General features: G+C 60.1%; 49 protein-coding genes (2 of these 49 running past the window's edge). 14 read left to right on the top strand and 35 right to left on the bottom strand.

The genetic code is table 11. The features are described from left to right. From ureC to F568_RS0104455, 13 genes are all read right to left on the bottom strand, one after another. A protein-coding gene (ureC, locus tag F568_RS0104515; RefSeq protein ID WP_019017518.1) for an urease subunit alpha crosses the window boundary here: on the bottom strand, positions 1-766 show its 5' end (the start). It extends 950 nt beyond the left edge of the window; the window shows 766 of its 1716 coding nt (coding positions 1-766); the start codon lies at positions 764-766; its stop codon lies beyond the left edge, outside the window. Beyond that, positions 763-1089, bottom strand: coding sequence for an urease subunit beta (locus F568_RS0104510; RefSeq protein WP_019017517.1), 327 nt, complete (start codon positions 1087-1089; stop codon positions 763-765). Before F568_RS0104510 ends, ureC begins: the two co-directional genes overlap by 4 nt. Before the next feature lie 146 nt (positions 1090-1235). Further along, a complete protein-coding gene (gene ureA / locus F568_RS0104505) occupies positions 1236-1538 on the bottom strand; it encodes an urease subunit gamma (RefSeq protein WP_019017516.1) in 303 nt (100 codons plus the stop codon). 64 nt (positions 1539-1602) lie between these two features. After that, on the bottom strand, positions 1603-2529 hold the full coding sequence (locus F568_RS0104500) for an urease accessory protein UreD (protein ID WP_019017515.1): 927 nt from the start codon (positions 2527-2529) through the stop codon (positions 1603-1605). Next, complete coding sequence (gene urtE / locus F568_RS0104495; RefSeq protein WP_019017514.1) at positions 2526-3224, bottom strand: urea ABC transporter ATP-binding subunit UrtE; 699 nt, start codon at positions 3222-3224, stop codon at positions 2526-2528. The genes F568_RS0104500 and urtE overlap by 4 nt, the downstream gene beginning before the upstream one ends. Further along, positions 3224-4048, bottom strand: coding sequence for an urea ABC transporter ATP-binding protein UrtD (gene urtD / locus F568_RS0104490; RefSeq protein WP_019017513.1), 825 nt, complete (start codon positions 4046-4048; stop codon positions 3224-3226). The genes urtE and urtD overlap by 1 nt, the downstream gene beginning before the upstream one ends. Beyond that, complete coding sequence (gene urtC / locus F568_RS0104485) at positions 4045-5172, bottom strand: urea ABC transporter permease subunit UrtC (RefSeq protein WP_019017512.1); 1128 nt, start codon at positions 5170-5172, stop codon at positions 4045-4047. Before urtC ends, urtD begins: the two co-directional genes overlap by 4 nt. Positions 5173-5175: 3 nt before the next feature. Next, a complete protein-coding gene (gene urtB, locus F568_RS0104480; RefSeq protein WP_019017511.1) occupies positions 5176-6798 on the bottom strand; it encodes an urea ABC transporter permease subunit UrtB in 1623 nt (540 codons plus the stop codon). 73 nt (positions 6799-6871) lie between these two features. Then, positions 6872-8131 carry an urea ABC transporter substrate-binding protein gene (gene urtA, locus F568_RS0104475; protein ID WP_051087922.1) on the bottom strand — a complete coding sequence of 420 codons (1260 nt, stop codon included), beginning with the start codon at positions 8129-8131 and terminating at the stop codon, positions 6872-6874. Between the two features lie 316 nt (positions 8132-8447). After that, positions 8448-9587: a GGDEF domain-containing protein gene (locus tag F568_RS23800; RefSeq protein ID WP_019017509.1), complete on the bottom strand. Its 1140-nt coding sequence runs from the start codon at positions 9585-9587 to the stop codon at positions 8448-8450. A gap of 137 nt (positions 9588-9724) precedes the next feature. Beyond that, positions 9725-11533 carry an acyl-CoA dehydrogenase C-terminal domain-containing protein gene (locus F568_RS0104465; RefSeq protein ID WP_019017508.1) on the bottom strand — a complete coding sequence of 603 codons (1809 nt, stop codon included), beginning with the start codon at positions 11531-11533 and terminating at the stop codon, positions 9725-9727. 144 nt (positions 11534-11677) lie between these two features. Then, a complete protein-coding gene (gene cobA, locus F568_RS0104460) occupies positions 11678-12499 on the bottom strand; it encodes a uroporphyrinogen-III C-methyltransferase (RefSeq protein WP_019017507.1) in 822 nt (273 codons plus the stop codon). Positions 12500-12728: 229 nt separating this feature from the next. Next, on the bottom strand, positions 12729-14189 hold the full coding sequence (locus F568_RS0104455; protein WP_026300330.1) for a sodium-dependent transporter: 1461 nt from the start codon (positions 14187-14189) through the stop codon (positions 12729-12731). Positions 14190-14612: 423 nt separating this feature from the next. Here F568_RS0104455 and F568_RS0104450 point away from each other — a divergent pair, with 423 nt between their 5' ends. The 3 genes from F568_RS0104450 to F568_RS0104440 are packed head-to-tail and all read left to right on the top strand — an operon-like array spanning position 14613 to position 17145. Beyond that, a complete protein-coding gene (locus F568_RS0104450; protein ID WP_019017505.1) occupies positions 14613-15101 on the top strand; it encodes a MarR family winged helix-turn-helix transcriptional regulator in 489 nt (162 codons plus the stop codon). A gap of 15 nt (positions 15102-15116) precedes the next feature. Then, positions 15117-15773, top strand: coding sequence for a potassium channel family protein (locus tag F568_RS0104445; RefSeq protein WP_019017504.1), 657 nt, complete (start codon positions 15117-15119; stop codon positions 15771-15773). A gap of 7 nt (positions 15774-15780) precedes the next feature. Beyond that, the gene (locus F568_RS0104440) at positions 15781-17145 is read left to right on the top strand and encodes a TrkH family potassium uptake protein (RefSeq protein WP_019017503.1); all 1365 of its coding nucleotides are present in this window, start codon (positions 15781-15783) and stop codon (positions 17143-17145) included. Between the two features lie 75 nt (positions 17146-17220). On the opposite strand, the gene hppD is transcribed toward F568_RS0104440, so the two are convergent. Both hppD and F568_RS0104430 read right to left on the bottom strand, forming a co-directional pair. Further along, complete coding sequence (gene hppD, locus F568_RS0104435; RefSeq protein ID WP_019017502.1) at positions 17221-18315, bottom strand: 4-hydroxyphenylpyruvate dioxygenase; 1095 nt, start codon at positions 18313-18315, stop codon at positions 17221-17223. Between the two features lie 223 nt (positions 18316-18538). Next, positions 18539-19147: a LysE/ArgO family amino acid transporter gene (locus tag F568_RS0104430; protein ID WP_019017501.1), complete on the bottom strand. Its 609-nt coding sequence runs from the start codon at positions 19145-19147 to the stop codon at positions 18539-18541. Positions 19148-19252: 105 nt separating this feature from the next. Between F568_RS0104430 and F568_RS0104425 the strand changes: the two genes are divergently transcribed. Together F568_RS0104425 and F568_RS0104420 are read left to right on the top strand one after the other, a co-directional pair. After that, on the top strand, positions 19253-20185 hold the full coding sequence (locus F568_RS0104425; protein ID WP_019017500.1) for a LysR family transcriptional regulator ArgP: 933 nt from the start codon (positions 19253-19255) through the stop codon (positions 20183-20185). A 108-nt stretch (positions 20186-20293) separates the two neighbouring features. Next, positions 20294-20635 carry a hypothetical protein gene (locus F568_RS0104420; RefSeq protein ID WP_156817341.1) on the top strand — a complete coding sequence of 114 codons (342 nt, stop codon included), beginning with the start codon at positions 20294-20296 and terminating at the stop codon, positions 20633-20635. A 4-nt stretch (positions 20636-20639) separates the two neighbouring features. On the opposite strand, the gene F568_RS0104415 is transcribed toward F568_RS0104420, so the two are convergent. After that, the gene (locus F568_RS0104415; protein WP_019017498.1) at positions 20640-20942 is read right to left on the bottom strand and encodes an MTH1187 family thiamine-binding protein; all 303 of its coding nucleotides are present in this window, start codon (positions 20940-20942) and stop codon (positions 20640-20642) included. Between the two features lie 199 nt (positions 20943-21141). On the opposite strand from F568_RS0104415, the gene cfa reads away from it, so the two are divergent. Further along, entirely contained in the window at positions 21142-22293 is a 1152-nt protein-coding gene (cfa, locus tag F568_RS0104410; protein WP_019017497.1) for a cyclopropane fatty acyl phospholipid synthase, read from the top strand. Between the two features lie 184 nt (positions 22294-22477). Beyond that, positions 22478-24493, top strand: coding sequence for a sensor domain-containing diguanylate cyclase (locus F568_RS23795; protein ID WP_019017496.1), 2016 nt, complete (start codon positions 22478-22480; stop codon positions 24491-24493). A gap of 28 nt (positions 24494-24521) precedes the next feature. On the opposite strand, the gene F568_RS0104400 is transcribed toward F568_RS23795, so the two are convergent. From F568_RS0104400 to F568_RS0104355, 10 genes are all read right to left on the bottom strand, one after another. After that, the gene (locus F568_RS0104400) at positions 24522-25559 is read right to left on the bottom strand and encodes a DUF2955 domain-containing protein (protein WP_019017495.1); all 1038 of its coding nucleotides are present in this window, start codon (positions 25557-25559) and stop codon (positions 24522-24524) included. Continuing rightward, entirely contained in the window at positions 25549-26610 is a 1062-nt protein-coding gene (locus tag F568_RS0104395) for an HlyD family secretion protein (RefSeq protein WP_019017494.1), read from the bottom strand. The genes F568_RS0104400 and F568_RS0104395 overlap by 11 nt, the downstream gene beginning before the upstream one ends. A gap of 16 nt (positions 26611-26626) precedes the next feature. After that, positions 26627-27082: a MarR family transcriptional regulator gene (locus tag F568_RS0104390; protein WP_019017493.1), complete on the bottom strand. Its 456-nt coding sequence runs from the start codon at positions 27080-27082 to the stop codon at positions 26627-26629. Between the two features lie 47 nt (positions 27083-27129). Further along, entirely contained in the window at positions 27130-27525 is a 396-nt protein-coding gene (locus F568_RS0104385) for a group II truncated hemoglobin (protein WP_019017492.1), read from the bottom strand. Beyond that, a complete protein-coding gene (locus F568_RS0104380) occupies positions 27525-28625 on the bottom strand; it encodes a Wadjet anti-phage system protein JetD domain-containing protein (protein WP_019017491.1) in 1101 nt (366 codons plus the stop codon). Before F568_RS0104380 ends, F568_RS0104385 begins: the two co-directional genes overlap by 1 nt. Next, positions 28622-33532, bottom strand: coding sequence for a coiled-coil domain-containing protein (locus F568_RS0104375; protein ID WP_019017490.1), 4911 nt, complete (start codon positions 33530-33532; stop codon positions 28622-28624). The genes F568_RS0104380 and F568_RS0104375 overlap by 4 nt, the downstream gene beginning before the upstream one ends. Then, a complete protein-coding gene (locus F568_RS0104370) occupies positions 33529-34494 on the bottom strand; it encodes a hypothetical protein (RefSeq protein ID WP_019017489.1) in 966 nt (321 codons plus the stop codon). Before F568_RS0104370 ends, F568_RS0104375 begins: the two co-directional genes overlap by 4 nt. After that, positions 34491-35948, bottom strand: a complete 1458-nt coding sequence (locus F568_RS0104365; RefSeq protein ID WP_019017488.1) for a hypothetical protein — start codon at positions 35946-35948, stop codon at positions 34491-34493. Before F568_RS0104365 ends, F568_RS0104370 begins: the two co-directional genes overlap by 4 nt. A 104-nt stretch (positions 35949-36052) precedes the next feature. Beyond that, positions 36053-36634, bottom strand: a complete 582-nt coding sequence (locus tag F568_RS0104360; RefSeq protein WP_019017487.1) for an endonuclease dU — start codon at positions 36632-36634, stop codon at positions 36053-36055. A 69-nt stretch (positions 36635-36703) separates the two neighbouring features. Then, positions 36704-38263 carry a sigma-54-dependent transcriptional regulator gene (locus F568_RS0104355; protein ID WP_019017486.1) on the bottom strand — a complete coding sequence of 520 codons (1560 nt, stop codon included), beginning with the start codon at positions 38261-38263 and terminating at the stop codon, positions 36704-36706. A 263-nt stretch (positions 38264-38526) separates the two neighbouring features. Between F568_RS0104355 and phhA the strand changes: the two genes are divergently transcribed. From phhA to F568_RS0104335, 4 genes are all read left to right on the top strand, one after another. After that, a complete protein-coding gene (gene phhA / locus F568_RS0104350; protein ID WP_019017485.1) occupies positions 38527-39339 on the top strand; it encodes a phenylalanine 4-monooxygenase in 813 nt (270 codons plus the stop codon). 37 nt (positions 39340-39376) lie between these two features. Next, a complete protein-coding gene (locus F568_RS0104345) occupies positions 39377-39715 on the top strand; it encodes a 4a-hydroxytetrahydrobiopterin dehydratase (RefSeq protein ID WP_019017484.1) in 339 nt (112 codons plus the stop codon). 1 nt (position 39716) lies between these two features. Beyond that, complete coding sequence (locus F568_RS0104340; protein WP_019017483.1) at positions 39717-40907, top strand: amino acid aminotransferase; 1191 nt, start codon at positions 39717-39719, stop codon at positions 40905-40907. An 86-nt stretch (positions 40908-40993) separates the two neighbouring features. Continuing rightward, positions 40994-42259 carry a D-amino acid dehydrogenase gene (locus F568_RS0104335; RefSeq protein WP_019017482.1) on the top strand — a complete coding sequence of 422 codons (1266 nt, stop codon included), beginning with the start codon at positions 40994-40996 and terminating at the stop codon, positions 42257-42259. Between the two features lie 86 nt (positions 42260-42345). Here F568_RS0104335 and F568_RS24200 read toward each other — a convergent pair whose 3' ends face one another. After that, a complete protein-coding gene (locus F568_RS24200) occupies positions 42346-42459 on the bottom strand; it encodes a 30S ribosomal protein THX (RefSeq protein ID WP_019017481.1) in 114 nt (37 codons plus the stop codon). Positions 42460-42624: 165 nt separating this feature from the next. Further along, entirely contained in the window at positions 42625-44340 is a 1716-nt protein-coding gene (locus F568_RS0104325) for a DEAD/DEAH box helicase (RefSeq protein ID WP_019017480.1), read from the bottom strand. 418 nt (positions 44341-44758) lie between these two features. On the opposite strand from F568_RS0104325, the gene F568_RS0104320 reads away from it, so the two are divergent. After that, positions 44759-45211 carry a YaiI/YqxD family protein gene (locus F568_RS0104320; RefSeq protein WP_019017479.1) on the top strand — a complete coding sequence of 151 codons (453 nt, stop codon included), beginning with the start codon at positions 44759-44761 and terminating at the stop codon, positions 45209-45211. 32 nt (positions 45212-45243) lie between these two features. Here the strand turns inward: F568_RS0104320 and F568_RS0104315 are convergent, their stop codons facing one another. Further along, positions 45244-46248 carry a glutathione S-transferase family protein gene (locus F568_RS0104315; protein WP_019017478.1) on the bottom strand — a complete coding sequence of 335 codons (1005 nt, stop codon included), beginning with the start codon at positions 46246-46248 and terminating at the stop codon, positions 45244-45246. A 96-nt stretch (positions 46249-46344) separates the two neighbouring features. Then, positions 46345-47262, bottom strand: a complete 918-nt coding sequence (locus tag F568_RS0104310) for a LysR family transcriptional regulator (RefSeq protein ID WP_019017477.1) — start codon at positions 47260-47262, stop codon at positions 46345-46347. Positions 47263-47662: 400 nt separating this feature from the next. Between F568_RS0104310 and F568_RS0104305 the strand changes: the two genes are divergently transcribed. Further along, positions 47663-49336, top strand: coding sequence for a peptidoglycan DD-metalloendopeptidase family protein (locus F568_RS0104305; RefSeq protein ID WP_019017476.1), 1674 nt, complete (start codon positions 47663-47665; stop codon positions 49334-49336). Positions 49337-49529: 193 nt separating this feature from the next. On the opposite strand, the gene F568_RS23790 is transcribed toward F568_RS0104305, so the two are convergent. From F568_RS23790 to F568_RS26020, 5 genes are all read right to left on the bottom strand, one after another. After that, a complete protein-coding gene (locus F568_RS23790) occupies positions 49530-50072 on the bottom strand; it encodes a hypothetical protein (RefSeq protein WP_156817340.1) in 543 nt (180 codons plus the stop codon). Positions 50073-50203: 131 nt separating this feature from the next. Then, positions 50204-50722: an ABC transporter substrate-binding protein gene (locus F568_RS26030; protein WP_268247021.1), complete on the bottom strand. Its 519-nt coding sequence runs from the start codon at positions 50720-50722 to the stop codon at positions 50204-50206. Beyond that, positions 50691-51425: a CmpA/NrtA family ABC transporter substrate-binding protein gene (locus tag F568_RS26025; protein WP_268247020.1), complete on the bottom strand. Its 735-nt coding sequence runs from the start codon at positions 51423-51425 to the stop codon at positions 50691-50693. The genes F568_RS26030 and F568_RS26025 overlap by 32 nt, the downstream gene beginning before the upstream one ends. Positions 51426-51434: 9 nt before the next feature. After that, a complete protein-coding gene (locus F568_RS0104290; RefSeq protein ID WP_019017474.1) occupies positions 51435-52016 on the bottom strand; it encodes an ANTAR domain-containing response regulator in 582 nt (193 codons plus the stop codon). Positions 52017-52462: 446 nt separating this feature from the next. Beyond that, complete coding sequence (locus tag F568_RS26020; protein ID WP_083932968.1) at positions 52463-55252, bottom strand: cellulose binding domain-containing protein; 2790 nt, start codon at positions 55250-55252, stop codon at positions 52463-52465. A gap of 362 nt (positions 55253-55614) precedes the next feature. On the opposite strand from F568_RS26020, the gene F568_RS24195 reads away from it, so the two are divergent. After that, positions 55615-57671, top strand: partial view of a S8 family serine peptidase gene (locus F568_RS24195; protein ID WP_169338647.1) — the 5' portion only. 277 nt of this gene lie beyond the right edge of the window; only the first 2057 of its 2334 coding nucleotides appear in the window; its start codon is at positions 55615-55617; its stop codon lies beyond the right edge, outside the window.

Raw genomic sequence — 57671 nt, 5'->3', positions numbered from 1 at the left:
ACTCGTTGAGCGTGTCGGTATGGATGGCGATCTGTACGTCGTACTTCTCGGCCACGCTCAGGCAATTGTCGATGGACGCCGGCGTGGTGCCCCAGTCCTCATGCAGCTTGAGCCCCATGGCACCCGCCTCGATCTGCGCTTCCAGCGCCTCGGGCAGGCTGGCGTTCCCCTTGCCGAGCAGGCCGATGTTCATGGGCAGCTCGTCGATTGCCTGGAGCATCTTGCCAATGTGCCACGCGCCCGGCGTGCAGGTGGTGGCGTTGGAGCCGGTAGCCGGGCCGGTGCCGCCACCGAGCATGGTGGTCACGCCACTCATCAGCGCCTCTTCCACCTGCTGCGGACAGATGAAATGGATATGCGCGTCGATGCCGCCGGCGGTAAGGATCTTGCCTTCGCCAGCGATGATTTCGGTGCCGGGGCCGATGACGATGTCGACGTCCGGCTGGGTATCGGGGTTGCCGGCCTTGCCGATGGCGGCGATACGTCCCCCTTGAAGCCCCACATCGGCCTTGACGATGCCCCACCAGTCGAGAATCAGCGCGTTGGTGATCACGGTATCCATCACGCTGTTGTCATTGCGCTGGCTCTGGCCCATGCCGTCACGGATGACCTTGCCCCCGCCGAACTTCACCTCATCACCGTAATGGGTGTGATCCTTCTCGACCTCGATCCACAGTTCGGTATCGCCCAGACGAACCTTATCGCCCACCGTCGGGCCGTACATGTCGGCATAGGCCTGTCGACTGATCCGGTTAGTCGGCTTCATGATGCGGCTCCTTTGCCGTCCAGTGCCCCCATTACTTCCTGACGAAAACCGTAGATATGCCGCTTGCCGACGAAGGGAATCAGCGTCACTTCGCGGCTCTGACCGGGCTCGAAGCGAATCGCCGTGCCCGCCGCCACGTCGAGGCGATAGCCACGCGTCTTGTCGCGATCGAAGACCAAGGCCGGGTTGGCCTCGGCGAAGTGATAGTGCGAGCCGATCTGGATCGGGCGGTCACCGGTGTTGGCGACCTCGACGGTGATCCGCTCGCGCCCTGCACAGAGATCGATCTCGCCGTCTTTCAGTTGGTATTCACCGGGAATCATTGGAACCTTCCCTCTACGTTATGGCTGTTTCAGCAGCTAAAACTGAGCGAACGAAGGCCAGGGCTAGGCCCGCTCCCTGCGGGCCTTCGCATTTCCCACGTCCATGTGGGTCACAAAGCGAAGCGCATGGCCGAGTGCAGCCTGTTTTAGACTATTGGGCTATGTACCGTGACCAGCTTGGTGCCGTCTGGGAACGTCGCTTCGACCTGAACCTCGTCAACCATCTCCGGGACACCTTCCATCACGTCGTCACGGGTCAGGATCTCGCGTCCGTAGCTCATCAGCTCGGCGACACTCCTGCCATCGCGGGCCCCTTCCATGATTTCGGCGCTGATCAGCGCCACGGCCTCGGGATAGTTGAGCTTGAGGCCACGAGCCTTGCGGCGCTCGGCAAGCAGTGCGGCGGTGAACAGCAGCAGCTTGTCCTTGTCTCTCGGGGTCAATTCCATGGCGGTTGTCCCTTCTACGTTCTGTTGGAAACTGGCGTTCTATGTTCTGTTGAAACTGGCCTGATCAGGTGAGCCAGATGCGCGGCACACACGCCTCGCGCCCGCAGAGTGAGGGACGCAGCACGTCCCAGGCGCGCTGGCAGAGATCCCAGGCTTCGTTACGCGAGTCGCCGAGATAACGCAGCAACAGCACATCGTGACGCAGCGTCACCGCCCAGCGTGGCGAAGCCGGCAGGGCGTCTCTCAGTGCTTCGATGCATGCGGAAGGCGACTCGAGACCCACGCCCCATAGCGTGGCCTGTACCGTTGCCCCACCCTGCCCCCAGCGCCCACGAAAGCGCGGATGCGTGGGGTCCAGCGGCTGGCGCTCCAGCCACAGCGGCCGGCCCTCGCGTGTCAGACAGAAGCGCTGCTCGATGCCACCGCTGACGAACGGCAAGCGGCTGGCAGGCCGGCCCAGTGCCAGGACTTCCCAACCCAGGCAGCGGGCATCGCGATCCAGCGCAATCTCGGTGGTCTGGATCCCGCGCGATCCATCGAAGCACAGCGTCTCCTGCGGCAACCATTCGAGCGTCCCGCCGTCGGCGACCGTGAGCCGCGTGTGCTGGCCCCAGGCCACGCCTTGGCTGTCGGCGCGGTAGAGCTTGGCTGCTGCCGGAGTAGTGAGTAGGGCATGCGCCCCGGCCTCTACCGCAGCGTCAATGCGCAACTCGTCGCCGCTGACCAACCCGCCAGGGGGGTGCAATAAATAGACGTGGCAGACCTCGCCCTCGGGGTAGAACGGCCGCTGCACCCGTAGCGGCCCGCGATGCCGGGCCCGTACCAGCCGGGTACGATCGCTGTCGCCACGCCTGTCTTGGCGAAAGCCCAGGTCGATCGAGGCGGCCCAGCGCCGCCCAGCGTCGAAGCGATGCCCCGAGTCGCCTGGCGTTTTATCGAGAGGCGCTTTGCCGGGTAGCACTTCGCTACGTGGAAAAGGCAGCACTGTCATACCGTCAGGTGCCGCTTGATCAAATCGTCGGAAAGCTCGTCGACACTGCCCTTGGCCACCGTGCGGCCGCGGTCGAGAATCACGAAACGATCGGCAAACTTGCGCACGAAGGGCAGCTTCTGCTCGGCGAGCAGTACCGTCATGCCATCCTCGCGGTTGAGCTTGCGGATCACCTCGCCGATTTCAGCAACGATGTTGGGCTGGATGCCTTCGCCCGGCTCGTCGAGGATCAGCAGGCGCGGTTCGAGCACCAGGGCGCGGCCGATCGCCAGCTGCTGTTGCTGGCCGCCCGAGAGATCGCCGCCACGCCGATGGCGCATTTCCTTGAGCACCGGGAACAACTCATAGATTCGCTCGGGAATCGTGCGTTTCTTGTCACGCCGCGCAGCCAGGCCGGTACATAGGTTTTCTTCCACGGTGAGCAGCGAGAAGATCTGGCGCCCCTGAGGCACGTAGCCGATGCCCAGCCGTGAGCGGTCCTCGATACGTTTCTGGGTCAGCTCGGTCTCGCCGTCATAACGCAGTGAGCCACTCTTGACCGGAACTTCACCCATCACGCATTTGAGCAATGTGGTCTTGCCCACGCCGTTGCGGCCCATCACACAGGTACATTCACCCTGCGGCACTTCAAGCGAGAGATCCCACAACGTGTGGCTCTCGCCATAGAACTGGTTGAGCTTGTCGACTTGCAGCATCAGCTTTCCTCCCCCAGATAGACTTCGACAACACGGGGATCGCTGGAGACCTGATCCATGCTGCCCTCGGCGAGTACGCTGCCCTGATGCAGCACCGTGACCTTGCGGGCGATCGAACGCACGAAGCCCATGTCGTGCTCGACCACCACCACCGACTGCTTGCCGGCCAGGCTGGTCAGCAGCTCGCCGGTGCGTTCCATTTCCTGCTCGGTCATGCCGGCCACCGGCTCATCGACCAACAACAGGCGGGGGCGCTGCATCAACAGCATGCCGATTTCCAGCCACTGTTTCTGTCCGTGGGAGAGGATGCCGGCGGCACGGTCGCGCTCGGTTTGCAGACCGATCATCTCCAGCACCTCGTCGATGCGATCACGGGCCTCGCCAGAGAGCCTGGCGACCAGGGTCGGCATGACACGTTTGTCGGCACTCATCGCCAGCTCCAGGTTTTCGAACACGCTTAGTGCTTCGAATACCGTCGGCTTCTGGAACTTTCGGCCGATGCCCAGGGTGGCGATTTCCGGCTCGTTCATGGTCAGCAGGTTGTGACGGCTGCCGAACCATACCTGGCCGTGGTCAGGCCGGGTCTTGCCGGTGATGATGTCCATCATGGTGGTCTTGCCGGCGCCGTTGGGACCGATGATGCAGCGAAGCTCACCATCATCGATGGTCAGATTGAGATCGTTGATCGCCTTGAAGCCGTCGAAACTGACGCTGACATCCTCGAGGTAGAGGATCGGTCCGTGACGCACGTCCACCGGCGAGGGATCGGGAATCAGGAAATCGAACACCCGGTCCCGGTTCGCCAGCGATTGCAGAATGGTCATGCGGTAGCCTCCTTGACACCCTTGGCCGATGCGGTGGGCTTGCCACGCTTGCGCTTGGCAAGTAGCCCCGCCAATCCTTGCGGCAACACCACGGTAGCGATCACGAACAGTCCGCCTAGCGCGAACAGCCATGCATCGGGCATCACCCCGGTAAAAACGGTCTTGGCATAGTTGACCAGGATCGCGCCGATGACGGCGCCATAGAGCGTCGCCCGGCCACCCAGGGCCACCCACACCACGATTTCGATGGAAAACAGCGGCGAGAACACGCTGGGATTGATGATGCCGACCTGAGGCACGTACAGCGCCCCCGCGACCCCGGCAAGCATGGCCGAGACCACGAACACGAACAGTTGCACGCGCTCGACCCGGTAGCCCAGAAAGCGAGTACGCGCCTCGGCGTCCCGCGAGGCCACGCAGACCCGGCCCAGCTTGCTGGACACTATTGCCCGACACAGCCAATAGCCCAGCCCTAGGGCGAGGCCAGAGGCCACGAACAGGCCCAGGCGAGTGCTGTCGGCGCTGAGGTCGAACGTCAACAGTTCCTTGAAATCAGTCAGGCCGTTGTTACCTCCGAAGCCCATCTCGTTGCGGAAGAAGGCCAGCATCAAGGCAAAGGTCAGCGCCTGGGTGATGATCGACAGATATACGCCTGTGACTCGCGAGCGGAAGGCCAGGAAGCCGAACACCAGAGCCAGCAGCCCTGGTACCAACAACACCATCAGGAAAGCGAACCACGCCATGTCGAAGCCATGCCAGTACCAGGGCAGCGACTCCCAATCGAGGAATACCATGAAGTCGGGCAGCACTGGATGACCGTAGACGCCGCGGTCGCCGATCTGGCGCATCAGGTACATGCCCATGGCGTAGCCGCCCAAGGCGAAGAAGGCGCCATGCCCCAGGCTGAGAATGCCCAGGTAACCCCATACCAGGTCTACCGCCACGGCAAGCAGCGCATAGCACAGGTACTTGCCGAGCAGGGTCACGGTGTAGGTGGAAACATGCAGCGGATGCCCGGCGGGCAACAACAGGTTGAGCAGGCAGACGGCGACCAGCGCTGCGGTCAGCACGCCGATGAAGATTTGAGTGCTACGCTCGGTAGCCGGTTTGGCGAGCCAGTGCATGGTTCAGCCCTCCGCCGCACGGCCCTTCTGCGGAAAGAGTCCGCGGGGGCGTTTCTGAATGAACAGGATGATGAAGACCAGCACAATGATCTTGGCGAGGATGGCGCCGGCCCAAGGCTCGAGGACCTGATTGATGACGCCCAGCGACATGCCGGCGACCAGCGTGCCCCAAAGGTTGCCGACCCCGCCGAACACCACGACCATGAACGAATCGATGATGTAGCTCTGACCGAGATTGGGGCCGACGTTGGTGAGTTGCGAAAGCGCCACACCGGCCAGTCCGGCAACACCGGAGCCCAGCGCGAAGGTCATGATGTCTACACGCGTGGCACGAATCCCCATGGAACGCGCCATGGCACGGTTCTGGGTCACCGCACGTACTTCCAGCCCCAGGCGAGTCTTGCGCATCACCAGCATGATTCCGGCGAAGACCACCAGCGCGAAGCCCAGCACGTAGAGACGATTGAGAGTCAGCGATAGCGCTTCGTTGATAACCAGCGAGCCACTCATCCACTCCGGCGTCACCACGGTACGGTTGAGCGGCGAGACCAGCGTGCGTACCAATTGCTGCAATATCAGGCTGACGCCGAAGGTGGCCAGCAGGGTCTCCAGCGGGCGCCCCTTGAGAAAACGGATCACGCTACGCTCGATGATGATGCCGGCGACCGCTGCGACCAGAAAGCCGGCGGGAATCGACAGGATGAGCGCCAGGCCGGGCTGCCCCGGCAGCAGTTGCTGCATCATCCAGGTGGTGTAGGCACCGAGCATGATCAGCTCGCCATGCGCCATGTTGATAACGCCCATGACGCCAAAGGTGATAGCCAGGCCGATGGCCGCCAGCACCAGCACCGAGCCCAGGCTCAAGCCAAAATAGAGCGTTTCCGCGGCACGATTTAACTTGAGCTTCTGCTCAATGCCTGCCAGGGCCTGCCGGGCCGACTCGGCGGCCTCACCCTCTCCCGCAGCGACCCCATTGAGTGCGGCGCGAACGGCAGGATTAAGGCTGCCCGACAACGTATCGATGGCCTCGCTGATGGCTGCGCTATCGCCGCTTTGCAATTGATAGATGGCCAGGGCCTGGGTGAGCTTGTCGCGTACGGCCGGGCTTTCCTCGGCCTCGAGACGTGCGGCCAGTGGCTCGGCCAGGTTCACGTCGACTTTACCGAGCAGGCGATCGGCGCTGGCCAGGCGTTCCTGTACCGTCGGCGCGTCGAGATCGAGGACGGCCATGGCGCTGCGCAGCTGGTTGCGCAGCGCATTGTTGATGGTGATGCGATCGATGTTCCGCCGCGAAACTTCGCCCAACGGCGTATCGTCGACCGCGTCGATGACTGTCCAGTCGCGGCCGCGGTTATCGGTAACGATGACGAAACGACCACTCTCCTTGATGCGTTGCAGCTTGCCATCGAGCAGTGTGGTCAGCCAGGTGCGCGTACGCGGGTGGTCACTGGCAATCAAGGCCTGAATGGCCTTGCCCTTATCGGCATAGGAGTCTGCGGCCAGGGCGGCCAGCTCGGGGGGCACATCCTGCTCCGCGATGTTGGTCTGCTGCGCGAGGACGGGGGTGGCCAACGCGACACAACACCAGAACAGGAGTGTGGCTTTAATCGTCCGCAGGAGGTTCATGCGGGTGTCCTTTGAGTGGCGTGTGGTTGTGTTTTGGAGCGATCCGGCCACGGCCGGATCGCTGGGGCATGCCTTATTGGCTGGCCGTCTGGGCCTCGCCACCGCCACAGGTCTTTTCGATCACGTTGTAGTTGCCGCACTCCAGCGGCTTGCGCCAGTCGCTGATCAGGTCACGCGAGCCGGGCAGGTAATCGGACCAGGCATCACCGGCCACAGTGGATGGGGTCTGCCAGACGATAGAGAACTGGCCGTTGTCCTGAATTTCACCGATCAGCACAGGCTTGGTGATGTGGTGATTGGGCATCATCGCTGCGTAGCCGCCGGACAGGTTGGGCACGCTCACGCCAATGATTGCATCCTTGACTGCATCGACATCGGTGGTACCAGCCTTCTTAACCGCTTCTTTCCACATGTTGAAGCCGATATAGTGAGCTTCCATCGGATCGTTGGTCACGGCTTCCTCGTCACCGGTATATTCGATCCAACTGTCGATGAAGTCGTAGTTGGCATCGGTATCGACGCTCATGAAGTAGTTCCAGGCGGCCAGGTGGCCGACCAGCGGTGCCGTGTCGATGCCCGAGAGTTCCTGCTCGCCCACCGAGAAGGCAATGACCGGAATATCGGCGGCATCGATGCCCTGATTGCCCAACTCACGGTAGAACGGCACGTTGGCATCGCCGTTGATGGTCGAAACCACGGCGGTCTTCTTGCCGGCACTGCCGAAACGCTTGATCTCGGAGACGATGTTCTGCCAGTCGGAGTGCCCGAACGGCGTGTAGTTGATCATGATGTCTTCCTGCGCCACGCCATGATCCTTGAGGTAGGCCTCGAGAATCTTGTTGGTGGTGCGCGGATAGACGTAGTCGGTCCCAGCCAGCACCCAACGCTCGACGCCGACGTTGTTCATCAGGTAATCGACGGCGGGAATCGCCTGCTGGTTGGGGGCAGCACCAGTATAGAAAACATTCCCGGAGGACTCCTCGCCTTCATACTGCACCGGATAGAACAACAAGCCGTTGAGTTCCTCGACGACCGGCAATACCGACTTGCGCGATACGGAGGTCCAGTTGCCGAATATGACGTCGACCTTGTCCTGCTCCAGCAGTTGGCGTGCCTTCTCGGCGAACAGAGGCCAGTCGGAGGCAGGGTCGACGACTACGGGCTCTAGCTGACGTCCCAGCAATCCACCCTGCGCGTTCTGCTGCTCGATCTGCATCAGCATGGTGTCCTTCAGCGTCGATTCGCTGATCGCCATGGTGCCGGACAGGGAATGCAGGATGCCCACCTTGATGGGGTCGTCTTCCTGAGCGAATACCGGGAAGGACATACCCATGGCGACCAGGGAGGTCGTCAGCCAGCGAGAGGAAACTTGCCACTTCTTCACGATGGAACTCCTTGCGCTTGTGTTGTTGTCGATGCAGGAGCGACGGAACGCCGCACCATTGCCGATCTTTATCGCAAGGGATGTGCCAACTCTCTGAAAGTGGCTTAAAATTCTTTTATAACAGCATGTTACCCAACACCACCAAGTAGTTTTATTGACTGAATGCACTTTCCTGGCACACGAAACGCACCATGATGTAACACTGGGCGAATGCCGGAATTATTCATGCACTTAAACGGTGCGCATGTATAACGTGCGTGATTTTTCAGGTAACAGAAGGCCAGTCATTCAGGGGTGATATTGAAGTGTCGCAGGTTGCCAGGCGGTTACGACCGGCGGCCTTGGCCATATACAGCGCCCGATCCACTCGCTCGGTCCAACGCGGAATGGTCTCCCCCGGCACTGCCGACGCCAGGCCACTGCTGAAACGGATAGCACCATGGCGCATGCAGTGATCGTGGCAGAGCACACGAAGCTGGCGATCAAAAGCCTTCGCTTGCTCGAGACCTGTCGACAACAACACCGCAAACTCCTCACCACCACAACGCCCCGCCACACCGCCAGCCTCCTCGGCCGTTTGGCGCAGGAGACCGGCAAAGGTGCGGATCACTTCGTCACCATAGGGGTGGCCGTAGGTATCGTTAAGGTGCTTGAAATAGTCGAGATCACAGCTCAGCAGGACATAGGGCTTGCCTTTGGCGATGTCAGGAAGCCGTGACTGCAACTCTGCGTGAAACGCGCCGTGGTTCAATAACCCCGTCAAGCTGTCGAGTCGGGCCAAGGTTTCCAGCTGTGCAGCATAGGAGGCGCTTCGCTGCTGCTCACGCTGAATGCGCACCATGTGACCACTGACGATCACAATAAGAATGGCCACGTTCAACAAATAACTGACGCCCAGGTCTAGTGCTTGGCCCACCCGCTCGGAATAAGGGGCAATCCAGTGAGGATTGGCATTTTCGAGCATCAACAGCAACAGCGGCATGACGACAAAGCCCATCAACACGAGTCGTCGCTGCCACCCATCGTGCGGCATGACACCGAGGGCATAGGCGGCTGCCATCAGAAAGAACATCAAGGTCGGGCCCTGCATGCCCTGGTTGAACAGCCAGTTCAGCGGCAGGATGACGAACAATGTCAGCAGACAAAGCCACCAGGCCATGCGCCTGGCCTCGCCATGCCAGCGGGCGCGATACCACATCCAGATCACGATGCTGGAGAAAACGAGCAATGCGCCATTATGATGTGGCGATGTCAGAGCAAGCGCCAGATTGAAGACAGCCGAGGCCAGACCGACCAACGCTGCAAAGAACAGAAAGGCAAGGTGCATACGCTGCAAAGGCGAGGAGCGTCGGCCAACGATCAACTGCCATACAGTCTGGTACCCCTGACTGATGAGTCTCTTCACGTCTGAGCCCTCTCATCGCCCTTCACAACGCAACCGACCCGACAGGCAGACTGTCGGGTCGGTGATATTTAAACGTAGTCTCATGAAACATGGCATCCTTGAATGAGGACCTTGTTTCAACCATTGCGCTCTAATGCTTAGCCGGTAAACATGAAGTCTTCGTCATCCATCGTCATCAGCGGCTTGGCGCCAGCACGAATCTGCCGTTCCAGAGCTTCTGTTCGGGGCAACATGCGGTTGATGAAATGCCGCCCGACCGCCAACTTGCTGCGATAGAACCTCTCTCCCGCTGTCCCCTGCCCATCGAGTCCGGCCTGTGCGGCGATCGCCATCTTCAGCCACAGCCAGGCATACACGACATGCCCTGTCAGGTTGAGATAATCCACCGCTGCGGCGCCCAGTTCTTCGGGACGGCCGTCGGCTCGTTCGAGAAGTTCGTCCGTCACACGCCCCAAACGTTCGGCTTCCTGCTGGACGGCTTGCTTGAAATCACTGACTTCCTGCTTATCCAGTGTTTCCAGATCCCCGCGTATCAGTGCTAACAAGCACGTCACATAGGCGCCCCTGTTCCTGAAAAGCTTGCGCCCCACCAGATCCATGGCCTGGATGCCATTGGTCCCCTCATAGATCATGGCGATGCGCGCATCGCGTACGTACTGCTCAGCTCCCCACTCAACGCAATAGCCGTTGCCACCGTAGACCTGCTGGGCTTCGACCGTGGCATCGAAGCCTCGGTCGGTCAGAAAGGCCTTGGCTACGGGGGTCAGCAGTGCCACCAGCGCCTGGGCCTCGTCACGGACGCCCTCCTCGGGGTGGAACTTGACGCGATCGAGCTGTTGCGCCACGAAGGCAGCAAATGCTCGACCGCCTTCGTTCCAGGCACGCACGTTCAATGCCATGCGTCGCACGTCGGGATGCACCAGGATGGGGTCAGCCGGCCGGTCAGGTGCCGCCGGCCCGTTCGGCGCGCGGCTCTGCAGGCGCTCGCGGGCAAAGTCCATGGCACTCTGGTAAGCCACCTCGCCGAGCCCCAAGCCCTGGATACCGATTGACAAGCGCTCGTAGTTCATCATCGTGAACATGGCGGCCAGACCCTGGTGAGGTTCGCCGATCAGCATCCCTTCGGCCGCCTCAAAGTGCATGACGCAGGTGGCGCTGCCCTTGATGCCCATCTTGTGTTCCAGGCCACCGCAGACGACACTGTTGGGCTCGCCCGCCTCGCCATCGGCTCCGACCTTGCGCTTGGGCACCAGAAACAGCGAGATTCCCCGCGTGCCCTCGGGGGCATCGGGTAACTTGGCCAGCACCAGATGGACGATGTTGTCGACCATGTCGTGCTCACCGCCAGTGATCCAGATCTTGCTGCCGGTGATGGCATAGGTGTCGCCGTCCACGTTGGGCACGGCCCGGGTCTTGATCAGTCCCAGATCGGTACCGCAATGCGGCTCCGTGAGACACATGCTGCCCAGCCATTCGCCAGCATACATGCGCGGCAGGTAGGTACGCTTGATAGCGTCTGTTGCGTGATGATCGAGCAGCAAGGCTGCCCCGGTATTCAGTGCGGGATAGAGCGCGAAGCTGGTATTGGTGGCATAGAGCATTTCTTCGAAAGCCACGGTCAGCAGCTTGGGCATACCCTGTCCGCCATATTCGGGATTGCCGCCCAAGCCGAACCAGCCGCCCTCCGCCAGGGTGCGTTGGGCCTCCTTGAATCCCTTGGGTGTGGTGACGCGGCCGGCGTCGAAATGGCAACCTTCGGCGTCACCGCTCTGGTTGAGGGGGAACAGCTCCGCCCAGGTTACACGCGCGCCCTCCTCGAGTATGGCATCGGCCAGATCGGGCGTCACTTCCGCGGTACCGGGCATCGCGACCCACTCCTCACCCGCACGGAAGACATCGTTGAGGACGAAACGCATATCGCGTAACGGTGCCTGATAGCTGGCCATGAGACTCTCCTGAAGTAATTCAAACGATCGATTGAATACTAGGCCAGCCCAGCCATGACTGTCACCTCGCCATTAGGCCAACAGCTTTATAGGCACGAAAACGCCTCCCGAAGGAGGCGAAGCAAAGAAGGTTGGCAGTCCACGTCAGGTCTTACCGGTATTCTTCGGGGAGAGAGGATATTTACCCGTATCCCAGCCTTGGCTATTGGCCTGTTTCCCCTCGAACCAGGCCAGTCGTTCGTGTAGCGATACCACGCTACCGATGATGATCAATGTCGGTGGCTGTATCAGTCCATGTGTCAAACTGGCCGGCAATTCGGCTAGCGTACCGGTATGAACCCGTTGGCGCGCCGTTGTTCCCTGTTCGATCAGGGCAAGCGGCGTATGCCCCGGCAACCCGTGATTCTGAAGTTCTCGACGGATCACCTCAAGGCTACTCAGCCCCATATAGAACACCAGGGTCTGTTGACCTCGAGCCAGCATCGGCCAATCCAGGTCACTGCTATCATTCTTGAGATGGCCGGTCACAAAGCGCACAGATTGCGCATGGTCACGGTGAGTCAGAGGAATGCCGGCATAGGCTCCACATCCTGCCGCCGCCGTGACCCCCGGAATCACTTCGAATGACACGCCGGCATGGGCCAGGGTCTCGAGCTCCTCACCGCCGCGGCCAAAGATGAAGGGATCGCCTCCCTTGAGGCGTACCACACGCTTGCCCTGGCGGGACCAATCCACGAGTGCCTGGTTGATCTCCTCCTGCGGCAGGCTGTGTCGTGAGCGCGCCTTGCCAACATACAGGGTCTGTGCATCAGGGTTGGCCAAGGCCATGATCTCGCTACTGACCAATCGATCATGCAGTATCACTTCGGCAACCTGAAGGCGCTTCAGCGCCTTGAGCGTCAGGAGCTCAGGGTCGCCCGGCCCGGCACCGACGAGACATACGTGCCCTTGCGGAAAGTCACGCATGGCGCTCAACCGGGCACTGTCCGGAGATGCGGCATGAGAGAACGTGTCGAGGGGCATCGCATGGCCTATATAGCTGAAAGAATTAAAAAACCGAATTTTATGCGAAACATAAAGATATCCTTGCCGGATTGCCAGTAACGTCTGGTTGGCTGCTTATAACGCTTCGGCCGGAGACGAAAACGCCCCCGCAGGGCGGAGGCGCTTCGAGAGAGGGCGTGACGAAGTGACGTCAGCCCGCCAGCTGGCGGCCCAGGCGCGGACTGAGCAGTTCACCTATGACCGCAAAAGCGGCCAATGCCCCCAATAGCCAGGGCCACTGGGACCCCATGTCGAGGGTCATGATGCCCAGCGCGTCGATGAAGATCAGCACGATACCCAGCGGACTGACATAGCGAATCATGAATAACCACAGCGCATAATGGGTGTTATTCAGACCGAGTTCAGCCTTGAAAACCTCGTTACGCAGCACGAAACCAGCCAGCAGTGCCATGCCCAGGCCACCCAGCGGCATCATCCAGCGCGACGTCAGGTAATCGAGCCAGTCGAAGAAGGTCTTGCCCGCCAGAGTCCAGTCTGCACCGACATTGAACGACAACATGGCCAGGGTACTGACGATCCACAACACGATGCCCGTGCCCCACGCAGCCTTGGTACGTGAGATGCCCTTGCTTTCGTTCAGCCATGCCACGGTCGCTTCGATCATCGAAATCGCCGACGTCAGCGCCGCCATGGTCAGCATCACGAAAAAGATGATCTCGAGTAGCGTGCCAAAGGGCATTTGCTGGAAGGCTAACGGCAGGCTCATGAAGATCAGCCCCGGGCCGCTGGCCGGGTCCATGCCATTGGCAAAGATCACCGGAAAGATAGCCAGTCCGGCCATCAACGCGACCAGCGTATCGCAGATCGCCACGGTGAAAGTGGTACGCGCAATCGAACTTTCATCAGGCAGATAGGAGCCATAAGTCAGGATGGCACCGGAAGCCAGCGACAAGGTGAAGAAGGCATGCCCCATTGCCGCGAGCAGGCCGGCACTGGAGAGCTTGCCGAGCTCAAAGCCGAACAGGAAGTCCAGAGCCTGACCGAAGCCGCCAGAGAACATCGCGTAGACGATCATGATCGCCAGCATGATCACCATGCCTGGCATCATCCAGCGCACGTTGCGCTCGATACCGTCCTGCACGCCCTTGCCGACGATCAGCATGGTCGTCACTGTCACCAGCGTGCTCCAGAACCCGAGGTTGAGCGGACTGGCATTATTGGCGCCAAAAATCGCCGCCATGCCGTCGACGCTGTCGGCGTTCAAGCCGCCACTGATCGCCTTCCACAGATACGAGACCGACCAGCCGGCTACCACCACATAAAAGGACAGGATCATGAAGCCGCACAGCATGGCCATCCAGCCGAGCACAGACCAGCCGGAACTGCGTCCCGACTCCTTGACTACCCGCCGAATGGCGTCAATCGGACTGCCTCGTCCTCGGCGGCCATAGCCGATCTCGACCATCATGATCGGAATACCGATAGCCAAGATACATACCAGATAAACCAGCACGAAGGCGCCGCCTCCATACTCTCCGGTCATGTAGGGAAATTTCCAGATATTGCCCAACCCCACCGCGGAGCCTGTGGCTGCCAGGATAAATCCCCAGCGGCTCACCCACAGGTTGTTGGGTTTCTTTCTTGTCGTCATGTAAAACACCTTGGTTTTGTTGTTGGCTGAAACACTGCCAGCCATCGCAACACGCAGCGCTGCCATTGTAGCGATTTCCTCCCACGTTTCATCGCTGAACATTGGCGTTTCGCTAGGGCATGAACAGTCTGCAGCGTAAATCACTGTAACGTTATTTTTGTTCATGCAGCCTCGTATACGCCGAAGCGGCATACGCGTTGCGTAGCTAGACTACGGATGAAGTGTCTTATAGTTTCAACTGAAACGATAGGTTGAATCGGATGACAGCCTCAAGGGAACTTATGGCTTATTCAGCCAAGCAAAGACGCAAAGCTGTAACATGTTTCTTACAGCCATCACTTTCGTATGAAACTGAATTCCGGTCAGCGCTATACTCTGAGCCGTCATGACGCGAACGAGGGAGGGGGTTACTTGAGCTCCGCCATGGATTCCAACGATATCGGCGAGTTGCGCCTGGAAGGGTTTCTGCCATATCGCTTATCGAACATCGCCGAACGTATCAGCCAGGCGTTATCACTGATCTATGCCGAGCAATTCGATCTGACCATCGCCCAGTGGCGTATTCTGGCCTGGTTACAGCAGGAACGCACGTTAAGCGCCAAACGCATCTGCGAGCTTACCGCCATGGACAAGGCCCGGGTCTCGCGGGCCGTCAACCAGTTGGTCGAACGCAACCTGATCCAGCGGCAACGTGACGACGAAGACCAGCGTACCCTATGGTTATCCTTGGCTCCGTCCGGACGTGACCTGCTCAAGGAAGTGGTCCCACGCGCCCTGGACTGGGAAGCCGATATCGTCGCCACCCTGTCCGCCACCGAGTATCGGGACCTGCTACGGTTGCTGAGCAAGGTGGAGAAAGGCTTGGCGCGGCTGGATTCGCCAACCGTATCGACAGCACCCGGCACCGACTGAGACAAGGAGAAGTCGATGTCTCGACAGTTCGCGATTCTAGGGCTTGGTTACTTCGGCATTACCTTGGCGGAAGAACTGGTGCGCAAGCACAATCAGGTTCTGGGTGTCGATCGCAGCGAAACCCGCGTCAACGAGTTTGCCGATCTGTTTAGTCACACCGTGGCTGCCGATATCACCGATGAAAAGGCACTCGCCGAGCTCTCCCTGGGCGACTACGATGCCGTGATCATCGACGTCGACGATAACATCGAGGCCAGCATGGTCTGCACGATGCTTGCGAAGGAACAAGGCGCACAGGAGGTCTGGGCCAAGGCACACTCGGATACGCATTATCGGCTTCTCAAACAGCTCGGTGCCGACCACGTCGTTTATCCGGAGCGCGACATAGGAATGCGAGTCGCGGAGAGCCTGCACTATCATGCTCTGGTCGACTTCATTCGGCTCGGCGAACGCCAGTTCATTGTTGAATTCCAGACAACCGAGCGCCTGACCGAGCGATGCCATACGATCGGCGATCTGGGTCTCGACGACGCTAACCTCGCCTTGATTGCCATCAGGCGTGGCGACGGCCTCGAGAAAGCGCCTGATAATGACGCACCATTGAAGCCGCACGATCACTTGGTGCTGATGGGCGATCTCGAAGACTTGCGCAATCTCGGCAAGAAACTCTGAGCCAACGATGCGATTTCGCCAGCGCCTTGCCCAGCCAGTGAAACACCTGCCTCATGGGCACGTCATTCCCCTCTCTCCCCCTCAGGTCATCCTGCTGGGTTTTGCCATCCTGATCGCCATCGGCACACTGCTGCTCTCCTCGAACAGCTTGTCAGGCATGTCTCTGTCCTGGCACGAAGCACTGTTTACTGCCACGTCGGCCGTGACAGTGACAGGATTGACGGTCGTCGATACCGCCCAAATGAATATTGTGGGCCAAGTCATCGTACTGGGATTGATCCAACTAGGCGGGCTCGGCTTCATGACTTTTGCCGCCCTGATGATGGCCCTGCTGGGCATGCGCATGCCGCTTCAGCAACAGAACATGGTACGCGAGACCCTGCACAACACGTCGTTCAGCGGATTGATGCGTCTGGTGCGGCTGGTCATCGTCTTCACCCTCGTCGCCGAGGGGCTGGGTACGCTTCTGCTGGCCTTGGCCTGGGTTCCGGAATTCGGCTGGCAACAGGGGCTGTGGGTTAGCGCCTTTCATGCCATTTCCGCCTTCAATAATGCGGGGTTTTCCATTTTGCCCCAAGGGCTTTCGCCCTGGGTTGCCGATCCGGTGGTCAACGTCGTGATGAGCCTGCTTTTCATCATCGGTGGTCTCGGCTTCATCGTACTCGCCGAACTCGTCGAATGGCGCCGCCACCGCAAACTGTCCTTGCATGCGCGCATCGTCCTGCATGCCACGTTGTGGCTATCGCTGGGGGCCATGATCGCCCTGTTGTTGCTCGAGTGGGGCAACCCTTCGACTCTGGGGGGCTTGGAGAGTGTCTGGGTGCGTGTGCAGGCGGCCTGGTTTCAGGCCGTCACGCCGCGCTCGGCGGGCTTCAGTACCTTGAGCATGGATCTGATGACTGCCCCAGCCACACTATTGATCATGTTATTGATGTTCATTGGTGCCGGTTCCGGCTCGACGGCCAGCGGTATCAAGGTCAGCACTTTCGTCGTCGTGCTGCTCATCGCTCGCTCATTTCTACGCGGCAGCACCCAACCCGCCATTTTTCGCCACTCGATCCCCGAAGAGACAATATTCAAGGCCATCGCTGTCGCCTTAGCCGGTATGCTGCTGGTGTTCATATCCCTGTTCGCTCTGACCCTGACCGAAACCGGAAAGACCTTCATCGATCTGGCCTTCGAGTCCGTTTCCGCCTTCGGTACGGTCGGCCTATCGCGCGGCATAACCGAAGAATTGAGCGTGCCGGGGCAACTGATACTCTGTGTGACCATGCTGTTGGGCCGGGTAGGTCCCATTTCCCTGGGCTACTTCATAACCACCCGTCAGACGCCCGGTCTTAAGTATGCCCGTGGCCACGTGCATATCGGCTAAAGAATAAGGCCACCCAACAACAAGAAAGCCCCATGACCTTTGTCATGGGGCTTTGACTGCTCGCCACGCTACGGCTTACTTGAGCACGCCACGGCGGATCTGATCCTCCTCGATGGACTCGAACAAGGCCTTGAAGTTGCCTTCGCCGAATCCGTCGTTACCCTTGCGCTGGATGATCTCGAAGAAGATCGGCCCGATCACCGTTTCGGTAAAAATCTGTAGCAGCACGCCTTGATCCGGCGCTCCATCAACGAGCAGGCTCAGCTTGCGCAGATCCTCAAGATTCTCCTCATGGTTGGGCACACGTGCGTCGACCTTCTCGTAATAAGTATCCGGGGTCGACATGAACTTGACGCCATTGTCCTTCAGGGCGCGCACGGTGGCATAGATATCATCCGTCGCCATGGCCAGGTGCTGAATGCCCTCGCCGTTGTACTCACGCAGGAATTCGGCGATCTGTGAGTTGTCATCGGCGGATTCGTTGATGGGTATGTGCATCTTGCCACAGGGTGCGGTCATCGCCCGCGAGTGCAGCCCGGTTTTCTTGCCGGCGATATCGAAATAGCGAATCTCGCGAAAGTTGGCAATATTGGTATAAAAGTTGGCCCACTTATCCATCTGGCCGCGATCGACGTTATGAGTCAGATGGTCGAGAACCTTGAGGCCGACGCTGCGGTCGTTCTTCTCAACACCTTGAATCGGCTCGAAGTCGATGTCATAGATGGTGCGCCCCTGTTCATCGACGCGCTGGTCAACGAAATACAGCAACGATCCACCAATCCCCTTGACTGCGGGAATACCGACTTCGCCTGGACCGACCGGATTCTCGGCAGGTTCAGCGCCATTGGCCACCGCGTGCTCAAACGCCTGCTGGGCATCGGCAACTTTCCAGGCCATGGCACAAGCACTGGGGCCATGTTCCTTGGCAAACCTCTCGGCATGGCTACCAGTCTCGCCGTTGAGCACGAAGTTGACGCCTTCCTGCTGGAACAAGGTGACGTTCTTGGAACGATGCCGGCGGGTTTCGGTGAAACCCATCTGCAGGAAGAGTCGGCGCAGTGCTTCGAGGCCCTCGGGTGTAGGTGCGGTGAACTCGACGAACTCAAAACCGTTGGTCCCGATGGGATTCTGTTGTGAGATGGACGGTGCAGAGGTCGCGGGAGCGTTCATGGCGTGTCTCCTGGAGATCATTGTTAGTAGACCTCGCCAGTTGGCGAAGAATGCCTTCAGCCTAGGGTGCTCTTGCCTCGGCGGAAACGCCCCAAAGGCCCGCCACCACCTGCTTGTTGACTCGTTTGATGCACCAGGCGTAAAGCCAGCGTGACAGGGAAGAATGGCCTGATGTCGACTGAGCCAGTCCGGTTCAAAAGCCTGACACCCCGGCACGTTTTCTTTACAGCTGCGCCATGCCAGCCAACAAGCCCCAGGCAACAGCAAGCAGTACCACCGCAATGACCGCATCGATGAGCCGCCATATCCAGGGGCTAGCCAGGCGAGGGGCCAACCAACCGGCGGCAGTTACCAATCCGAAGAACCAGGCAAAGGAGGCAATTGACGCGCCCAGAAAGAACCCCAGCGGGCTGGCTTGTGAGGCACCGATCGCCCCGAGCATGATCACCGTGTCGAGATAGACCTGTGGGTTGAGCAGCGTCACGGCGAGGGTCGCAAGGATCACGCTTCGCCGTGACCCCGAGGCAGCCGTGTCAGCCTTCAGCCCCTCTGAGGTCATGACCCGCCTCATAGCCAGCCAGGCCTGCCAGAGCAAGAAGGCGGCCCCGCCTACGCGGGCCAACAGCATGAGTGAATTCTGGCTGGCAATCAGTTGCCCCAGTCCCATCACCCCCAAGCCGATCAGTAACCAGTCGCAAAAGGCACACAGCGCTGCCACCAACCAGGGAAACTCCCCACGCAACCCCTTGCCAAGCACGAACGCATTTTGCGCCCCGATTGCCACGATCAGTCCGGCTCCGGTCCCCAGGCCTTGAATCAAGGAAACGAACACCCGCGTACTCCCTTAAACATCGGATAGGTTGCAAACCGCAGGCAGAATAGGATTGACTGTAAGATAAGTTAAATTAATTAAGAAAATACGTGATTACATAAGCTGATGCTCGATTACAAACTTCTTCAGGCCTTGTCGGCAGTAGTCGACCAATCGGGATTCGAACGCGGCGCCAAGCATCTGGGGCTGACACAGTCGGCCGTCTCTCAGCGCATCAAGTTACTCGAAGCCCGCCTGGGCCAGCCAGTGCTGGTACGCGCCCCGAAACTCGCCCCGACGCCGCTCGGGAGACGTCTACTCAACCATGTCCAACAGGTCCGATTGCTCGAACACGATTTGCTCGACCAGATACCTGCACTCGGTGAACGCGAGCAGCGCTTGCGCCTGGCCATCAATGCGGACAGCCTGGCGACCTGGTGGTCGCCGGCTACCGGCGAGTTCTGTCGCCAGCAGGGCCTGTTGCTAGATCTGGTGGTAGAAGACCAGGATGTTGCGCTCAAGCGTATGCGTGACGGTGAAGTGGCCGGTTGCATCTGTGCCACACCGCGGCCAGTTCAGGGCGCCCGCTCGCATCCCCTAGGGAGCATGCGTTATCGGGCATTGGCTAGCCCGGGCTACGTCGAACGATATTTTCCCCAGGGCTTGACTCACGATGCGCTACGTCGCGCCCCTGCCATCGTTTTCGGGCCCGACGACCGGCTTCAGCATCGATACCTGGAGATGCGCGGCTATCTTGAGCCCTTTCCGCATCATCTGTGTCCGTCTTCGGAGGGCTTCATCCACCTGGCCCAGGCCGGCATGGGGTATGGCCTGATCCCTGAAGGCCAGGTCAAGCGTGAACTGGAGGAAGGGGCATTGGTGGATCTTGATGCCTCCAGCTACATCGACGTGCCGTTGTACTGGCATTTTTGGCGCCACGGCGGCAGCACGCTGGAAGCTCTTACCGGCCATCTGCTGTCAACCTGCCATGAATGGCTGGCACCACTGGATGTATCGTTACTGAACGCCGTCGGCGGGACGGCGCCCCCCTCTGAGTAGCCGCGCCAGCCGACACGATATGGTGCGACTACGCATAGTCGAATCGTCACTCGACAATCGCGTATCAACGGGCAACGCTGAGATGAGGAAGAGAAATGACGGTGTCCCATGAAAGGAATCAGAGCCACTCTCATCATGGTTTTATTGGCGTTCCTGAGCAGTTGCAGTAACGGCCAGACGCCACCGATACCGACGACCCATGTCGTCGCTGGCCATGGTGAAACGATGCAAGAGGCGCATCATCATGCCGTTCGCAAGGCGCAGGCCCATTGTGACGAGGCCCTACCGCGTGTGATCGAGCGAATGGATCATGCAAAGGAGCCCACCTTCGCCAGTCAGCCTGCACCGGATATCCCTCCCGCGGATGAGGTAACCGACCTGGCTGCCACTACGCATGAAGGCGAAAGCCCAGCCGTACGGCTGGGCTTCCAATGTTTTCCCGAACCGTGAACCGCTATTCCCTCAGTAGGCCTTCGACCTTGCTTATTCGATCGGCCATTGTCTGTTCGCGGTCAGTGCGGGTACCCAGTTTCAGCGAGGTGTTGACTCGTGGCGCCCCCATCTCGTGCAGCACCTCATGGCAGCGTTTGACCACGGCCGTAACAGCATCCCACTCGCCTTCGATGTTGGTGCCATAGGCATGCAACTGGTGCTCCAGCCCTGCCTCTCGGATTACCCGCTCACAAGCGGCCACGTAGGAAGATACTGAGACGCCCACACCCAAGGGAATCACGTTAAGGTCAGCAATGACGTGCATCGAGTCCTCTCCTGACAGCCTGCGTTGACTGTCTCCGAAGCATGAATTCATGATCTAGTCTAGGCTATCAGACACACATAGATTAAAACTGTTGAGCTTGATTCATAAATAACAGCATTCTCATTACCACGTAATGATGGCAAGGAATCCGCACGAGACCCGTATCGCACCCAGACGCAGATAGATACCGGAGTTCGGCATGACAAGTGAACAGCGTATTGCCCCCCTCGCCCTGCCCGACACCCGGGCCCGACGGGTCGTTGAAGACCTGCTCAAAGACTCCGGTGTCACCCTGAACGGTAGCCAACCCTGGGACCTTCAGGTTCTCCACCCTGACTTTTTCCCCCGCGTGCTGCAACAAGGGACACTAGGGCTTGGCGAAGCCTACATGGACGGCTGGTGGGAATGCGAACGCATCGACCAGTTGGCCCACAAGCTGCTGCTTCATGGGTTGGGTGAACGTGCCCATACGCCATCCGAACGCCTGATGTATCGGCTCCAGGCTGGCTTCTTCAATCTGCAGAGCAAGACCCGCGCCTACATCGTGGGCGAGGCGCATTACGACCTGGGCAACGATCTTTTCGAGCGCATGCTCGATCCGACCATGTGCTACTCCTGTGGCTACTGGAAGGAGGCCAGCAACCTGCACGAGGCCCAGGTTGCCAAACTGGATCTCGCCGCCCGTAAGCTGCAGATCGAACCCGGCATGAAAATCCTGGACATCGGCTGCGGATGGGGCAGTTTCGCCGAACATGCGGCTCGTCATTATGGCGCCGAAGTTACCGGCATTACCATTTCCAAGGAACAGGCCGCCCTGGCCCGGGAGCGCTGCAAGAATTTACCCGTGGACATCCAACTCGCGGACTATCGCGATCTGGAGGGGCGTTTCGACCGCATCGTGTCGATCGGCATGTTCGAGCATGTGGGCCATCGCAACTATCGAACCTATTTCGACACGGCAGCGGGCCTGCTGGATGAGGACGGACTGTTCCTGCTGCATACCATTGGTTCCAACAGTTCCGAGATCAGTGCCGACCCCTGGATCAACAAGTACATTTTTCCCAACGGTACCCTGCCATCGGTCAAGCATATCGCCCAAGCCAGCGAGGGGCGCCTACTGATGGAGGACTGGCAGAACTTCGGGGCCGACTACGACCGCACATTAATGGCGTGGCTGGGAAACTTCGATGCCCACTGGCATGAAATCGCTGCCAACTACAACGAAAGGACCCGCCGTATGTTCCGCTATTATCTGAGCGTATGTGCAGGTGCCTTCCGGGCGCGTGATATCCAGTTATGGCAGGTTGTGTACTCCAAGGGGCGTTCTGGTCGCTACGACGCGCCTCGCTGAGCAAGCGGTACCTGGCCGTTACTCTCCTTTTTCACCATTGGAAGTGGCGAAAACACCTACGACTCCTGGCCGATAACAACCCGGCATCCCTCCCGGTATAGTGGCTGACTTGCCATGAGCCGCCGGTCTCCGTCATGTATGCAAGGCGACTCGACGTGCGTCCTTGACTGCAGGGAGTCCACGGATGCTTGACCCCACTATCGCGCTGAGCCAAGCCTCCTCCCGGCTGGGCTTCTTGATCTGGACAGCAACAACCTCAGGTGCCGACCGGGCATTCATCGCCGGAGACTCGAACCATCTGCTGGGCTTGACGAGCGAAGCGCTGGATACCCTGGCTTTCGACGACGACTGGCCCGTCCAGGCCGGCCCCACTCAGCGCCTGCGTAGGCTAATGCTACAAAAGGCGCGCGCGCATGGCGAAGCCCGCTGTCGATACGCAGTGAGAATCGACGAAGATACCACCTGCTGGATGGAAGAACGCGTGCGTTTCCAAGAGAATACCTGGAACGGCATGATCCATCGTCTGGCACCGACGGAAAACCCATTGGCGCTGCCACCGGCACTGGCCCGCATGGTCCGCCAACTCTTCGATCCCCTGCCGGACTATGTATTCCTGGCCCGAAGAGCCTCACCGGGTGAAGCCTTCCATTTCATCTACGCTAACCCCGCATTGCTCAAGGCGCTTCGCCGGGGGGCAAACGCTTGGCAGGGGAGTTTGCCGGAGAACGTCTTTACCGCGGCTGACGGTCAGCGCCTGCAACGACGTCTGGCCGAATGCGAGTCTCTGGGTCAGGCACAGACACTGGATGATGTTCTGCATGACGGCGAGCGTGAGCATCATTGGCATCTGATCCTGACGCTACTCGAGAGCGACAATACGGCCACCCCGTTCGTGGTCGGCCGAGCGCGTGACCATAACGAACTGGACACCGCCCGGCGCAGTGCAGCCAATGCGCACCGGCGTCTGCGCCACCTGCTGGAAACCAGCCCAGCGGTGCTGTACGCCTGCGACTCCCAGCCGCCCTGGGAGCTCAACCATATCAGCCGCAATCTGTCGCGGCTGCTGGGCCTGGATACCGATGCCGACAGGATCGGCCTACTCGACCGAGTTCACCCCGACGATGTCGAGCGGCTGCACGCCTGGCTGCAGGGGTTCTCAACGGAGCACCGCGAGCGGCGCGCCCTGCGTTATCGATTACGTCACAGTCGCGGACATTACCTGACCGTTCAAAACGAAGCCCGGATCTCTCGGCCTATCCGCGAGGGGGCGACGCCTGAGCTCGTCGGAACCCTCCTCGATGTCAGTCGCGAAGCCGAACTGCTGGCTCGCCTGGAAATCATGACCGAACGTATCCCGGGACTCATTTTCCAATTCCGGCGCGACGCCAACGGCCGCTACAGCTTTCCCTACCTGGCCGGTAACGACCGTAACCTGCAAACGATCGACCCGCGACTGCTTGCCGCTGACGCACGCCTTGGCCTGGAGCAGGTATGTCGGGATGATCTGCCCGGAGTCATGACAGCAATCGAACGTTCGGCCCGTTACGGGGGGCCATTATCGATACAGTTTCGGCTGCGCGGTCTCGACAATGAACTGCATTGGGTAACGGCACGCGCCCAGCCCGAGCCGAATGACCACACCGGCGCTACGCACTGGCACGGTATTTTGCTGGACATCAACGACCAGATCGCCCAGGAAACGCACCTGCGGGAGCTGACCGGCACCGACGACCTGACCGGGTTAGCCAATCGACGCCGGCTGAACGAACGGTTGAAAGAAGAAATGTCCCGGGCCCGGCGGCATCGCCACCCCCTGACACTGATCCTGCTGGATATCGATCATTTCAAACGTATCAATGATACTTGGGGCCACTTGGCGGGAGACCAGGTACTGCAGGCCATTGGCCGCCTGTGTCTGGACACGTTGCGCCAGGAAGACGTTGTCGCCCGCCTGGGTGGCGAGGAGTTCGCCCTTGTGTTGCCATTGACGCAGCTCAGTGAAGGACAACAGCTTGCAGAGCGGATACGTCAATGCATCGAGACACACGACTTCGGCTTGGGTGAATCTGTGATCACTGCCAGCCTGGGTGTCGCCGAATGCCGCCCCGACGACGATGCCGAGACGCTTCTCGATCGTGCCGACCGCGGTCTCTACGCCGCCAAGCGATCTGGCCGAAACCGGGTGATCAGCGACGAGTGATTGCCTCGCCATGGGGTGTTCGAACGATTCAGACTTCAGCCCGGGTCGGCGCCCACGCATTCAGGCAGCGATGCAGCAACGCCATGACTATCAGCGTGACAACCAGCGCCACACACATCGACGAGAAGCGGTATAACGCACTGTAAACAAGGTCCTGATTGGGCGACAGCGACTGCCCAAACAGGATACCCAGCGTCGTCAACCCGCCGAAACCAATACCTGATCCGCCACCCTCCTTCACGTGGGCGTGGGCAAATAGCATCAAACCCAGCCAATAGAGAAGAGCCACCAGAGTGAAGTGCTGGGTCTGCGTATAGAGCAGTAGCTGCATCGCCAGCGCCAAGTTGCACCCCAGCAGGGTGCCTACCGCGCGTTTGCCGGCGGATGCCCTTGCGCCGGAATACCCCAGCGCAAACAGTATCAGGATGGTCGCCATCTGTGCCGACAACGAATCACGCAGGTCCAGGGTCTGAAACACCACGAACGAGAGCGTCGCGGTAACGGCCCCGATCAGGGTTTCGTGACGAATGCGGCTGGTCGACTTGGTGAGACGCGGCATGGGCTTGCGCGGTTCCACGTCCGGAAATACCACGTACATGAGCGCGGCAATACCCACCGCCAATACACTCGCAACCAGATTGCTTGCCAACAGGTCGGCGAGATCTAGCGACGGATAGCTGGCGAAATGAAACATTACGCTCAGCGTCAGCACACCATTGGCCCCGAACAGGAACATCGGTCCGCGTGCCATCAGCCGGAAACGCGTATAGAACAGTGCAAAGGCCAGCCCTGTCATCACCAGCGGCATATGCTGGGTCAGCCCGACAACCAGGCTGACCTCGACGCAATTGATCAGGGCATTACCCAGGAACTGACGAATCACGTGCCCATTTAGCACCGGCACCAGCCCCACCAGGAACATCGGAAAGACGGTGAAGAAGACCCCGTAATTCCACCCCATCAATTGGCTGATTACGAAGCCTAGCCAGCCGCCGAAGGCGATGCGCAGGCACTGGCGCAGCCCGTTGGCGTCGATGCCTTTCTCTGGTAGGGAATCAGTAGACATGATGCAACCAGCTCATCAGGCCAATCTGCGCCCGGGCGAACCAGGCCGCGAGCCTATGGTCGGTTGGGGCCAGTTGCACCGTGGCCCGCGCTCCAGTGGGCAGCAGGAAGCCCGGTTCCTCGTCGAAGGCCAGATGAATTCGCAGGCGCTGGGCATCGCGCACCCAGCGATCCGTGGTGGGGATATCGGCGAGGTTGCCATCGGCAATTACCTGACCTTCCAGAACGCCTGCGTCCTCAGAGATGACATGCGCCGCGAATATCTTGCCAGGCAGGGCATCCAGTGCGACCCAGGCCGGCTCCTCGCTCTCGACATGGCGTAGGCTTTTCTCGCGAAAATCGGCCACGATATCCATGGCATCACCGACCTGAGCCAGTACCGGGGATCCTGCGGTGACATAATCACCTTTGGCGAGTTGCAGGTTGCTCACCCAACCGGCCTGCTCTGCCCGTACGGTCGTCCGCTCCAGATCCAGCCGAGCGTCATCAAGCGCATTGCGCGCCTGACGCAGGCGCAGGTTGTCTTCGCCGCTCTCGCCACGCTGGACCTCTAGCGAATGTACCTGCGCTTCGGCAGCTTCCACGGCGGCATCGGCAGCACGTGCCTCGGCCACGACTTCATCGTAGCGTTGACGGGAAATGCTGCCGCCCTGGATCAACCGCTCGACACGCTGCCGCTCGCGGCGGAGCTCCTCAGCGTCGGACCGCGCGGAAGCCAGCCCGGCCCGGGCTTCGGCCAGGGAGGCATCCAGTTCGGCATTGTCGCGGCGTGCCTGTTCCATCGCCAGCTCCGCCTTTTCCACTGCAATCCGGAACGGCGCCGGATCGATACGAAACAGGACGTCACCCGTTTCGACATGCTGGTTGTTGCTCACGGATACGTCGATGACCTGACCACCCACTTCGGGGGCGACGCGGGTCACTTCGCGTAGCACTCTGGCCTGGGGCGTGACCGGCATGTAGGCATCGGCCACCACGAAATAGGCGAACAGAACGACGAACATTACAATCGCCACGCGTACCCAGCGGGCGAAGCGTTGCTCCGGTGTCATAGGGGGCTCTCTACGGTTAGCGGAAAGATAGCCAGTCGCTGGCGTTGCACTCGATCCGATGCAAGGCGCGGTGCAAGACCTCGCGCTCCTCGTCGGTAATTCCATCGAGCAGCAATGCCCTGGCCTCGCTGGCCCGGGCATCAAGGGCCTCGAGCGCTTGCCATCCTGCAGGCGTGAACACGATTTCGCGGACCCGCCGGTCATCGGAGGGAACGCGCCGCAGGATTAGCCTCTGCTGCTCCAGTTGCGCCAGCGTACGTGTTAGCGACGGCAATTCGATGCCCAGCGCCTCGGCGAGCTGTTTCTGGGTAGCGCCTTCACCTAGGTGACGCAGGGTAACCAGCAGCGTCCAGCGTGGCTGTGTCAGCCCCAGCGGCGCCACGGTATGGTCGACCACCATACGCCACAGGCGGTGAGCGTGGCCCAGACGCAAGCCCAACTCGGAATCTTCACATGGCTGTTTATTTAGCATGCGAAGTATTCTGCCACAAACTTAGCTTGCTAACAAAATAAAAGGTATTAGCGGGTTCGACACATCTCGGCGGGATGCCTCAACTGGGTCAGCAGGTAGATCTTGAGCTCTGCGTCGACGCCCATCTCGTCGAGAGCGGTGCGCATGCACAACAGCCAGGCGTCGCGCTCCTCGGCCCCGATAGGCAAATGGCGATGCGCGGCAGGAATGGCGATGGGCCCGAAGCGCTCTCGGTAGCGGCTCGGCCCACCCATCCAGCCAATCAAGAAGGTCGTCAGCTTGTCCCGCGACAGCTCCAGATCGGCGGGGTGCAACGCCAGGATCCTTTGTGCCTCGGGAAGACGTCGCATGGCGTCGTAGAAACGATCGACCAGTTTACGGACAGCGGCTTCGCCACCCAGGGCCCGCAAGGTGCTATCCCCAACACCATAGATTGCTGCCATCAGTGCCCTTCCTCATCCGCCTCGCTCAGCAGAGCCAGCCAACGTTCGGCCCGCGACTCGTCAAGCGCCTCGCCACCCCATTCGCCCAATGCGGCATCATCGAGAGCCTCCTGATCGAGGCCCCGCGACCAGCGACTGGCCTGGCGCTGGCCGGCCTTGCCGGTCAGTATGTGCAGCGGATGACCTCCTTCGGTTTCCAGGCGTTCCATCATGGGTGCGTAAAGCGCCGACAGGCGAATTCTCGGCACGGACTGGCGCAGGCGTAGAAAGATGCGCAGGCCCTCGGGATCAAGGTCGCCCCAGAACATGATCGCAGGCAGTTCAAGCAACTCGGACAATGTATGTGACGAGGCACGCCCACCAATCAACCGGACCTGCCCGGGCGCCTTCAACACCTCAGTCAGCGACAAGCCGTAGCCGAAACTGCAGACCAGCGCCAAGTGCTCGTCGAGCCCCACTCGACAGGCCTGTTCGAAACTCTGCGGGTTCTCGATCAACAGCACGCCTTGCGGCTCGTCGGGCACCGACGCCAATACCCAGGCCAGCGGGCCGCGAAAGGCCGTCGTATCGATGCCGAAGCTGCGCACCAGTTCGCGGGGCAGCGCCATGAGCAGCTTGCTGCTACCCAATAGGTAGCGCGCACTGGCCTCGAAAGCGCTCCATGCATAGGCGCCGGGTATATCCGCCGCCAGCGCCCTCAGTCCCTCGGCAAGCTGATACTGATCGGCAAGCGACCAGTCCTCAAGTCCTTCAGCCAGTGCGTGGCGCCACACGACAGCCTGGCTGGCGTCGAGCTTCAGCGAGGGATCGACCGGTGTCGCCTCGGATTCCAGCCGATGACAGACAGCCTCGGAAAGGCCCAGCGTTAGGGACACGTGATGTTTGAGGGAAGTGACCGGTGCCTCGACAACCCCCGCCGCCGCCAACTCCGCCAGGACTTGCCAGGCTTCAAACTCCGTTTCGCATAGCCGCTCGCGCTTGAGATTCTTGACCAGAGAAGTGCTTCGCCAGTGTTTGCTCTTGTTGCGTAAATAGTGTTTGAACCACTCCCCTTCCAGATGAACCCGCACCGTGTCAGCGCGCTCGCTCAGATGACTCATGACGTCGGCTCCATGACGTGGATTCCGAACAGACTGGCCTCGCCTACGCTACGGGCCTGGCTCTGCGGATCGACGACACGACCGTCACGCACGATGACATGACCGCCCTGCCCCTGGGCACCGCCGATCACGCTGCCGACCAGGTAGGTGGGGAAGATCGTCGCGTCGTTCTCGTAGTTAGGGTTGTGAATCAGGCCGATCATCTGGAAGCGGCCACGGGTATTGCGCAGCGACTCCAGCGAGTCCTGGATCAGCCGACGATGCGAGAGCTTCGAGAACAGCCCATCAAGCAGGATCACGCTCTCGCGACCGGCCCGCGCACGGCGCTTGTGATGACCCGGCAGTTCGCGCAGCTCGCGCTCAATGGCGAATTCCGACAGCTTGACCAGCCACATCAGTGAGACTGCCTCGCGTTGGCCCTCGGACATATCCTCATTGAGAGAGAATAGGCGACCATGGGGGCGGATGGCCTCGTGCTTGATGCGGATCGATACGTCACGGAACAGGCCACGATAAATGCGACGGCGGATCTGTCGTCCGAGTTCTTCATCGCGTCGGCGCTGGTCGTTGGCCGCCACGCCACCTTCCTGCTGCTGGCGACGCCGCATGGCCGCCTGGTGCTCGTCAATATCGGCGAGTAGCTGCTGAATCAGTTCGCGTACGGCCTCGTCACCGATCAGTGACGCCTTGACCTCGAAGTAGGCACCGCCCTCGCCGCTGCGGCGTGCCACGCGCCGCAGGATATCCAGGTTGCCGGCCGCATCGGTAATGATCGAGCCAAGACGTTCGACCAGCGTGCCCTCGATGTGCTCACGTGAGGCATGCAGCCGGGCGACCCGTTCACGGTGATCGTCGAGCTGCCCGTTGAGCTGGGCATACAGCGCCTGCAGATCCTGGAGCGCTGCCGGATTGACGCCTTCCAGCGTGGCCAGCCGGGCCCGCTCGGTCTCATTGAATAGCCGGCTGTCCCGCGCCTCGATCAAGGCAACGTCCAGCGCCTGGACCCGCTGCTCGACGTCACGCGCCTGACGCTCGCGATTGCGCGCACGCTCGCCGAGGTTGAGGCTGCCCAGCGCATCGACCAGGGTCTGCTGGCAACCTTCCAGCGCAGCGAGGTCGATACTCTCGTCGCTGTTATCAACGTCGCTATCACCCACGTCGCAGTCTGCCCAACGGCGCCAGTCGATAAGGGCGCCGTCCAGCATGTCCGCCTGCGGATGATCGACGGGCCAGCGACTGGCCCCGGCCGGGTCGTCGAGGGCCGCCACCCGGCGCGGCCAGTCTGTCGGCAGCTCACGCACCACCGCCAGCCAGGCGATGCCCAACTGGTCCGTCAGCGTCATCGCCTGCTGGTTGGCATCGAGGCGCGCTTCTACGGCCTGCTGCTCATGAGCCTTGCGCTTACGAGACTCACGGGTCTCGCCAAGTTCGCGCTTGATCCGGGCAATCTCGCGTTCGAGTTTCTGGCTCCCCCCCTTCTCGTCGCGCACGTCGAGATAGGCACGGATGCGCGCAAAATCGAAGTCGGCGCGCCTACTGGCCGTTGTCAGGGTTTGCTCAAGTTCAACCCGCACCGTCTCGGCGGAAGCCATGAAGGCCTCGCCACCTTCCTCCTCGAAGTCGGCCAGCCGGCGCAACCGGTCGCGTTCACCGTCGGCGAACAGATCGCGAAGCCGGACCGTCACGTCGTCGCGACGTTGATGATGCAATGCCACCTGTTCGGCAGCCTCGGTTTCGCGCTCGGCGACGATTTCCGCCTGCTCGCGCAATTCCTCCAGGCGCGACTCCAGCGCCGCCAAGCGCTCGACCCCGCCAGCATCGGCAAACTTCTCCGCGGCCAGCCAGGTCGCCCCATGAATTTCCAGCGCACGTTCGGCTTCTTGTACCTGCGGTGCAAGCTCGGCCAGCCGGGTTTCGGCATCCAGCAGATCTTCGGCAGCCGTCTCCAGCGCTCGATCGCCGCCCTCGAGCAGATAACGCTGATAATCATCGATTGCCGCCAAGGCGGCGTCGGTCAGGCGTGGCGCCAACTGCTCGCGACGCTCGGCAAGGCGGGCCTGTTCGTCCATCAGCGTATCGAGGGACTCATCGACTTTCTCATCGTCGGCTGCCCACGCCTGTCGTGCCAGGGCGAAGCGTTCGCCATGCGGGTCTAGGCGCTCGATCTCCTCGCTGAGAGCGGCGCGGCGCTCTCGGTCGATGATCAGACGTTGCTGGGTCTCTTCGCGCAGTGCTGCCAGAAACTGAGGATCGAGAGCGGCCTTGACCGCCAGCGTCTCCTTGCCTTGCACCGCACCCAGCGGCGGTTGACCCTGCCCCAGGCAGGCATCGAGCCGGCCGGCTTCCAGAACCGGCACGCCCAGGCCCCGCTCAATCAACAAGTCAGCCGCGTCACTGGCGGCCGACTCGCCTTTGATCACCGGTGCGAAAAGCTGACCGGCGGCCTGCGCCAGCCAGTCGCGCCGCGAGGCTTCGTCAGCCTCGAACGTCGTCAACGCTTCGTGCAGCGGCACGAAGGCGATGCCAGCCTCGTCGAGCAGACGATGCGCCTCGCTTTCGGCGACCTGGCGGGCCAGTGGATCACCGGCCAGGCTCTCCAGATAGCGCTCGCGGGCCCGGATCTGTTCGTCCAGGCCTTCCGCTTCCCGCAGCAGCCGTGGATAGCGGGACTTGGCATCCTTGAGCCACTGGGCCGGCGATAGCTCGCTGAGTTCACCGAAGCGTAGCCAGGCCTGATGCAGATCTCGCAGGCGCTCTTCCTCACCGGCCAAGCGATGGGCCTCGTCATCCAGCTCACGGGAGTCGCGATAGAGACGGTCACGTAAATGGACCGGCTCGTCATCACCATGGATATCTGCATAGCGGCGCGCCGCCTCGGCCAGCGGCGTCAGCCGGGCCCGCAGCGCTCTGGCATCGTCCTGACGCTGGCGCTGCTCACGCAGGGCCTGCTGCCGTTCGGAGAGTTCGGTCTTGCGCCGCGACCAGAATTCACGCACCTCCGCATCCGGCCAGCCCTCGGTGAATTTCTGCCAAGCTTCGCGCCCTTTACGCAGCGGACCCTGCTCACCTTCCAGGCGCTGGCGCTCGCCTTCCAGGCGATGGCGTTCATCACGGGATGCGGCTTGCCGGGCCTCGGCCTCGGCGAGCTCGGCACCGACTCGCTCGAGTTCTTCGCTCAAGGTTTCCTGCTGCTCGGTCTTGAGTGCCAACAGCTCGCTCGGCGAGGTCTGCGGATGACTGGCCTTGAACTCGACATACCACTGAGCGGGCTGGCGAAGCTCGCCGATACGGCCAAGATGCTCGTTCAATGCCCGCCGTGTCTCGTTGGCCCGCGCCATGGCCATCTCTCGGGTGGCCTCGGGTGATTCCAACTCTTCTTCGCTGAACAGCCCCTGTCCCAATGCCTGGGTATAGAAGCTTTGGTTGTCAGTAAACTCGCGTTGGCGTGACTCGAGCTGCTCACGCTCGACATCGAGCCGCTCCCATTGGGCATCGAGCCGGTCGATGTCGGCCTTGAGCTCCTTGACGTATTCACGGTCAGCGATGACTTCTTCACGGAAGCGGTTGCCATCGAGGCTCTCGAACATTTCCGCAGCATCGTCCAGGCGAGTCAGGGCACGATAACGTGCCGAGTCGTCGGCAAAGGCTTGGCTATCCTCGAGCCAGTCGCGGGCCGCGGCGAAGGTGACGTGGTGAACATCGCGCCCTTTCGGCCATGCCGCCTCGGGCAGGTGGACGAGGCGACGATGCGCGTCGACGCGCGTGCCGCGCTCGGACAGCGCCTGGCGCACGGCGCGCTCGGCCTGGCCGGTCAACCGGGCGAGCAGCCACGTGGAGACTCTGGGCCGCTCGGTGTCGCCGGCCGCCCAGGCAAAGCCGGCAACCAGCTCGGGATCGGACTCGACCTCCTCAACCGGGCGCCGCGGTAGCCCAGGCAGAGCCAGCAGGGCCTGGCCGCCCAGCAGTCGCTCGCTGGCCGCCAGTCCCTCGTCAAGCTCGGAAAGCTGGCGACGCGCATCGAGCAGCGCCTCGCCCTGAACATTGAGATCGGCCAGTTGCGCCACCTTGTCCTCGGCACGCCGCTGGTCGTTCTCGGCCTCGCTCAGCCGATAGCGCAACTCAGTGACCTTGGTCCCGGAATTGAGGATGACGTCCTCTATCAGGTCCTCGCCCTCATCGGTCTCGCCGCGGGTCGCGCCGGAGAGAATCTGTGGCGCCAGCACCTCGAAGAAGAACGCCTGGTCGGCCTTCTCTCCGGCACGCGGTTTGATGGCGTTGAAGATCTGACTCTTGTCGGCGCCGCCTTCCTTCTGAAAGGCCGCAAGCTGGGCCAATTCGCGCCGCGAGATGTGAGCGCCGACGGCATCCAGCCACTCCTCGCGGTTGGCACTACGCGTCACGCCATGGTGTCGCATGGCCGCCTGCACGTCGGTATTGGCATACAGCGCCAGCTTGGCGTCGCGGGTGACATGGTATACCGGCACGTCTTCGAGTCGCCCGGCATAGTGATAGAAAGACAGCCCGCTGCCATCACTATAGCCATACATGCCGAATACGAACGTCTCGCCGGCCACTTCCTCACCAGCGGCAGCGAGCATGTCGCTCTGACCGCCACTCTCCCCGGCGCGGAACTCGACACGCAGATGCGACCAACTGCGCCCATGGCCCGCCACGGTGGAGGGGGAGCACTTGCGACGGGTACGTGCGAGCAGGGTGCGATCGCGTGACAACAGACCGATCAGCGCCTCGGCGAGAGTGGTCTTTCCAAAGCCATTCTCCATGCTGATCGCGCTGGATTGGCCGCGCAGGTCAAGCAACAGGTGACGCATCTTGGCGTCCCACGGCGAGGCAATATCGCCGTGCTTGTTGAGCAGGTTGGCGACCTCAATGCGGTTGATGACGCTCATGTGCGCTCCTCCTCCGATGCTCGGTCCTTGATCGCCGTTTCCTGGGATTCGGTGTGCGGAACCTCGACGCCTTCTCCCTTCTCGGCCATGCCGAGCAAGTCGGTCTGAGTGTCGTCCGTCTCGAGCTCAATGGCGGACTCGTCCTGACGCATTTCCTCGGCAGTGAGCGGGCTCTCCCTGTTATCCTCGGCCTGCGCATCGGTCCGTTGCTCGCCTGCGAGCAGATCGATCAAGTGTGACAGATGATGTACGCCGACCTGCTCGGCTTCGAGTGCCCCTAGCAGAGTCTGCTGCCAGATGTCGTTCTCGCCATCGTCACGAACGTCGCGAACGGTTTCGAGCTGACCGGCACGCACCTGAAGGTCGATGAACGCCCTGGCCCGCCGGGCGATATCCTCGCCGCGCTCCTCGAGCAGCGTACGACTTGACTCCGGAGCGCTCTCCCCCTGGGCACGCAGGGTCTCGAGTTGCTCGCGCATAAGCTCGACCAGCTCGGACGTGGCAAAGGTTGCCTCTTGATAGCGGCTGACGTCCGACAGAGCGCGGTTGAGACGGGTATAGAGCAGCGTCTGCATGAGCAGCCATAACTGCAGATACCACTGGGCGAGTTCGGCACGGCTCTCCTGACGCAAGCGCAGCGCATCGAATACCGGCTCGCGGGTATAGAGCGGCGGCTGCTCCAGCTCCGGATCGGGCAACAACGCGTAGAGCCTCGAGCCGGGGGCGATACCGGGATAGTCGCCGGACTCAAACACCCGCAGGCGCAACCCCTGGCCGGCCAGGAAGTCGCGCAGCGCCTCGCGCTCGGACTCCAGCGCATCGTCGATCAGTGCACAGACATCACGCTCGGCCAGCTGGCCCTCACGTGCCGCACGGCGCTTGCGTCCGTTGCCGGGCTGACGCTCGGCGGTGCGGTAGCGCAACAGGTAGGCGACGACCTCGCCCATCTCGGTCATGTTCATAGGGTTTCGTCCTGCTCGACAACGCGAGGCGTCGCCGTTGTTGATTCGGTGCGTGGGGATGACGCATCGTTGGCGGTGTCGACTGTCTGGAAAAATCCAAGCGACGGCGTGACCGGCCCCTCGATACGTCGACCGTCCGGCAAGGTAATCGCGAAGGACCGGGCCTCGATTCCCACCGACAAGCGGCTATCCAGAAGCTGAGTGTCGACAAAGGTATTGAGCAGCTGGGCCAGGCAGTCCTGCGCATCGAACTGGTGCCATCCTTCTTCCAGCGCCTCGGGAAGCGACAGCGGTGCCTGGTCCAGGCGCTGGCGCAGCGCCGGGCCGCGTGCCTCGAGATAGCGCGCCAGCAACGGATCTTCCGGCCGGGCATCGCTGTGTTCATCGAAGACCAGGGCAGCCTCGCTTTTCTCGGCACGCCGCGTCTCGAGCAGCGGCATCAGCGTCGTGACACGGGGCATGGCAACCTTGAGCCCGAACGGCATCATGCGCGCTACCAGTGTATCGCGCAGCGCCGTCGGCAACGGCGCGTGAAGTACCCGCCTCGCCAGATCCGAAAAATCGACCACACCCATCGACTGAATACGCCCCTCGGCGATGTCAGAAAGCAATTCGGAAAGCCGGCGCGACAGGTTCTCGATGGCGTTGAGTACGCGCCCTATCGCCCCGGAGAGCATGCGCAGTTCCCACTCTTCCTGCTGGGCCTCGCGCCATGCCTCGAAGCGCTGCATGGTGTCCGGCGTGGCCAGTTGCGAACGGGCGCTTAGTAGCGTGTTCTGAATCGTCGACAAGGCATTGTGGTAGTGGCGCTCGTTGTCGAGGAACGCAGCCAGCTTGCCTTCGCGGGTCGGGTTCTCGCGCACCCGGCGAAGCTCCTGGGTCAGCGCGCGAATCGCCATCAGGATCTGGTTGGTGATATCGGGGATACGCGCGAAGTCGCCGCGGGCCAGCGCGGCCAGGACCTTCGCAGCGTCGTATTCGGAATAAAGTAGGTCCTCGACCTGGCTGGCCAGGGTCACTGCCTGTCGCCCGCTGGGTGTCAGCCTCACCTGGCCGGTCTGGCCCTGCTTTTCGATCAACGCGGTACGCTTGGTACTGGCCATGCCTCGCACCTCGCCAGATGCAGGGGCGGTCGGCGCGCTGCGAAAGTGAATCTCGCTGGGCGTGGCCAGCAGATTGATGACGAAACTCAGGTCGTCGGCGGGCAGCTCGGGATATTGCTCGCGCAGGTGCGCCAGGCAGCGCGTCTGCGAGACAAAGGCGCTGTTGGTGGCGAAATCAACGTCAAGCAGGAAATCGAGCAGCAGACAGCCGAGATCCAGCCAGTAGCCGTCGCGCAGGCCGCGACGTTGCTCCTGGCTGACCTGCACGAAGGCGGAACCCGGCTCATGGGCACTATCGTGCAGGTCAATCAGCCGCGTGGTGGCGACGAGAAGCTTGCTCCAGGCGGTCATGCGTCATCCCTAGAAGGAGAAGGGCAAAAGCCGCCATTATGCCAAGGGACTCGGCGAGGGTCATGAGCGATATCGGTCAACGCTCAATGACGATGGACAGGCAATCACGTCCTTCCTCGGCTCTGCCCTGCGCCTAATCCGCCGGCAATCAGGTGAGCCGTGCGCAGCGGCTCGGGTATCGTGCCGTTGACGGCCGTGCTGTTCACCACCGCTTCGGCTTCGCGCCGGCTGAGCCCCATGCGCTGTACGTGCACGCCCGCCAACGGCTCCATCGGCCCGAGGCGCTCGATACGGGCCCACTTGGCAACGCCACCGGGAATCCGTTCGAGCAGGGCGCGTCGCATCGCGGCCGGGCGCGGCGCATGGCGAGCCACCACCAGCACCGGCACGCCCAGTGCGGCATGCAGCCGGCCCACATCGATCACATTGAAACCGGCCAGGGCGACTCCTTGGAGCATGACGAGTTGCAGGTGTCCGCCAAATTTGCTGTCGCGAACCAACTCGATAAGTACCCGGGTGGCGTTTACCCCATCGCGATACACCTTGCCCGAAACGACGCCCTCCATGCGCAGCCCCGAATAGATCGTTCCGACAATGGGAACCTCGCCGCGGTGTTCACGCGCAAAGGGAAAGTCATCGAAACCGACGATATGTGAAAAGGTACGATGTCGAGCGTTGGCATCCATGGCATTGATCCGCACCGCGCAAACGCAGCAGTCAGAGTGTTTATCGTCCTCTCAGGGTAAGCCTGAGGGTTATTCCGCCTCGTTACCCAGCCCGTGCTTCTTGAGCTTGTTGGCAATGGTGGTATGCGAGACCCCGAGACGGCGTGCCAACAGGCGGCTGGAAGGAAACTCGGGATATAGCTTGGTCAGTACGCGCCGTTCCACCTCACCAAGGATGTCATTCAAGGAACCGTCCAGGTCGACGCCGGCAAGCCCCGTCGCCTGCCCGACATCGGGCAGACGCAGATGCTGCGGCAGCAGTTCATCCCCCTCACACAACGAGACCGCCTGGAACAGGACATTTTCCAGTTGGCGTACGTTGCCCGGCCAATGGTAACTAACCAGCCGGGCAACGACCGCCGGCGACAGTCCAGGCAGGCGGCAACCGATCTGGCGAGCCGCCCGATCGACGAAGTGCGTAGCAAGTTCCACGATACCATCGAGGCACTCACGCAACGGCGGAATGTGCACTGACAGCACGTTGAGGCGATGATAGAGGTCCTGACGGAATCGGCCCTCGGCGCAAAGGCGCGGCAGGTCCTGCTGGGTGGCACAGATCACGCGCACATCGAGGTAGGTTTCCTCGTCGCTGCCCACGCGACGGAACCCTCCATCCTGCAAGAAGCGCAGTAGCTTGACCTGCAACCGAGGACTCATTTCCCCCACCTCATCGAGAAAGATCGTGCCGCCTGCCGTCAGTTCCAGCAGGCCCAGCTTGCCCTCGGGCCGAGCCCCCTCGAAAGCGCCCGGGGCGTAACCGAACAATTCTGTCTCGGCCATCGATTCGGGCAACCCGGCACAGTTGAGCGCCATGAAAGGTGCCTGGCCACGCGGGCTGGCCAAGTGACAGGCCCGGGCCAGCAATTCCTTGCCGGTCCCGGTCTCACCCTCGATCAATAGCGGTGCGTCCAGTGGCGCCATGCGCCGAGCCTCATGAACTGCTGCCGCCAGCCTTGGGCTAGCTTGGAAGATCGCCTCGAAGCCACGTAGCTCCTGACGCTGGACATGGTAGATTCGCTCGCCAACGCGATCGGCGCGGTGCAGGGTGACCACCGCACCGGCCAGCGAGGCGACATCGTCCTTCTCGGTGTGTAACGGGGCAATATCGGCGAGATAGATAGCGTCCTTTGCCATTAGCCGCAGGCCGTTGACACGGGCATTGTTGCGCCTGACCAGGTCGGGCAAGTCAATGTCGTGGATATAACGATCCAGCGACAAGCCCGGCACCTCGTCGACGCGCACCCCAAGCATCTGTCCTGCCGCGCGATTGGCGGCAACGATACGACCATCCATGTCGATGGACATGACGGGGTCGGATAGCGACGACAGCAATACGTCGAGCTCCAGGTGACGCCGCTCGCTGGGCATCAGGTTCACTCGCTTGACGCTGAACACCCCGGGGACCGCCTCGAGCCGCGGCCTTAGCGTCGACAGCTGGGCATTGAGCAAGTTGGGCACGAGCAGATAGATGGTGTTGCCCTGATCGCCGCCGACCTCACCCCGCGAGACATTAAGGCCATAATCGGCAAAATGAGCGACGATATCGCGCAGGATGCCGATACGGTTCTGGCAATGAAACTTGAGGCGCATGGATTACTCGTCGGTGGCAGTAAAATGCGTCACGTCGCCGTGACTCGACTGTCACAGTATCTTGCCATCCTGGCACGCCTCAATTCGCCAAAGATCGATAGCCACGCTTTCCAGGTCTCGCAATGACTACCACTGTCAGGAAAGCTTTACGATGGCTGGCATCCGCTCGCTTGTCTTGGCCCTTTTATACGCTTCGCTTCGCCACCCCTCTCCCTATGCTGGAAACAGATCCCGCACAACGACAACGCGATGGGGAGCCCGACATGAACGACAAGCCCGCCAAGAAACCGAGCAAGTACCAGGCCCGCCAGCCGGACGCCTACGGCTTCATTCATTACAGCGACACCGAGCACAGCACGTGGCAGACGCTGATGCAGCGACAGCTGGGCATGATCGAGGGCCGGGTATGCCAGGAGTATCTCGACGGCCTCGAGCGCCTGGCCCTGCCCGAGGATCGCATCCCGCAACTCATGGACATCGACCGTGCGCTGCTGGAGTCCACCGGCTGGCAGACCGCCCAGGTACCGGCCCTGATTCCCTTCAATACCTTCTTCGAGCTGCTGGCCAGCAAACGCTTTCCGGTGGCCACGTTCATACGTACGCCGGAGGAGCTCGACTATCTGCAGGAGCCGGACATATTTCACGAGATCTTCGGCCATTGCCCGATGCTGACCAACCCGTCGTTTGCCGAGTTCACGGAAACCTATGGCAAGCTGGGCCTCGCCGCCAGCAAGGAGGAGCGTGTCTATCTGGCTAGGCTTTACTGGATGACCGTCGAGTTCGGCCTGGTCGACACCCCGGCGGGACGGCGCATCTACGGCGGCGGTATCATCTCCTCGCCCAAGGAAACCCTGCATTCGCTCTCGGATGTTCCGGCTCATCATCCCTTCGACCCGGTGGACGCGCTGCGTACCCCTTACCGCATCGACATCCTGCAACCGCTCTACTATGTGATTGACCACCTGCGCACACTGCATGACCTGGCCAATCGCGACATCATGGCCCTGGTTCACGAGGCCATGCGACTCGGCCTGTTCGCCCCGACCTTCGAGCCCAAACAGGCAGCCAACGCCTGAACAACGACTACACTGAACACTGACAGGAGACATTGAAATGAGCCAACTTTCCGAACAGGCCTGCGAAGCCTGTCGCTGGGATGCCCCCCACGTAACTCCGGAAGAGATCGAAACCTACCGCGCCGATATCCCCGATTGGCAGATCGTCGAGCGCGATGGCATCATGCAACTGGAACGTGTCTTCAAGTTCCGCAACTTCAAGCAGGCTCTCGCCTTCACGAATCGCGTAGGTGACATCGCCGAGGAAGCCGGCCACCACCCGGCGCTGCTCACCGAATGGGGCAAGGTCACCGTGACCTGGTGGTCCCATGAGATGAAGGGCCTGCATAAGAACGATTTCATTCTGGCCGCCAGAACCGACGAGGTAGCACAGTAAAATGTTCGAGCAGATAGAGCGTGTGCCCGGGGATGCCATCCTCGGGTTGATCGAGGCCTTCAACAAGGATTCCAATCCACAGAAGGTCGACCTCGGCGTCGGTGTCTACCGTGATGCTCACGGCAACACGCCGGTGATGCGCGCCGTCAAGGAGGCCGAGTCGCTGCTGCTGAAGAACGAGACCACCAAGAGCTACATTGGCTCGCATGGCGATCCACGCTACGGTCAGGCCATCCTGTCCATGGTACTGGGGGCCGATTCACCGGTGCTGGCCGCCAAGCGTGCCAGCGCGACCCAGTCACCGGGTGGCACCGGCGCCCTGCGCCTGGCCGCGGATTTCATCAAGACCCACCTGCCCGGCAAGGGCATCTGGCTATCCGACCCGACCTGGCCCAACCACCTGGGCATCTTCCATGCCGCCGGCGTAGAAATGCATAAGTACCCCTACGTCGATGCCGAAAACCGCCTCGACTTCGATGGCATGCTCGCTACCCTCAAGCAGATTCCGCAGGGTGACGTCGTCCTGTTGCACGCCTGCTGTCACAACCCCTCCGGCTTCGACTTGTCCAAGGAGCAATGGCAGCAGGTCCTGGAAGTGGTTCGCGAGCGTGGCCTGCTTCCCCTGGTCGATTTCGCCTATCAGGGCTTCGGCGACGGTCTGGAAGAGGACGCCTACGGCGTACGCCTGATGGCCGAGAATCTCGATGAGGTGCTGATTACCAGCTCCTGCTCGAAGAATTTCGGCCTCTATCGCGAGCGCACCGGATGCCTGATCGCAGTTGCCAAGAATGCCGAGCAAATGGAAAACGTGCGCTCGCAGTTCGCCATCGTCGCCCGTGAGAACTATTCCAACCCGCCGGCCCACGGCAGCGCCATCGTCGTCGAGATTCTCGACTCAGCCGAATTGGCCGCCAACTGGCGGGAGGAACTCACCGAGATGCGCGATCGCATCAATGGCTTGCGCCGCGACTTCGTCGATGCACTCAAACCCTACGGCCTGGACCAGCAGTTTGCGCATATCGCCGAGCAACGCGGCATGTTCTCCTACACCGGCCTGACACCGGAGCAGGTTGATCGCCTACGCGACGAGTACGCCATTTACATGGTGCGCTCCGGCCGCGCCAACGTAGCGGGCCTGGCGAGCGAGAACCTGCCCTATGTGGCCAAAGCCATTGCCGCCGTCGTCAAGTAAGCCAAGTAAGGCCTAGCGTCGTTAAGCAAGAAGACTAACGCCCGGGATTCTCCCGGGCGTTTTGCATGGTTTGCATGGAACGTACCATGACTCAACGCATCACTGTCGTCGGTGCCGGTATCGTCGGGCTGACCACGGCCTTGGCCCTGCATGATGCCGGTTACGAAGTTCGTGTCGTCGACCCCGCCCTGCCCGGTAGCGGGACCAGTGCCGCCAATGGCGGCCAGCTTTCGTGGGCGTTCGTTGCCCCGCTGGCCGAACCCGACGTACCGACCAAACTCCTTGGCTGGCTGCTGCATTCGGATAGCCCTCTGCGCTGGGTTCCCTCCCTCGACCCTGCGCTGCCCGCCTGGGGCCTGGCATTTCTGCGCGCCTGCCGTCGGAAGCATGCCCTCGCCACGACACGCACCCTGCTGACGCTCGCCGAGCAGGGTCGTCCTCTGCTCGCGGATTGGCGACAACGCCTGGCGCTCGATATTGATTGGCGTGCCAATGGCAAGCTGATCGTGTATCGCGACGCAAAGGCGCTCGATGCCGCAAGGCATCACGTAGCTTTCCAGCGCTCCCAAGGCGTCGAGCAGGAAATCCTCGGTCGCGATGCGCTTTACGTTCGAGAACCGGCGCTGGCCCGGCATGGCAGCGCTCTGGCCGGCGCTGTATGGACACCGGGCGAGGAGGTCGGCGACTGCGCTGCTTGCTGTCGAGGCATCGCCGAGTACCTGAAGGAGCGCGACGTACCCTTCGAACAGCGCCGTATCGAACGACTGGAAGCCCATGCGGGCCGACTGGTGGCGTGGCACTTCAACGACGGCGAACGGGAAACGCGCCGACGCGACGAGGTTCTGCTCGTCGCGGCCGGTCTTTCCAGTCGTGCCCTGCTGGCCTCTGCAGGCCTCCACCTGCCCCTTTATCCTCTTAAGGGCTATAGCCTGACGGTAGACTTGACCGAGGACGACCCCGTCTTCGATGCCAGTGTCACCGACGCTTTGCGCAAGATCGTGTTCGCTCGACTAGGCCGCCGCCTGCGTATCGCCGGCATGGCCGACCTCGACGGTTGGCAGCCTCGCCCCCGCGCATCGCGCGTCGCGTTGCTCAAACGTCAGGCCGCCGATTTCCTTCCGGCCATGGCCGAACGCATCCACGCCAGCGATGCCTGGACCGGCCTGCGCCCGGCCACTCCCGATGGGAAGCCACGCCTGGGGCCCACAGCCATCGAAGGGTTATGGCTGAATGCCGGCCACGGGGCGCTGGGCTGGACGTTGTCGATGGGCTCGGCCCAAGCCATCCGCCACGCTTTCGAAGGTGACGACACCGCACTGGCGCCCTTCCGCCTGGACTCACGCCGGAATTGAATCAGCACTGAATCGCTATAAAAGACACAGAAAAAACCCACCGCAGCCTGCGGTGGGTTTTTGTATTCTCGCCGACTGCTGCGCGGCTAGTAGCCGCGCTGCTTGAGCCGGTCCTTCTGGCGCTGGGTATTTGGGCGGCGGCGCCCGTGGCTACCACGAGTGATCTTCCCACGCTTGCTACGATGATCGCCTTTGGCCATGCAAAAGCCTCCTTGCAGTTGGGATAAACTGAAAACGAAGATCAGGCGACCGGGATGTACCGGCCACTCCCAGTGTTGGAGGTAATAGCCGCTGCGGTCAAGGCAACAACGAAAAAGGCCGGAGCATGTGCTCCGGCCTTGGCGGTCAATCACTCAATGCAGCGATCAGGCACGCGAAGTGCGGCGGATCGGTGCGTCGCCGTCGTTATTGCGACGACGCGGGGCACGCTCGGGCGCACCATGATCCTCGGCAATCTCCAGCGGCCGGCCGGCGACCCGCGCCCGAGCCATCTTGGCCAGGATACTGGTCGGCAGGCTGCTGGGCAATTCAACAACCGAGAAGGCGTTACGAATATCGATACGGCCGATTCGTGACCCTTCGATACCGCCCTCATTGGCCAGGGCGCCGACCAGTTGACCCGGCTTGACACCGTCCTTATGGCCCACGGACACACGGTAACGCGTCATGCCTTCCGACGGACCGCTGTCACGACGACGTGGCGGTTTGCCGTCACGCGGCGCCGAGGTACGCTCACGGTCGTTGCGAGCTCCCGGCTTGGGCAGGCGGCCAATCGGTGCCTCATCGGCACGTGCCATGGCGGCAAAGGCACAGGCCAGCTCGATCGGATCGTGGCCTTCCTCGACCAGGCGCTCGACCAGTGCACGTTGCTCCTCGGCACCAGCAGTCAGCGCTCCGATCACACGCTCACGGAAACGCTCGTCACGATTGGCACGAATTGCCGCTTCGTCGGGCAGTTCAGTGTCAGCCATGGTTTGACCGGTCGCCTGCTCCAGCCAACGAACCTTACGGGTCTCGCGGAAGCCGGCAAAGGTAATCGCCACACCGAAGCGGCCAGCACGGCCAGTACGTCCGATACGGTGCGTGTAAGCCTCGGAGTCCTGCGGCAAATCATAGTTGATGACGTGAGTGATACGCGGCACATCGAGGCCGCGAGCGGCCACGTCGGTGGCAATCAGTACGTCGATCTTGCCTTTCTTGAGGCGCGCCACGGTACGCTCACGCAAGCTCTGATCCAGATCACCGGACAGCGCAGCGGCATTGATGCCACGAGCGGTCAGCTGCTCGACAAGCGTGGTACAGGCAGCACGTGTGCGAACGAAGACGATGGCCGCATCGACCGGCTCGACCTCGAGGATACGCGACAGCGCTTCCAGCTTGGCAGCACCATCGACGCGCACCAGGCGCTGATCGATACTCGCCGCGGTATCGGCCTTGGACTCGATGGCAACCTTGACCGGATCAACCAGGTAACGGTTGACGATGCGCTCGATCTCGGCCGGTAGCGTGGCGGAGAAGAATACGCGCTGGGCATCAGTCGGCGTATCGGAGACGACGCGCTTGACGTCATCGATGAAGCCCATGCGCAGCATTTCGTCGGCTTCATCGAGTACCAGCGCCGACAGTCCGTCGAGCTTGAGGCTGCCGCGATCGAGGTGGTCGATCACACGGCCCGGGGTACCGACGATAACCTGGGCACCACGACGCAGAGCGCCGAGTTGCTCGCGGTATTCCTGGCCACCGCACAGGCTGGCCACTTCCAGCCCCTGCAGGTTCTGGCCGTATTTGCTGAACGACACGGCTACCTGCTGTGCCAGTTCGCGGGTCGGCGCCAGCACCAGTACCTGGGGCTCGCGACGGTTCAATTCGAGTTTGGTCAGCAACGGCAGCGCAAAAGCGGCCGTTTTGCCGGTACCGGTCTGGGCCTGGCCCAGCATGTCACGACCTTCCAGCAGGGCTGGAATGGTTTGCGCCTGGATCGGCGAAGGCGTTTGATAGCCGAGGGTATCCAGCGCGGAGATTACAGCAGGCAACAGTGCCAGATCGCCGAAGCTCGGCGAGGCAATAGAAGTCGAGGTCATTATCACACCTTGAATCACCGGTATTACGTTACCGGTTGATGAATGTCGTGGCGCCTTGTCGCTTCCAATTGCCGTTCGCATGAACGGAGCAACGAGACATGGCACCGGGTCGCACCTGCGTCCTGTTCGTTTCATGACCGCCACCGCGGGATGCAGTGAAGGACGAACAGTGTGGCGACCTTTACGCCGGCCAATCAGGCTCTAGTGGCGTTCCATCATATGCACCGGGCGCTCGCTCGTCGGCTCGTCGGGAGCCTCTTCAATGCGCCGTGACAGATACGTCCCCTGCCTTAAGGCATCATTGGGGTCGAATCAATTAGGATGGTGGGGGTCAACACATGCGAGGAGATGGCATACTACACGCTTGTGAGGCTTTTTTCTACATTTTATTCACCTGCAAATTTTGGAGCCTTGATCGATGCCCACCCTTTGGGTCGACGCCGATGCCTGCCCGCGCGCCGCGCGAGATATTCTGATACGTGCTGCCGAGCGCACCCAGGTTACAGCGTGGATGGTATCCAACCATACCTTGCCCCTGCCGCCGTCACGCTGGGTTAAACCACTGTCGGTATCGAGCGGCTTCGATGCCGCAGACAACGAGATAGTTCAGCGCATCGCCCCGGGAGACTTGTTGGTCACTGCCGACCTGCCGCTGGCCATGGAGGCACTCGACAAGGGTGCGGACGTAATGACTAACCGTGGCGAGGCGCTGACACCGGACAATATTCGTGCCCGGGTCCAGATGCGCGACTTCATGGAGACACTGCGCGCCAGCGGCGAACATACCGGCGGCCCCAAGGGTTACGGGGACGTCGAACGGCGCGAGTTCGCCAATGCGCTGGATCGCTGGCTGGCAAGAAACAAGGCGTAATCTAACTATGAAAGCCAGCCACTATTTTATTTTTATCTCTTCTCCCGAATGCCGCGCCCCGATAACCGTTCGCGATCGTGAGGACGCTCCAGCGCCAGCATGGGTCCCTTCGGCACGATGCGCGTCGGATTGATGGTGTCGTGGCTATAATAATAGTGGCGCTTGATGTGATCGAAATCGACCGTCTCCTTGATGCCCGGCCACTGGTATAGCTCGCGCAGATAATGCGAGAGGTTGGGATAGTCCTCGATGCGGCGCAGATTGCACTTGAAGTGACCGTAGTAGACGGCATCGAAGCGCACTAACGTGGTGAACAGGCGAATATCCGCCTCGGTCAGCCACTCCCCGGCCAAATAGCGGTGCTCATCGAGCCGAGCTTCGATACGATCCAGCGCCTCGAACAGCGCCGCGACGTGTTTTTCGTAAACATCCTGCTCGGTAGCGAACCCCGACTTGTAGACTCCATTGTTGATGTTGTCATAAACGTCGGCGTTGATTGCGTCTATGGTGTCGCGCAGATCGGATGGATAGAAATCCAGCCGGTTGCCGGTGAGATCGTCGAAGGCATCATTGAAAATACGCACCAGCTCGGCGGATTCATTGTTCACGATTCGCTTGCCGAGCTTGTCCCATAACGCCGGCACGGTAACCCGCCCTGTATAGTCATGCTGTGTCAGGGTGTAAAGCTGATGATGAAAGTCCACACCATTGAGCGGGTCGCCGCTGGAGCCCTCGGCCACGTGGTAGCTCCAGCCTTGGTCAAGCATCAGTGGGCTGGTGTGTGACACCCCGATAAGCCGCTCCAGCCCCTTGAGCTTGCGCATGATCAAGATGCGATGTGCCCATGGGCAGGCCAGCGAGACATAAAGGTGGTAGCGATCCCCCTCGGCTGGAAGAGCCTCCTGCCCTTGTGGCCCAGGCTCGCCGCTGGCGGTCACCCACCTGCGAAGCTTGGACGACTCGCGCACGAACTCGCCCCCATGCTTCTTGGTGTCATACCACTGATCGTGCCACTTACCGTCGATCAAAAGACCCATGCGGTCGTCTCCCGGTTCGCTGTTACTGACTTTTCTGTCGCTTACAGACAGCGTAAACCGTAATGCCTTGGGCTACCGCGCAAGTTTTTCGGGATTTCATTCGATGCGATCGAACCGTTCATGCACCGGACAACATATACCGACTGCCTCGGCCAGCGCCCGAGCCATGGCGTGCGCGGCGGGCCCGGCCCGGTCCCGATCGCTGAAGATCAGCTGCATCGGCACCTCGCGGATGCCACCGGCACTCAACGGCAATGCCGCAAGTTGCCCGCTGTCGAGCTCCTCCCGAATACGCGTCTCGGGGAACCAGGCAAAGCCCAGGCCACGCAACAGCATATCCTTCGAGGTGGCCAGGTGGCTCACCGTCCAGCGCTGCTCCGCCTTGAGCCAACCGGCATTCATGGCCTGGCGCAGCGCTGAATCCCGCACTACCAGCTGGCGATGCTGGACCAGATCGCGCAGGTCGAGGGTACGGCCCAGCCGATGCAGAGGATGGTTCGGATGAGCGACGGCGATGAAGCGCAGCGCTGCCAAGGGCTCGCCAAGGAAACCTTGCGCCGCCAGGCCTGACACCACGAGGTCGGCCCGTCCATCATAGAGCATCTCGATGCCGCCATTTAGCACCGTCTCATGGAGTTGGACACGTACATGAGGATAATCTCGAGAGAAGGTTTCCAGAGCATGGGCCAAGGCATCGGCAGGAAAGATCTGATCGACGGCCAGAACCACCTCGGCTTCCAGTCCTTCTGCCAGGCTGGCGGCAACTTCCTCCAGCGCCGAAGCATTCTCGATCAGCTGTCGTGCGCGACGCAGCAGCATCTCTCCGGCCTCGGTCAGGCGGACCTGTCGCCCCGCCGGCTCGAGCAGCTGGACGCCGAGCTGGGCTTCCATTTTATGGACCGCGTGATTAAGTGTGGAAGCACTCTTGTGAATGGCCTCGGAGGCTCGCGCGAAGCCGCCATGATCAATGACAGCGGCCAGCATCTGCCATTGTGCCAATGTCACTCGTGACATTTCGCGTTCCTCGAATGAAATACGCTGATTATGCGCTCATCCCTTGGAAAAGTGATTAATGACAGATATTGACTTTAAATAGGTATTGAACTTGGGCCAACACTTCGCGATTGAGCGCAAATAGCCCGTTGACCGGGTAGGTCTGGCTCGGTAGGCTATTGAGCCTGCCTTAAGATTTGCCGAGGCTTGGCATGTAAGAGCCCCCAAAAAGGTAACTTCTTGTAGCCGTTGGCTATAAGTTTAATACCTGTAATTATGTACAGCTAGGCATGACGTGTCTCGATGGGTTAAGGTTCCTTCGCCTATTTCTATTCACTTGACACGTTACCAGGCCATCATGCTGCGAATCCTTCATTCGCTACCCCGCACGCATAAGTTACTTATATTACCTGTAGCCACCATGGTTACAGTGCTGGGTACGCACAAGATTATTTCGGCTTTCGATACTCGTGGCGAAAGCCCCCAGACCCTCGTCGCGGTCAATCTTCCCAGCGTATCCCTGCCGGCCGATCTCCAGGCACACGCCGATACGTCACCGCAGGTAGCGACGCCCCCGCTCGCCAGCGGCACGATACAACAGCCGCGCGAGACAACGAGTAGCGACGCCACGCAACAGGCCGTACCACTGGCCAGCCTGACGGCCCATGAAGTCGTGGATGTCAGCTTTCTGGCCAAGTCTTCTAGCGACAGCGGCAGCATCGCGGCACCTCTCAAGGCGGCTTCGGTCGCTACCGTCGCCGCCGCACCTTCCGTTAAGGACGCTGCCAAACTCGATACCCAGGCCCTGCACCTCGCCATGCAATTGCCCTGGAATGCACCGGAAGCCGAAAATTACGAGGATATCGGCGGCACGTCGTACGAGGATCTTTCCGCCGATCCGCTGATCCTCAACGATGGCGACATCGAACTCGAAGAAGAGCTGGCGGCCAATGAAGTCTTCGTACCTAGCTGGGAAACCTACACCATTCAGCCTGGAGACACTTTTGCAGTAATGGCCGAGCGGACCCTGGGTCTGGGCTACAGCGAGGTCATGAAACTGCTCGGCGAAATGCCGGAAAAGAAAGCACTCACGCGCTGGCGTGTCGGCGATACCTTCGATTTCAAGCTCAGCGAAACTGGCGACCTGTTGGCTCTGCGTGTCATGAAAAACGCTCGTACTGGCTATCTGATCGAGCGCAACATTGAAGAAAAGAGCTTTGAGGTCACCAGCTTCGAGAAGACTGCCCAGGCCACCGAGCGCCTGTTTGCCGGCACCGTCAACGGCAGCTTCGCCCAGTCCGCCAGTGCTACTGGCCTCTCTTATACAGAAGTGGCCGAGCTATCTTCCCTGCTTTCCAAGAAACTCAACTTCCGTCGCGACACGCGTCGTGGTGACAAGTTCGAGGTCTTGGTCGAAACCGACATGATCGAAGGCAAGGCAACCGACTCACGTATTCTTGCTGCCCACTACGAAGGCGCCAAGATGGACCTGACTGTCGTTCGCAACTCTGCAGACGACCGTTTTTATACCCCGGACGGTCATAGCCTCGATCCGGCTTTCGACCGCCATCCGTTCAGTGGCAGCTACCGGATCAGCTCTTCCTTCAACCTGCGCCGCAAGCATCCGATCACCGGCCGCATCAGCCCGCACCGCGGCACTGATTTTGCCATGCGTTCGGGATCGCCGGTGACGTCTCCCGCCGACGGGCGTGTCGTCAAGGCCGCCTTCCAGGCCAACGGTGCCGGCAACTACCTCGTGATCCGTCATGACAATGGTTACAAGACGCGCTATATGCATCTGTCGAAGCGCCTGGTATCCGAAGGCGACCGCGTCAGCATGGGTCAGAAAATCGCCCTATCCGGCAACACCGGCCGCAGCACAGGACCTCATCTGCACTATGAGGTGTTGGTCAACAACAGTCAGGTCGACCCGATGCGCGTCAAGCTGCCCGAAAGCAAGAGCCTGACCGGGCAGGCCTTGGCCGCATTCAAGAAGGAGTCCCAGCAACTCCTGGCCAAGCTGGAAAACGACAACGACGGCACCGTGGTCGCCAGCCGCTCGTCGTCGTCATCGAACGGGCCTGATGGTACCTGATACGAGCCACCTCCTTGCCCGCTTCACTGCCCACCACTACGGTGGGCAGTTTGCTTTTTGGGCTCATTATTCAGCAGGCCATTAAGCCATTCGAGCCATGGGTAGTTCCGAGCCACTCAAGATATGACTGGCCAGGTAAGGGAGAGGGAAGGCAGGAGCGTCCTTGCTCCTGAAACAATAGCCATAAAATAGCTCAAGGGACTGGCATGGCATCCAGCCTTGGATAATCCGGACGTTGCTGTTGCAGTAGGCCCGCCAAGTCCTCCCAGACCCCGACAGGAATGGCGCGCGTGCCACTCAACCACTGCCGAACCTGCTGTGGGTCCGTGAGGCCGAGCGCGGTGCTTAGCTCCGCCTCCCAGGTATCGCCAAACAGAAACAGACTCGCCTCTGCCAAGTCGGCAGGCCATAACCACTGGGCCTTCTGCATTTCGGCGGACCACTGGTAATAGCCAAGCCAGAACATGCCCTGATCGCTGGCCGAGATGCTCCCCTGCGGGTCCACCAGGTCGCCAGGAACGCGTGACAATAGATAATCGATATCGTCGCAGACCTTACGCGCCTCGGACGCCTGCTTCAGCCAGGCCAAGCCGGTTGCCGGCTGCGTCAACATCAACTCCGTCACACTGGCGTCCGCGCCATTGGGATAAACGCAGCGAGTCAGCTTGCCCAGGGTGTACATTGTGTCGGAAAGCGGGGAAGACATCTTGGCAGGAGATGAGTGCATGTCTTGCATGGTTTAACCCTCTCACTCCGGCAGGCCGGGATGGCGCTGCCACCATGACGAATCACATGCCAGCCGATCAGCGTTGTCAAGGTTGGGACGCCAGGACTCGATCCAGGTCGTCCTTTTTCCTCATCGTCGCCTCAAGGCTTGAAGTGACATCCATCCAGGAAACGATCCGGCATCATGGGTATGTCGCCGCGATCCCCCTCCAATTGCCAAGGCGCTTCATGTGCCCCTTCAATCTTGTTATCGGTCAACGGCACCGAGATTCCTAGATCAGCGGCCGCTTGACGATACAGATCGGGCCGAACACAGCGATCGATGGCGGTCTGAAGATCAATCTCCCCGGCCAAATGACCCCAGCGCCTCATTTGTCGAGCGTACCACAGCGTTTGTGAACGCCAGGGAAAGTTGGCGGCGTGACGGTGAAACAAGGTCGCCCCAACTAGCCTCCCCTCCTCCTGATCGGCAGCCTGCAGAAGATCGCGCAGCCCCGCTTCAACGACCGTCGGCGACACGTCCAAATACCCTCCCAGACAAAGCAACCTTGCTGCCTGCTCTCGGTTACCGGGCTCGTCGAGCCAGGCGCAGGCCCGCAACAATGCTCGCAGCAGAGCACGATGGGTATTAGGGTACTGCTGGGCCCAGGCTTCGCGCACACCAAATATTTTTTCTTGGCTCCCCCCCCCAGATATCGAAGCTTCCACAGAGCACACGCCCTTGGCCACGACTGGCTGCCAGCCGGTTCCAAGGTTCCCCTACGCAATAACCGTCGAGCTTTCTCGACTCCAACTGGTAGGCCATTAACGGTGGCGGCACGACCCGCAACTCCAGGTCATTTTCCGGGTCGATGCCGCCCGTCGCCAGCCAATAACGCAGTAGATAACGATGCGAAGAAAACGGGTACACATTGGCAAAGCGCAGTTTCGGGCCACCGGTTTGCCGTTGCATCTCGATCACCCGGGCCAGTGCCTTGGCCTGGGCCACAGGTGTCTGCATAGCGCCAGGGTCATGTTCAAGCATGCGCTCATACAACGTTTGCGATACCGTGATGGCGTTACCGCCCAGGTTCAAGGTCATCGCCGAAATCATCGGCGTCGCTCGCCCATCCAGCCCCAGCGTCGATGCCAGGGGCATCAATGCCAGCATCTGCGCCCCATCGAGCAGCCCAAGCTGCATACCATCACGTAAGCCGGCCCACGACGTTTCGACACTTAACGAGACATCCAACCCCTCGTCGCCGAAGTAGCCGTTTTCCAATGCGACCACGAGTGGCGCGGCATCGTTGAGGGGCAGCATTCCCAACGTCAGGTGTCGTAGCTCCGGCGCGCAAGTATTACCGGTGACCAGGGTCGAGTTCATGCGCTTCTCCTACTTTCCTTTATTGCCCGTGACGGACAGCAGTTCCTGGGCCAACTCATGAATCGTCATGCGCCGGTTCATTGCCGTCTTTCGCATGTATTGATAGGCCGCATCTTCACCGAGACCATGCATTTCCATGATCATGGCCTTGGCGCGGTCGATCGCGCGGCGTTGCGATAGGGTTTCCTGTGTACGGCTCAACTCGCCCTTGAGTGCCCGAAATGACTCGAAACTGGAAATCGACACATTGAGCATCGACCGCACCAGCGCTGGGCTGATGCTGTCGACCACATAGGCACTGACCCCAGCCCGGGTAGCCTGTTGGGTTAGATCGGGCGTTTCTTCCTCGGCCAGCATGATCATCGGCTTGGGATAGCGCCTGCCCAACTGGCCCAGATGCTCCAACGTGTCACGACTGGGCAGCGCCGCATCAACGATCACGGCGTCCGGCTGCAACTCCTCCATGGTGACATAGAGGTCGTCCTGCTCGTCCACGGTCGACACGACGTCGAAGCCAGCTTCGGCAAGCGCCTGCTCCAGAGCCTGGGAACGCTCGTTCTTGGTATCCACGATCAGCACTCTGATAGCCATCCCTACTCCCTATGCTGATGGAGGCCTTGTTTGACCTGCCCCTGACGAGCACTCTCCGCCGACATATTGCCAGTACCTCGGGCAGGCCTGGTTCTGTCCTACCTTTGCAGGTTTCGTGCCATTAAAGACCCTCTCCACGGCGGGCTGGCATGCGCATGGCCTTGCCAAAGCGCACTATGCAAAAGCATCAGCTCACAAATGCGCACCAAAAGAGCGCGCAATGCACCGATGGAGATTGAGAGAGGTTTTGGTTTGGCAGCGCATGTTGGCATGGCCACAACACAATGAAGCCATGCTAATAAGTAGCCATGGCTTCATGCTGGGAAAAGCTTATCAATACGAATGAAGATATCAGTGACATTAGGCCGAGTTACCAGGAAGGATTCAGGCCTCGGCACCCATGCAATGTACTCTACCGTTTGTAAAAGTGATGCCTGAGCATGGTTTCAAGTGATCACATCATTCTGTACAGGGCTAGCAACCCCAAGGACCTCTATCTCCATGTCCGGGGCAGCATCACCATTCACTTCCGCCTGAAGGAAGTTGCCCGAGGCGCGTAACTCCCCACCCTGGCCGGAAAACTCAGTATCGTTATCCAACCAGGTGAAGTCTTGATGACCATCCATGTTGGTATTGGCATCAACTGCGGACAGGTCTATACGGTCACCCTCGAGGCGACTAAAGTCCAGTAACGTATCATTATTGCTCGGCACGGACTCAAGCGCAGAGAAGTAGATAAAAGTGTCAGCACCGTCCCCTCCGGCCAATAAATCGGCCCCTTGACCACCAATCAACCGGTCTGCTCCACCTGCTCCGGTCAGGTAATCATCTCCACGCAGCCCGTTGAGCGTTTCTCCATTGCCAGTGCCAGTCATGATGCTGCCAGCGTCGCCACTCAGGGAATTGCCATCCACATCGATCAGTTGGCCCGGCTCGGTTTTTGCAGGCTCAGCCTGCCCCTGCACCACAGCATTTTCGGGCAGCACTTGCTGAGAGCCACTGACCAGATAGGTAAAACGCCAAATATCACCAGGCTGAAGCGCCGTACCGCTGTCATCGGATATCGTATAGCGTCCCCCATCCCTTTCCAGCGTTCCATCCGATAACGTGTGGATGTCAGCCGGCAAGTCGAAGCTGACCGAAGGATCAGCGATAGCAGTCGGCGAGGTGTTCTCAACCATCACTTCGGTCGTATAGCCTGCAGCGGAGAGTTCTGTAATATTGCTGGCAATGTCGACCGGCTCATTCACGGGAGGCTCCACCTCACCGATGACCGACGTGTTGGCAGGCAGGGTCTGGCTGTTGTCATATACCTTGTACTCGAAACGCCAGGATTCGCCGGGTTGCAGCGTTACGGAGTTGTCATCCGAGATGCGATAGCGACCATCATCCCTTGTCAGCGTACCGTTCCACAGCGTATGAATCTCGCCCGGTAGATCGAAGATGAGCGAGGGGTCAACAATTGCCATGCTGGAGGTATTCGTCACGAATACCTCCGCAGTGTAACCGCCCTCCCAGACGCTCGTGAGATTGCCAGAGACTTGTGTCTGGGTGCTTAGTTCCGACTCGTTCTTACCACTTTCGGAGATTGCCTGGGGACTATCAGTATGAAGCTCATTAGGGAATGACAAGGTGGAAATATTGCCCATCGGCAACCCAACCGCGGCAGGCGAGGCTACTTCCCCCTCATAAGCCTGGATAGAAGCCATAGCATTATCATTCACGATAGCGTCAGGCGAGGGAACTTGAGGAATGGCTCCCTGAGAGACACTTCCTGTTTGCACGTTGTATTGCGTCCCGTCAGCGAAAATGGCCCTCTCCACGCCGTCAAGAATCTCGTCGTCACTATTTCCGTCCAGAAAAAGTCTGCCATCACTCAGCCGGCTGATCTGGTAGTAACCGAAGGCACTGGTGAAAAAAGCCGTATCACTCCCCTCCTGACCTTCAAGAATATCGTTTCCACGCCCCCCTTGTAGCAGGTCATTGCCTATACCGCCGGTTAGCGTGTCGTGACCGAGGGCGCCATCCAGGTAGACGCCATCATTAGTCCCTTGCACCACATCGTTACGCCGCGACCCGATTACGTACTCGAAAACGGCCTCATTGGCTTGGGGATCCGTGGGCGCACCAAACGTCTCACCACCCTGGTTGATCCACAGCGTTGTTGACATGGCATCGACAGCCGGATCGCGGATTGACTGGTCAACGCGAACGGTGTTGCCATGATCCGGGCCACCATGAAAGTTGATATCGCGATCCGTGAAATCCACCTGGATGTCATTGCCTACCGAAGACCGCCAGGAAGCGAACAGAACGCTATGTCGCATTCCTGTATCTTCCAGGTGGGTAAAATTTCCATCGTAGCTTTCACGCAGCTCGTAAGCATAACCATTGCCGCCACTGCCCTTGTTGAAGGCGCCATGTGCCTGCAAGCCATCTGCAGTGATATCCAGCGAACGATTGATTTCAAAGGCCTGCGAAGGGCCATTGATGACCTGAACGTCCTCGATACGGCTCTGAAACGTCCTATCGAAATCTACGGCCCGATAACGCTCTAGGCTTGGCAGCACATTGGTGAATGCTCCTGGATCGGGTGTGCCAAGTTGATACCCAATCGTCATGCCCTCTAACGCTACGTTTTCAAGGGTGTTGATTCGTTGGACCTGGGCCGCATCGGCTGCAAAGTCGAAATGGACCCCCCGATCCAGTGTGATGGTGTCGCCTTCGACGCTGACGACTTTTGCCATACTGGTACGTAATGCTGAGTTCTGATCGCCTACCCAAGTACTCCCACCCAACTGGGCGAGATACTCAGGATCGTTATCCTGAAAGATACGTACAGTGTCACCGACGCTCAGTCGATGCCCACTGCCAAGCGCCAGGGTACGGCTTCCTTCAGCCGCATTCGCCAGAAGATGACCAACACTGGTTGTGCCGCCCCCCTTGAAGAAAATACCGTGTAGCGGGTCGTTGGCGAGTGCAGCTTCGCTGAAAGTGATCTGGGTTTTCCCTGCCCCCGCACCGGACAATGCAACATCGGAACGATTAACGGTGATGGAGTCGTTGAAGATGAACTCGCCCTCGGTCAAACGCACAGTTCCACCTTCTGGCGCCACACTTATTATTCTTTCTAGCTCTTCAGCGGTAACACGCGGGCCAATCCTGGCGACGCCATCAATGAAGTTGCCTCGGAAATCGTTGATGTGTCTGTGCTGGGGCATAATAACGACTCCCATAAGCAGTACATTAACTTCAGCCTAACATTCAAGACTTCTTATCAACTAATAGCCTAGCTTCGCCTGGAAGCTATCGGCAAGCGAGACGAAACGAAGCGCAACCAAAACGCTCTGATTGGCGCCACTTTTATCCAAGCCTGTTAAGGCACTTCTAACCGTTGTATTGCTCGAGCGGGAAAGCTACGCTTGGCTTGACTCATCCAAAAGCATCAGAAAGTACATATACAAGCTAACCACACATTACTTTAATTAACTCTAATTAAATTGGAGTTACAAGAGATAACAACGAACATTCTTTATAACACATGCGCCAATACGGTGTTTGGGACGAATCTTAGACAAAAGGGACTTGTATGAGGTCGATGCCCCGAAAGCCTGCATTATGGTTTTTGCTTCTAGGAGCCACTTCATTCGCCCTGACGGGCTGTGGCGGCGGCGGTGGCGGTGGCAGCAGCAGTCCTCCTCCACCTATCACGAAAACTCCTGATATTGGCGATGACTCGATAGATCCCGACCAAGGCAATGAGCCACCGCCTCCTGATCAGGACAGTGACACGACAGGAACCCCCGAGCTGCATCGCGAACCGAATTATCTCAGCAAGGATAGCGTTTCCGTGTTGGTAGGTATCGCGGACTCCGGCTTTCGAACAACACACAACAGTATTGCCCCTTACCTCGTGGGAACCGTAAATTTAGCCACCCCTGACAATCCCGATGTCAGTACGTCGAGTTGGCACGGCACGGCGGTGACCTCTGTTGTGACTACGGAGCCTACCAGTGATACCAGCCTTGTCGGCACGTCAACCAACACCGGCCTGCTGCTCGCCAAGGTGAACGAGGAGGACTCTCTCTACGCCTATACTCGTGTACTCGATTACAGCGTAGGTTTCTTGGCCGATGAAGGAGCTCGGGTTATCAACCACAGCTATAGCGGCCGTCTTAATGCACCTGATGCTACAGCTTCTTATCTTGACGTTAAGTCAATCGATTCATTGCAGAAAATAGCCACTAGCAATGGAGGCTTGGGTTCCGTTTACACAGTAGCAGCTGGAAATGACGGTAAAGCAATTAGCTCGAGCAATCCGATTTACCAAGAGCAATATAGAGACATCTTTGAAAGAATGTTAATCGTAGGTGCATCGAATGGAAATCAGTTAGCAGAGTACAGCAATCATCCTGGTGCTAATAAAGACTGGCAGTCGCGCTTTCTGACAGCGCCAGGAGAGACATTGGTTGCTGTAGACAGTGCAGACAACACTTATGGCGTGGGACGGGGTACATCCTTTGCCGCTCCCCAAGTGGCCGCCTACGCTGCCGCCATCATCGAGACATGGCCACACTTGGACGCTAAACAAGTGTCGAAGTTACTATTGGATACAGCCTACAAAGATCCCTCTCCTGAATCTTTATATAATAGCAATGAATGCGGCCCTAACAAAGATATGAACTGCGGTTATTTTTATTTAGGGCAAGGAAAGGCCGACCTTGATGAAGCAATGCGACCCCAAGGCGAACTGGCCATGCCCAGCGGTAGCACCGTCCAGGCAGGCGGGTATTCCCTTTCCGACAGCACTGCTCAACTCTCCGGCGCTTATGGAGACGAACTTGCCTCTTCTGGAGTGCTAAATGAGGTCGCAATGTTCGATGAGTTGGGCCGCGACTATCAGGTCGATCTCTCCCCGCATGTCGTTAGCCAGAATGAACGCGATGACATGACACGCAAACGCATGGAGCGCATGGCCCTGGTTTCTGGCGAACACCGTGATGAAACCTATAGCGAACTAGGTGGCTTTGGCTTTATGGCCCGTTATAACGGCTATGGTGAAACCACTGCAGCCCGCCTGGATGCTCGCTTCGGCCGCAGTCATTGGTCAGCCTATCAATATGATGGCGATGAGATCAGCCCAATGAGTCCGTTTGCAGAGTCAAATATTATGCCAATGCTGTCCTTTCAGGGAGGCAGCCCCCTAACGCAGGGATTAGGCCATGTTTCCGGCATCACCAGCCGATATTCAATAGGGGATAAAGTCTCTCTTATCGCTTCGCACTGGGCAGGCCAACCCGGTGATCAAAACGCTAGCGTTCTCGATTCGGGTTACCAAGCTAACCGTTCGGATATTGCCATGGCCTTCCATTTCACGGATGAGCTTTCTCTCACAATCGGTACTGGCATTGCCCAAGAAGATAATGGCTTGCTAGGTGCCCAAGGCACAGCCGCTTTTTCTTTTGGTGAAACCAATCAGATCAACATGCAAAACGCCCGATTGAACTATCAGTTTGCTGAGCAGTTATCCGCTTTTGCATTCTACGAACAGGGCCGCGGTGAGATGTCTGGAGACGGCCTGATCCAAAACATCAAGGATATACGTACCGAGGAAATGGCCATGGGCCTGCAATGGGAAGGCGAAAAGCACCGGGC

Source organism: Modicisalibacter luteus DSM 23508 (genome assembly GCF_000378505.1).
Taxonomy (GTDB): domain Bacteria; phylum Pseudomonadota; class Gammaproteobacteria; order Pseudomonadales; family Halomonadaceae; genus Modicisalibacter; species Modicisalibacter luteus.
This window is presented reverse-complemented; position numbering and strand designations above follow the sequence as displayed.

Bases quoted from the DNA above. Each gene is read 5' to 3' on its own strand.
- F568_RS0104510 (WP_019017517.1), bottom strand. From the start codon at position 1,089: ATGATTCCCGGTGAATACCAACTGAAAGACGGCGAGATCGATCTCTGT.
- ureA (WP_019017516.1), bottom strand. From the start codon at position 1,538: ATGGAATTGACCCCGAGAGACAAGGACAAGCTGCTGCTGTTCACCGCC.
- F568_RS0104500 (WP_019017515.1), bottom strand. From the start codon at position 2,529: ATGACAGTGCTGCCTTTTCCACGTAGCGAAGTGCTACCCGGCAAAGCG.
- urtE (WP_019017514.1), bottom strand. From the start codon at position 3,224: ATGCTGCAAGTCGACAAGCTCAACCAGTTCTATGGCGAGAGCCACACG.
- urtD (WP_019017513.1), bottom strand. From the start codon at position 4,048: ATGACCATTCTGCAATCGCTGGCGAACCGGGACCGGGTGTTCGATTTC.
- urtC (WP_019017512.1), bottom strand. From the start codon at position 5,172: ATGCACTGGCTCGCCAAACCGGCTACCGAGCGTAGCACTCAAATCTTC.
- urtB (WP_019017511.1), bottom strand. From the start codon at position 6,798: ATGAACCTCCTGCGGACGATTAAAGCCACACTCCTGTTCTGGTGTTGT.
- urtA (WP_051087922.1), bottom strand. From the start codon at position 8,131: ATGGGTATGTCCTTCCCGGTATTCGCTCAGGAAGACGACCCCATCAAG.
- F568_RS0104465 (WP_019017508.1), bottom strand. From the start codon at position 11,533: ATGGCCAGCTATCAGGCACCGTTACGCGATATGCGTTTCGTCCTCAAC.
- cobA (WP_019017507.1), bottom strand. From the start codon at position 12,499: ATGCGTGACTTTCCGCAAGGGCACGTATGTCTCGTCGGTGCCGGGCCG.
- F568_RS0104455 (WP_026300330.1), bottom strand. From the start codon at position 14,189: ATGACGACAAGAAAGAAACCCAACAACCTGTGGGTGAGCCGCTGGGGA.
- F568_RS0104450 (WP_019017505.1), top strand. From the start codon at position 14,613: ATGGATTCCAACGATATCGGCGAGTTGCGCCTGGAAGGGTTTCTGCCA.
- F568_RS0104445 (WP_019017504.1), top strand. From the start codon at position 15,117: ATGTCTCGACAGTTCGCGATTCTAGGGCTTGGTTACTTCGGCATTACC.
- F568_RS0104440 (WP_019017503.1), top strand. From the start codon at position 15,781: ATGCGATTTCGCCAGCGCCTTGCCCAGCCAGTGAAACACCTGCCTCAT.
- hppD (WP_019017502.1), bottom strand. From the start codon at position 18,315: ATGAACGCTCCCGCGACCTCTGCACCGTCCATCTCACAACAGAATCCC.
- F568_RS0104425 (WP_019017500.1), top strand. From the start codon at position 19,253: ATGCTCGATTACAAACTTCTTCAGGCCTTGTCGGCAGTAGTCGACCAA.
- F568_RS0104420 (WP_156817341.1), top strand. From the start codon at position 20,294: ATGAAAGGAATCAGAGCCACTCTCATCATGGTTTTATTGGCGTTCCTG.
- F568_RS0104415 (WP_019017498.1), bottom strand. From the start codon at position 20,942: ATGCACGTCATTGCTGACCTTAACGTGATTCCCTTGGGTGTGGGCGTC.
- cfa (WP_019017497.1), top strand. From the start codon at position 21,142: ATGACAAGTGAACAGCGTATTGCCCCCCTCGCCCTGCCCGACACCCGG.
- F568_RS23795 (WP_019017496.1), top strand. From the start codon at position 22,478: ATGCTTGACCCCACTATCGCGCTGAGCCAAGCCTCCTCCCGGCTGGGC.
- F568_RS0104400 (WP_019017495.1), bottom strand. From the start codon at position 25,559: ATGTCTACTGATTCCCTACCAGAGAAAGGCATCGACGCCAACGGGCTG.
- F568_RS0104395 (WP_019017494.1), bottom strand. From the start codon at position 26,610: ATGACACCGGAGCAACGCTTCGCCCGCTGGGTACGCGTGGCGATTGTA.
- F568_RS0104390 (WP_019017493.1), bottom strand. From the start codon at position 27,082: ATGCTAAATAAACAGCCATGTGAAGATTCCGAGTTGGGCTTGCGTCTG.
- F568_RS0104385 (WP_019017492.1), bottom strand. From the start codon at position 27,525: ATGGCAGCAATCTATGGTGTTGGGGATAGCACCTTGCGGGCCCTGGGT.
- F568_RS0104380 (WP_019017491.1), bottom strand. From the start codon at position 28,625: ATGAGTCATCTGAGCGAGCGCGCTGACACGGTGCGGGTTCATCTGGAA.
- F568_RS0104375 (WP_019017490.1), bottom strand. From the start codon at position 33,532: ATGAGCGTCATCAACCGCATTGAGGTCGCCAACCTGCTCAACAAGCAC.
- F568_RS0104370 (WP_019017489.1), bottom strand. From the start codon at position 34,494: ATGAACATGACCGAGATGGGCGAGGTCGTCGCCTACCTGTTGCGCTAC.
- F568_RS0104365 (WP_019017488.1), bottom strand. From the start codon at position 35,948: ATGACCGCCTGGAGCAAGCTTCTCGTCGCCACCACGCGGCTGATTGAC.
- F568_RS0104360 (WP_019017487.1), bottom strand. From the start codon at position 36,634: ATGGATGCCAACGCTCGACATCGTACCTTTTCACATATCGTCGGTTTC.
- F568_RS0104355 (WP_019017486.1), bottom strand. From the start codon at position 38,263: ATGCGCCTCAAGTTTCATTGCCAGAACCGTATCGGCATCCTGCGCGAT.
- phhA (WP_019017485.1), top strand. From the start codon at position 38,527: ATGAACGACAAGCCCGCCAAGAAACCGAGCAAGTACCAGGCCCGCCAG.
- F568_RS0104345 (WP_019017484.1), top strand. From the start codon at position 39,377: ATGAGCCAACTTTCCGAACAGGCCTGCGAAGCCTGTCGCTGGGATGCC.
- F568_RS0104340 (WP_019017483.1), top strand. From the start codon at position 39,717: ATGTTCGAGCAGATAGAGCGTGTGCCCGGGGATGCCATCCTCGGGTTG.
- F568_RS0104335 (WP_019017482.1), top strand. From the start codon at position 40,994: ATGACTCAACGCATCACTGTCGTCGGTGCCGGTATCGTCGGGCTGACC.
- F568_RS24200 (WP_019017481.1), bottom strand. From the start codon at position 42,459: ATGGCCAAAGGCGATCATCGTAGCAAGCGTGGGAAGATCACTCGTGGT.
- F568_RS0104325 (WP_019017480.1), bottom strand. From the start codon at position 44,340: ATGACCTCGACTTCTATTGCCTCGCCGAGCTTCGGCGATCTGGCACTG.
- F568_RS0104320 (WP_019017479.1), top strand. From the start codon at position 44,759: ATGCCCACCCTTTGGGTCGACGCCGATGCCTGCCCGCGCGCCGCGCGA.
- F568_RS0104315 (WP_019017478.1), bottom strand. From the start codon at position 46,248: ATGGGTCTTTTGATCGACGGTAAGTGGCACGATCAGTGGTATGACACC.
- F568_RS0104310 (WP_019017477.1), bottom strand. From the start codon at position 47,262: ATGTCACGAGTGACATTGGCACAATGGCAGATGCTGGCCGCTGTCATT.
- F568_RS0104305 (WP_019017476.1), top strand. From the start codon at position 47,663: ATGGTTACAGTGCTGGGTACGCACAAGATTATTTCGGCTTTCGATACT.
- F568_RS23790 (WP_156817340.1), bottom strand. From the start codon at position 50,072: ATGCAAGACATGCACTCATCTCCTGCCAAGATGTCTTCCCCGCTTTCC.
- F568_RS26025 (WP_268247020.1), bottom strand. From the start codon at position 51,425: ATGAACTCGACCCTGGTCACCGGTAATACTTGCGCGCCGGAGCTACGA.
- F568_RS0104290 (WP_019017474.1), bottom strand. From the start codon at position 52,016: ATGGCTATCAGAGTGCTGATCGTGGATACCAAGAACGAGCGTTCCCAG.
- F568_RS26020 (WP_083932968.1), bottom strand. From the start codon at position 55,252: ATGGGAGTCGTTATTATGCCCCAGCACAGACACATCAACGATTTCCGA.